Annotated in this window: 43 protein-coding genes and 1 tRNA gene (1 of these 44 running past the window's edge); 26 read left to right on the plus strand and 18 right to left on the minus strand. The window is 68.7% G+C overall.

The window, feature by feature from the left end:
• The 6 genes from ACYVGD_RS11345 to ACYVGD_RS11370 all read right to left on the minus strand — a co-directional run.
• Positions 1 to 332 (minus strand): transposase (locus tag ACYVGD_RS11345; protein ID WP_460743750.1); only part of this gene is annotated, 332 nt, incomplete at its 3' end.
• Positions 333 to 544: 212 nt separating this feature from the next.
• Positions 545 to 838 carry a hypothetical protein gene (locus ACYVGD_RS11350; RefSeq protein WP_460743752.1) on the minus strand — a complete coding sequence of 98 codons (294 nt, stop codon included), beginning with the start codon at positions 836 to 838 and terminating at the stop codon, positions 545 to 547.
• Between the two features lies 1 nt (position 839).
• Complete coding sequence (locus ACYVGD_RS11355; protein WP_460743753.1) at positions 840 to 1226, minus strand: hypothetical protein; 387 nt, start codon at positions 1224 to 1226, stop codon at positions 840 to 842.
• Complete coding sequence (locus tag ACYVGD_RS11360; RefSeq protein ID WP_460743754.1) at positions 1226 to 2092, minus strand: 5-oxoprolinase subunit C family protein; 867 nt, start codon at positions 2090 to 2092, stop codon at positions 1226 to 1228. Before ACYVGD_RS11360 ends, ACYVGD_RS11355 begins: the two co-directional genes overlap by 1 nt.
• Complete coding sequence (locus ACYVGD_RS11365) at positions 2089 to 2709, minus strand: 5-oxoprolinase subunit B family protein (RefSeq protein ID WP_460743755.1); 621 nt, start codon at positions 2707 to 2709, stop codon at positions 2089 to 2091. The genes ACYVGD_RS11360 and ACYVGD_RS11365 overlap by 4 nt, the downstream gene beginning before the upstream one ends.
• Positions 2706 to 3476, minus strand: a complete 771-nt coding sequence (locus tag ACYVGD_RS11370; protein WP_460743757.1) for a LamB/YcsF family protein — start codon at positions 3474 to 3476, stop codon at positions 2706 to 2708. The genes ACYVGD_RS11365 and ACYVGD_RS11370 overlap by 4 nt, the downstream gene beginning before the upstream one ends.
• 69 nt (positions 3477 to 3545) lie before the next feature.
• On the opposite strand from ACYVGD_RS11370, the gene ACYVGD_RS11375 reads away from it, so the two are divergent.
• From ACYVGD_RS11375 to ACYVGD_RS11410, 8 genes are all read left to right on the plus strand, one after another.
• The gene (locus tag ACYVGD_RS11375) at positions 3546 to 4202 is read left to right on the plus strand and encodes a GntR family transcriptional regulator (RefSeq protein WP_460743758.1); all 657 of its coding nucleotides are present in this window, start codon (positions 3546 to 3548) and stop codon (positions 4200 to 4202) included.
• Between the two features lie 50 nt (positions 4203 to 4252).
• Entirely contained in the window at positions 4253 to 6874 is a 2622-nt protein-coding gene (locus ACYVGD_RS11380) for an SMI1/KNR4 family protein (protein WP_460743759.1), read from the plus strand.
• Positions 6875 to 6892: 18 nt separating this feature from the next.
• Positions 6893 to 7207: a DMT family transporter gene (locus tag ACYVGD_RS11385; RefSeq protein ID WP_460743760.1), complete on the plus strand. Its 315-nt coding sequence runs from the start codon at positions 6893 to 6895 to the stop codon at positions 7205 to 7207.
• Positions 7204 to 7563, plus strand: a complete 360-nt coding sequence (locus ACYVGD_RS11390; protein WP_460743761.1) for a DMT family transporter — start codon at positions 7204 to 7206, stop codon at positions 7561 to 7563. Before ACYVGD_RS11385 ends, ACYVGD_RS11390 begins: the two co-directional genes overlap by 4 nt.
• A gap of 84 nt (positions 7564 to 7647) precedes the next feature.
• A complete protein-coding gene (locus tag ACYVGD_RS11395; protein WP_460743762.1) occupies positions 7648 to 8352 on the plus strand; it encodes a ZIP family metal transporter in 705 nt (234 codons plus the stop codon).
• Positions 8353 to 8531: 179 nt separating this feature from the next.
• Positions 8532 to 9872: an MFS transporter gene (locus ACYVGD_RS11400; protein WP_460743763.1), complete on the plus strand. Its 1341-nt coding sequence runs from the start codon at positions 8532 to 8534 to the stop codon at positions 9870 to 9872.
• 60 nt (positions 9873 to 9932) lie between these two features.
• Entirely contained in the window at positions 9933 to 10166 is a 234-nt protein-coding gene (locus ACYVGD_RS11405; protein ID WP_460743764.1) for a ribbon-helix-helix domain-containing protein, read from the plus strand.
• 1 nt (position 10167) lies between these two features.
• The gene (locus tag ACYVGD_RS11410; RefSeq protein ID WP_460743765.1) at positions 10168 to 10485 is read left to right on the plus strand and encodes a type II toxin-antitoxin system PemK/MazF family toxin; all 318 of its coding nucleotides are present in this window, start codon (positions 10168 to 10170) and stop codon (positions 10483 to 10485) included.
• A 77-nt stretch (positions 10486 to 10562) separates the two neighbouring features.
• On the opposite strand, the gene ACYVGD_RS11415 is transcribed toward ACYVGD_RS11410, so the two are convergent.
• Genes ACYVGD_RS11415 through ACYVGD_RS11425 form a run of 3 tightly spaced genes read right to left on the minus strand, consistent with a single transcriptional unit; the run spans position 10563 to position 14159 of the window.
• Positions 10563 to 11435 carry a YbjQ family protein gene (locus tag ACYVGD_RS11415; protein WP_460743766.1) on the minus strand — a complete coding sequence of 291 codons (873 nt, stop codon included), beginning with the start codon at positions 11433 to 11435 and terminating at the stop codon, positions 10563 to 10565.
• 37 nt (positions 11436 to 11472) lie between these two features.
• Positions 11473 to 12708 (minus strand): MFS transporter, encoded by a 1236-nt coding sequence (locus tag ACYVGD_RS11420; protein WP_460743767.1) that lies wholly within the window; start codon positions 12706 to 12708, stop codon positions 11473 to 11475.
• Positions 12693 to 14159 carry a CCA tRNA nucleotidyltransferase gene (locus ACYVGD_RS11425; RefSeq protein WP_460743838.1) on the minus strand — a complete coding sequence of 489 codons (1467 nt, stop codon included), beginning with the start codon at positions 14157 to 14159 and terminating at the stop codon, positions 12693 to 12695. The genes ACYVGD_RS11420 and ACYVGD_RS11425 overlap by 16 nt, the downstream gene beginning before the upstream one ends.
• A 134-nt stretch (positions 14160 to 14293) precedes the next feature.
• On the opposite strand from ACYVGD_RS11425, the gene ACYVGD_RS11430 reads away from it, so the two are divergent.
• From ACYVGD_RS11430 to ACYVGD_RS11455, 6 genes are all read left to right on the plus strand, one after another.
• Positions 14294 to 16096, plus strand: a complete 1803-nt coding sequence (locus tag ACYVGD_RS11430) for an ABC transporter ATP-binding protein (protein WP_460743769.1) — start codon at positions 14294 to 14296, stop codon at positions 16094 to 16096.
• Between the two features lie 45 nt (positions 16097 to 16141).
• Positions 16142 to 16417: an adenylyl-sulfate kinase gene (locus ACYVGD_RS11435; protein WP_460743770.1), complete on the plus strand. Its 276-nt coding sequence runs from the start codon at positions 16142 to 16144 to the stop codon at positions 16415 to 16417.
• Between the two features lie 40 nt (positions 16418 to 16457).
• Entirely contained in the window at positions 16458 to 16952 is a 495-nt protein-coding gene (locus ACYVGD_RS11440) for a pyridoxamine 5'-phosphate oxidase family protein (protein WP_460743771.1), read from the plus strand.
• 61 nt (positions 16953 to 17013) lie between these two features.
• Positions 17014 to 17436: an HIT family protein gene (locus ACYVGD_RS11445; protein ID WP_460743772.1), complete on the plus strand. Its 423-nt coding sequence runs from the start codon at positions 17014 to 17016 to the stop codon at positions 17434 to 17436.
• Positions 17437 to 17777: 341 nt separating this feature from the next.
• Entirely contained in the window at positions 17778 to 18902 is a 1125-nt protein-coding gene (gene pstS, locus ACYVGD_RS11450; protein WP_460743773.1) for a phosphate ABC transporter substrate-binding protein PstS, read from the plus strand.
• Between the two features lie 14 nt (positions 18903 to 18916).
• Entirely contained in the window at positions 18917 to 20605 is a 1689-nt protein-coding gene (locus ACYVGD_RS11455; protein ID WP_460743774.1) for a Na/Pi cotransporter family protein, read from the plus strand.
• A gap of 70 nt (positions 20606 to 20675) precedes the next feature.
• Here the strand turns inward: ACYVGD_RS11455 and ACYVGD_RS11460 are convergent, their stop codons facing one another.
• Positions 20676 to 22655, minus strand: a complete 1980-nt coding sequence (locus ACYVGD_RS11460) for a family 16 glycosylhydrolase (RefSeq protein ID WP_460743775.1) — start codon at positions 22653 to 22655, stop codon at positions 20676 to 20678.
• 238 nt (positions 22656 to 22893) lie between these two features.
• Positions 22894 to 23097, minus strand: coding sequence for a hypothetical protein (locus tag ACYVGD_RS11465; RefSeq protein ID WP_460743776.1), 204 nt, complete (start codon positions 23095 to 23097; stop codon positions 22894 to 22896).
• 310 nt (positions 23098 to 23407) lie between these two features.
• On the opposite strand from ACYVGD_RS11465, the gene ACYVGD_RS11470 reads away from it, so the two are divergent.
• The 4 genes from ACYVGD_RS11470 to ACYVGD_RS11485 all read left to right on the plus strand — a co-directional run bounded on the left by ACYVGD_RS11470 (position 23408) and on the right by ACYVGD_RS11485 (position 25931).
• Positions 23408 to 24637 carry a tyrosine-type recombinase/integrase gene (locus tag ACYVGD_RS11470; RefSeq protein WP_460743777.1) on the plus strand — a complete coding sequence of 410 codons (1230 nt, stop codon included), beginning with the start codon at positions 23408 to 23410 and terminating at the stop codon, positions 24635 to 24637.
• 305 nt (positions 24638 to 24942) lie between these two features.
• Positions 24943 to 25362 (plus strand): hypothetical protein, encoded by a 420-nt coding sequence (locus tag ACYVGD_RS11475; protein ID WP_460743778.1) that lies wholly within the window; start codon positions 24943 to 24945, stop codon positions 25360 to 25362.
• Positions 25363 to 25368: 6 nt separating this feature from the next.
• The gene (locus tag ACYVGD_RS11480) at positions 25369 to 25605 is read left to right on the plus strand and encodes a DUF4258 domain-containing protein (protein ID WP_460743779.1); all 237 of its coding nucleotides are present in this window, start codon (positions 25369 to 25371) and stop codon (positions 25603 to 25605) included.
• Positions 25602 to 25931 (plus strand): DUF2283 domain-containing protein, encoded by a 330-nt coding sequence (locus ACYVGD_RS11485; protein WP_460743780.1) that lies wholly within the window; start codon positions 25602 to 25604, stop codon positions 25929 to 25931. Before ACYVGD_RS11480 ends, ACYVGD_RS11485 begins: the two co-directional genes overlap by 4 nt.
• 105 nt (positions 25932 to 26036) lie before the next feature.
• On the opposite strand, the gene ACYVGD_RS11490 is transcribed toward ACYVGD_RS11485, so the two are convergent.
• The 5 genes from ACYVGD_RS11490 to gyrA form a co-directional block, all read right to left on the minus strand.
• The gene (locus tag ACYVGD_RS11490; RefSeq protein ID WP_460743781.1) at positions 26037 to 26231 is read right to left on the minus strand and encodes a hypothetical protein; all 195 of its coding nucleotides are present in this window, start codon (positions 26229 to 26231) and stop codon (positions 26037 to 26039) included.
• A gap of 116 nt (positions 26232 to 26347) precedes the next feature.
• Positions 26348 to 26424 (minus strand) — tRNA-Ile (locus tag ACYVGD_RS11495).
• Positions 26425 to 26642: 218 nt separating this feature from the next.
• A complete protein-coding gene (locus ACYVGD_RS11500; protein WP_460743782.1) occupies positions 26643 to 36536 on the minus strand; it encodes a DUF7507 domain-containing protein in 9894 nt (3297 codons plus the stop codon).
• Between the two features lie 445 nt (positions 36537 to 36981).
• Positions 36982 to 38193, minus strand: a complete 1212-nt coding sequence (locus ACYVGD_RS11505; RefSeq protein WP_460743783.1) for a DUF3566 domain-containing protein — start codon at positions 38191 to 38193, stop codon at positions 36982 to 36984.
• Positions 38186 to 40873, minus strand: a complete 2688-nt coding sequence (gene gyrA, locus ACYVGD_RS11510) for a DNA gyrase subunit A (protein WP_460743784.1) — start codon at positions 40871 to 40873, stop codon at positions 38186 to 38188. The genes ACYVGD_RS11505 and gyrA overlap by 8 nt, the downstream gene beginning before the upstream one ends.
• 350 nt (positions 40874 to 41223) lie before the next feature.
• Here gyrA and drmD point away from each other — a divergent pair, with 350 nt between their 5' ends.
• From drmD to ACYVGD_RS11550, 8 genes are all read left to right on the plus strand, one after another.
• Positions 41224 to 44382 carry a DISARM system SNF2-like helicase DrmD gene (drmD, locus tag ACYVGD_RS11515; RefSeq protein WP_460743785.1) on the plus strand — a complete coding sequence of 1053 codons (3159 nt, stop codon included), beginning with the start codon at positions 41224 to 41226 and terminating at the stop codon, positions 44380 to 44382.
• Entirely contained in the window at positions 44379 to 46031 is a 1653-nt protein-coding gene (locus ACYVGD_RS11520) for a hypothetical protein (protein ID WP_460743786.1), read from the plus strand. Before drmD ends, ACYVGD_RS11520 begins: the two co-directional genes overlap by 4 nt.
• Before the next feature lie 5 nt (positions 46032 to 46036).
• Positions 46037 to 48400, plus strand: a complete 2364-nt coding sequence (locus tag ACYVGD_RS11525; RefSeq protein WP_460743787.1) for an Eco57I restriction-modification methylase domain-containing protein — start codon at positions 46037 to 46039, stop codon at positions 48398 to 48400.
• Entirely contained in the window at positions 48397 to 52062 is a 3666-nt protein-coding gene (gene drmA / locus ACYVGD_RS11530) for a DISARM system helicase DrmA (RefSeq protein ID WP_460743789.1), read from the plus strand. The genes ACYVGD_RS11525 and drmA overlap by 4 nt, the downstream gene beginning before the upstream one ends.
• 1 nt (position 52063) lies before the next feature.
• Positions 52064 to 54070: a DrmB family protein gene (gene drmB, locus ACYVGD_RS11535; RefSeq protein ID WP_460743790.1), complete on the plus strand. Its 2007-nt coding sequence runs from the start codon at positions 52064 to 52066 to the stop codon at positions 54068 to 54070.
• Positions 54067 to 54801, plus strand: a complete 735-nt coding sequence (gene drmC / locus ACYVGD_RS11540; RefSeq protein WP_460743791.1) for a DISARM system phospholipase D-like protein DrmC — start codon at positions 54067 to 54069, stop codon at positions 54799 to 54801. Before drmB ends, drmC begins: the two co-directional genes overlap by 4 nt.
• A gap of 65 nt (positions 54802 to 54866) precedes the next feature.
• Positions 54867 to 55961, plus strand: coding sequence for a helix-turn-helix domain-containing protein (locus ACYVGD_RS11545; protein ID WP_460743792.1), 1095 nt, complete (start codon positions 54867 to 54869; stop codon positions 55959 to 55961).
• Positions 55958 to 56512, plus strand: a complete 555-nt coding sequence (locus ACYVGD_RS11550; protein WP_460743793.1) for a hypothetical protein — start codon at positions 55958 to 55960, stop codon at positions 56510 to 56512. Before ACYVGD_RS11545 ends, ACYVGD_RS11550 begins: the two co-directional genes overlap by 4 nt.
• A 40-nt stretch (positions 56513 to 56552) precedes the next feature.
• Here ACYVGD_RS11550 and ACYVGD_RS11555 read toward each other — a convergent pair whose 3' ends face one another.
• Together ACYVGD_RS11555 and ACYVGD_RS11560 are read right to left on the minus strand one after the other, a co-directional pair.
• Entirely contained in the window at positions 56553 to 57227 is a 675-nt protein-coding gene (locus ACYVGD_RS11555) for an N-acetylmannosamine-6-phosphate 2-epimerase (RefSeq protein ID WP_460743794.1), read from the minus strand.
• On the minus strand, positions 57224 to 57671 hold the 3' portion of the coding sequence (locus tag ACYVGD_RS11560) for a dihydrodipicolinate synthase family protein (RefSeq protein WP_460743795.1). It continues 464 nt past the right edge of the window; 448 of the gene's 912 nt are visible here — the last part of the coding sequence; its start codon lies beyond the right edge, outside the window; it ends in the stop codon at positions 57224 to 57226. The genes ACYVGD_RS11555 and ACYVGD_RS11560 overlap by 4 nt, the downstream gene beginning before the upstream one ends.

The following is a 57671-nucleotide window of genomic DNA, read 5'->3' on the forward strand; positions in this document are numbered from 1 at the left end:
AACGTGCCCTCCCGGTCGCGGGGCACGTCCAGGGTGACCTTGCCGATCTCGGTGGTCACGGTCTTGCAGGACGTGCCATTACGGGAGTTCCCCCGGTTCCGCCCGGCCGGGTCGTGCTTGTCATAGCCCAGGTGCTCGGCCATCTCGACCTCCAACGCCGACTGCAACACCTGCCGGGTCAACGCGGTCAACAACCCGCCCTCCCCGGTCAACTCGATGCCCTGCACCCGGGCGGCCTGCACCAGCTGCTCGGCCAACTCGGCCACCTGCCCCGCATCCGCCCGGACAGCCACCACCTCGCCACCGGCCGCGGCGACCTCCTTGTTCGACATGTCAGTGAGACTCCTTCCGGCCCGACCCACAGGTCAAGACCCTCAGCCAGCCCCACTTACACAAAGTTTCGGACAGACCCGCCGTTGTTGGCGGGGGTCTGACATTTCTGCCCCGGAGTGGGTGTTGAACGAGTCGCGGGTGTAGAAGCTCAGCAGGATCTTGTTGTCGGGGCGGACGTAGGCGTCGATGACAGTCAGCGGTGCCCGCACCCTCACGCGAGATCGCGTACACCGTCTGCAGAGACTCGACGAATGCGAACTCGTCGAACGCCGGCATGCCCTGCTGAGGGGTGACCCAGCGCAAGATCGACGGGGATCGCAGCTATCTTGCGCGGCGTGCCCACGCGCCACACCACCGACATCGGTTCCTTGGCGACAGCGGCTGCCAGGAGCAGGGACGCCAGGTACGCCTCGCCCTCGGGCTCGAAGTACGCGTCGGGCCGCCCGTCTTCAGTCGACACCGAAGCGTTGAGCAGCGCGGCCAGCTCGTCGGCTCGCTCGACCACGTCAGCGACCGATCCGGTCGAGGTACTCGGCCAGGTCTCCCGACTCGCCGTCGCGGCCGCCGCGGCCGACGACCAGCGGCGGGGGCGCGGGTTCGACGCGTACACCGGCCAGCCGCTCCCTGAGCCCGCCGGGCACAGAGAGGTTGTAGTAGCCGCCGTCGGTGCCGATGGCGAGCAGCTCGTTGCGGCGCAGGTACCAGCCCTCGAGCCCCGTGCGTACGCGATGTCCGCCGGGCAGTGTCGCCCGCAGCGGCACGGGCGCGATGCCCTCGGCCTCGGCGCGGGCGAGGAACGCGTCGATCAGCTCCTGCGCGCGGGCCGCCTCGGCCGCACGCGCCCGTTCCAGCGCCGCCGCCTGCTCCCGTGCGCGTTCGCGCCGGTCGTCCATCACGCCTCCTGCCGGTCGAGGCTGAAGCGTACGCGCGTTCCCGGGCGGGCCTGCGCGAGCCGGTCGACGTCGGCGTCCACGACGACCGCGATCACCGGGTAGCCGCCGGTGGTCGGGTGGTCGGCCAGGAACACCAGCGGCTGCCCGTCGCGCGGCACCTGCACCGCCCCGCGGACGATGCCCTCGCTGGCGAGCTCGTCGGCCCGGGCGCGTTCCAGCGGCTCCCCGGCCAGGCGTACGCCGACCCGGTCGCCCTGCGCCGTCGTCTCCCACACCGAGTGCAGGAACGACTCGCGCGCCCGCTGCGTGAACCAGTCGTCGCGCGGGCCCCACACCACCCGCAGGGTGAGCTCGCCGTCGCGGTGGACAACCATCGACGCGTCGCCGCGCGGGATGGGCGTGGCGGGCGGCTCCCCGACCGGGAGCACGTCGCCAGCGGCCACCCTCGGCGGGCCCACCCCCGTGGTCGGGTCGGTCGACCGCGAGCCCAGCACAGGCGCCACGTCGATGCCGCCGCGGACGGCCAGATAGGTACGCAGCCCCTGCTCGGGCACGCCGAGCGCCAGCAGCTGCCCGGTCTGCATGCGGAACGGGGCAAGCAGCGCCTGCGGGACCCCATCGAGCGTGACGGGGGTGGGCGCCCCGGTGAGGGCGACGGTCAGCTCGCGGGTGCCGCGTACGCGCAGCCCACCCATCAGCACCTCGAGCGTGGCGAGGTCTTCGGGGTTGCCGACGAGGCGGTTCGCCAACGCGTGCGCGCGGCGGTCGAGCGCGCCCGACGGCGAGATGCCCAGGTGACCATAGCCGTGGCGGCCCAGGTCTTCGACCAGCACCAGCGGGCCGACGGCGTCGACGGCGAGGCTCATGGCGTCACCTCCACGAAGCGGATCCGCGCGCCGGGCACGAGCAGCGCCGGCGGTTCGCGGTCGACGTCCCACAGGACGGCGTCGGTGGTGCCGATGAGCTGCCAGCCGCCGGGCGAGGCCTGCGGGTAGAGCCCGGTCCAGTCGCCGGCGAGCGCGACCGACCCGGCGGGGATGCGCGTACGCGGGGTGTCGCGGCGCGGCACCGTCAGGCCGCCCCGCTCGCCCGAGAGGTAGCCGAAGCCCGGCATGAACCCGGCGAACTCGACGGTCCACACCTGGCCGGTGTGGCGGGCGACCACCTCGTCCCGGTCGATGCCCACGTGGTCGGCGACCGCGGATAGGTCGTCGCCGTCGTAGACCACGGGGATCTCCACGACCTCGGCGTCGGCGTGCCCGCCGACGTCCACGGCGGACAGGTCCACGGCACGCAGCGCGTCGGCGACGGCCGCCCGCCGCTGGGGGCCGTCGAGCTTGACCAGCACCGTCACCGCGGCGGGGACGTGCTCGACCACGCCGGGGACGGGCGTACGCCTGAGCGCGGCGTCCAGCCGTCGCCGCTCGTCGGCGTCGGCCAGCTCGACCAGGATCGCCCGGTCGCCGCACGGGCGCAGGATCACGAGAAGGCCTCCACCGCCACGCCGGCCATCTCGAGGGCGTACCGCACGCGGGCAGCCATCTCGACCGCGCCGGGCGAGTCGCCGTGCACGCACAGCGAGTCGGCCTCGATCGCGACGCGGGAGCCGTCGACGGCCTCGAGCGAGCCGGTGGTGACGAGCTCCACCATGCGGGCGGCGATGGCGTCGGGATCGTGGAGGACGGCTCCCTCGAGACGCCGGGAGACGAGCGTTCCGTCGGCGTTGTACGCGCGATCGCAGAACGCCTCGCGCACCACGCGGATGCCGTGGGCGGCGGCCTGGTCGAGCACGACCGCACCGGGCAGTCCCAGCAGGGCCAGCGGTCGCGTGGCGCGCTCGTTGAAGTCGGCGATGGCGCGCACGACCGCGTCGGCCTGGGCCTCGTGGTGGACGATGGCGTTGTAGAGCGCGCCGTGGGGCTTCACGTAGCCGACCTGGGTGCCGACCGTGCGGGCGACCCCGTCGATGGCCGCGAGCTGGTAGAGCACGTCGGCGTGCAGCTGGCGCGGGTCGACGTCGATGAACGAGCGCCCGAACCCGGCGAGGTCGCGGTAGGCGACGTGCGCGCCGACGCGTACGCCGTGCTCGGCGGCCAGCCGGCAGGTCCGCAGCAGCACCGTCGGGTCACCGGCGTGGAAGCCGCAGGCGATGTTGGCCGAGGAGACGACGCCGAGGAGCGCCTCGTCGTCGCCCATGCGCCACGAGCCGAACGACTCGCCCATGTCGCTGTTGAGGTCGATGACTGCCATGAACCGATTGTTCAACAATGTTCGCGGTTTGGGGAGGCGTCTCGCGACATCCGGTGCGACGATGGGGGCATGGCTCAGCAGGCCTCGGCGGCCGCCAACGTCGCCGACACCATCCGACGCCAGATCCTGGCCGGCCACCTCGCCCCCGGCACCCGCCTCGACGAGGTGAGCCTCGTCGGCGTGCACGGGGTCAGCCGCAACACGCTGCGCGAGGCATTTCGGCTCCTGGCCCACGACCGGCTCGTCGAGCACCAACCCCACCGCGGTGTGTTCGTCCGCACGATCGGCGCCGCGGAGGCCCACGACCTCTACCGAGTACGCCGCCTCGTCGCCGTCGGCGTGGTCCGGGCCGCCGCCGAACGGAGCGCCGAGGAGCGCGCGCCCGCGCTGGCCCGCATGGAGGACGCGGTGACCGCTGCCGAGCTCGCCAGCACCGCGGGCGACTGGGCGACCGTTGGCACGTGCAACGCCGAGTTCCACCTCGCGCTGGTGTCGATCGGCGCCAACCGGGTCGCTGACCGGCTCATGGGGACCGTCATCGCCGAGCTGCGGCTGGTGTTCCTGTCCGCCGACACCGCCGCGCACGTCCACCCGCGCTACGTCGAGGGCAACCGCAGCCTCCTGGAGCTGGCGCGCACGGGTGACCTCGCCCGCACCGCCGACGCACTCGACCTCTATCTGCGCGACGCCGAGGACCATGTGCTCGCGACCCTCAACGAGGCGTGATTCCTGCAGTTCCCGTGACATCTGAACCGCTCGCGCGGCAAGGTTGGCCCATGAGCCTCGACGACGTCCTCGGCCCGATCGCCGCCCAGATGCGTGACCTCCCGCCCGAAGCCGCCGGTGCGGTCGCCCGCATCACTGCCCAGCGCGCCATGACCGGTTTATCCGCGTACGCGTTCGACGCTCAGGGCGCCCCGATCCGGGACGCGTGGTACGACGTCGACACCGACCCCGTCAGTCGCGTGCTGCTCGACGACGGGCTCGAGACCATCAACGTCGAGGTGGTCCGCACCGGCGACGCGTGGAACGCGTTCGTCTGCACGTCGCCGCAGATCTCGGGCTCGCCCGGCCTGACCCGCCGCGTACGGGACGTCGAGCTGCCGTTCACCGCTCCCGTGCCGGGCCCCGAACTGAACCCCGCCCAGATGCAGGCGCTGCAGGCTGCCTGGCAGCAGCACCGTGGCGCGTACGTGGCTGCCGCCCCTGCGACCGAGGCCGAGATCGCCGAGCTCGAGTCCGCGCTCGGGTTCCCCGTGCCGCCCGCGCTGCGCCACCTGCTCGCACTGGCCAACGGCGCCAGGGTGAACGGCGACGTGACCGAGGAGTCCGCTCCTCCCGCCGGCTGGTGGGAGCTGCTGTCGACCACGGCCATCGCGCAGGAGTACGCGAGCTGGTCCGAGCTCGCGGGTAGCTCGATCTACGACGGGGTCGCCCAGGACGCCGGCATCGCCGATGTCGCCCAGCTGCGCCTGCTCCACCCGGGTTGGGTCCCGTTCGCCTCCGACGGCGGCGGCAACTGCCTCGGCATCGACCTGGCCCCGGGACCGCGCGGGATCCTCGGCCAGGTGCTCGAGTTCGGTCGTGATCTGACCGACGGCCCGGTGCTGGTCGCCCCGTCGATCACCGACTGGTTCATCGGCCGTCGCGTCGAGGGCACGTTCCCCGACGAGGCCTTCCACGACCTGCGCGAGTCTGGCGGTGACGTGCCCCCGGCCGACCCGTCGACCGAGAAGCTGCGCGTCTTCGGCGGCACGATCTCCGCCGGGGTTCTCGCGCCGCCGCGGCTGAAGTCGGTCCTCCTGCGTGGCGGTCGCATCGACCTCGCCGGCGTACGCGGCGCCCCGGTGCTCGCCGAGCTGCGCCTCATCGAGCAGGCAGATCTGGACCTGTCCCCGCTCGCCGGCCACCCGTCGCTGCGCCTGATCACCCTCGAGAAGGTCGCGCCCGATGCCGTACGCGGTCTCGAGGCCCTCGCGTCGCTGCCGCGCCTGGAGTCCGTGTCGGCGCCGACCGAGCTCGCCGCCCGCCTGGTTCCGCTGCTGAAGGACCATCCGACGCTGTGCCAGGTGAAGCTGAACGACGTGCGCCCGCTGGGCTACCAGCTGTCGATCCTCGACGGGCTCGACCAGCCTGGCGGACCGGCACTCGCGCCCACGTGCCGTGCTCTGTCCGGTGACGTGCCCGAGTTGACCCCACCGGGCGAGGACGAGGACGACGAGCTCGGCCTCGATGACGAGGACGACACCGATGGCGCGGATGGCACCGCCGACGCGGAGAGCACCGACGCACCCGCCGTGACCGGCTCGACCGACGCCGCCGGGACGAGCGAGAACCCCGGTGCCGCGCCTGTCGCGTTCGCGGGTGCCACGCAGCACGACGACAGGCCTGAGGGCGACGACGGGTCGCGGGGCGGCCTCGATGCCGCGAAGGGGGCCGCCGCCGCGGGTCTCGCCGCCGCCGCGGGGGTGGCCGCCAAGATCACCGACAGTCTGTCCTCGAGGTCCGACGACGAACGGGCCGACCGCGACCAGCAGGCCGCTGCCGAGTCCGAGGGCATGGTCCAGCCGCCCGCCGCCGTCGACGAGCCGGCCCAGCCCCAGCCGACCCGATCCGCGGAGCCCGTCTCGCTCGACCTGGACGACGTGCCCCGCGCGCCTTCGCAGCCCGGCGTGCCGCAGCGCGCGCAGGTGTCCGGACCGGACTCGTACGCGGAACAGGCCGCCGCGGTGCCGCCCCCGACGAACGACTCGCCGCTGCCAGAGCTGGAGGACCGCCTGTCGACGATGCTCGACGCGGTGGTCGACATGTGGAAGACGGGCGTGGAGGGCCAGATGTATCAAGGCCCGCGTCCGACGCCGGCCCAGATCGAGCAATACGCCGACAGGCTGCCCGCCACGCTGCTGCACCTGTGGGACCGCGTCGGCTTCTCCGGCTTCGATTCGGGCCGCTTCTGGCTGGTCGACCCGGCCGATTGGGCCGATCCGGCCAACGAGTGGACCGAGGGTCTGGAGCTGCCGTGGGACGAGGAGCGGTGGATCCCGTTCATGCGTACCGCGTTCGGTGAGATGCACCTCTACGGCCCGACGGCGAAGGCCGTGCTGAAGATCAAGCCGCTGCTGCTCGAGCTGGGTGGGGTGGACGCCGAGAACCACCGCGACGAGAACGAGTTCATGCTCGCCAACCTGATCTCCTACCAGCCGGAGGCGTTCGAGCTCGACGACGTGTCCGGCCAGCCGCTGTTCCCCCAGCTCGTGCGTCGCTTCGGCCCGCTGCAGCCCGACATGATGTACACGTTCCTGCCCGCGCCCGTCCTCGGAGGTCCGCTCGAGGTCGACCGCGCGGCGGTCGAGCGGGCCGTCGTGCACGTGCTGGTGCTGCGCGCCATGGCGGGGTGAGTCACCTAGCCTGAGGTGATGCACTGGACCGCGCTGATCCTCTCCGCCCTCTTCGAGGCCGTCTGGGCGACCGCCCTGGCGGCCTCGAACGGTCTCCGCAGGCCCGTACCCACCCTGGTCTTCCTCGCCGCGCAGGTGGTGTCGATGGCGGGGCTGGCTTACGCGATGACGGCGATCCCGGCGGGCACGGCGTACGCGGTGTGGGTCGGCATCGGTGCCGTGGCGACCCTGGCGGTGCAGGTCGCTCGCGGGGCCGAACGGCTCACCGCGCTGCGGGCCGGGCTCATCCTCGGTCTGGTGGCGTGCGTGGCCGGGCTGAAGGTCGTCGCATGAAGGCTTGGGGCGTGCTGCTGGTCTCGGGCCTGCTGGAGGCCGTGTGGGCCACGGCGCTCGCCGAGTCGCAGGGCTTCTCGCGCCCGGTGCCGGTGGTGGTGTTCCTCGTGGCCGCCGTGCTGTCGATGGTCGGCCTGGCCCGCGCCATGCGGCACATCCCCGTGGGGACGGCGTACGCGGTGTGGACCGGCATCGGCGCGGTCACGACGGCCGCGTACGCGATGGCCACCGGCGCCGAAACGGCGACCGGCACGAAGGTCGCGCTCCTGGCGGGGATCATCGGCTGCGTCGTCGGCCTCCAGCTGACGGAACGGCCCGATCGGACGGACGACTCGGGCATGCGGACCAGTTGGTAGACGCAGCCCCCGCCCCGTTGTAGCGAGGGTAACGCCCGGCCGCCAGACCCGCATCGTCCGCGGTCAGCGCGTAGCGTGGCACGCGTGATGACCCTGATGTGGGGCGCCGTCGCGGCGTCCTCCCTGCTCGTGGGCGCCGTTCTGGCGACCCTGCGCCGATGGCACATGGGCACGATCGGCCTCGTGCTCGCCTTCGGCGCCGGCGCCCTGATCGCGTCCGTGTCCTTCGAGCTCGCGGAGGCGGGCGTGCAGGCGGCCGGGCCCGCCGCCGTCGGCATCGGGCTGACGCTCGGCGCGGCCGCCTACTTCCTCGGCGATCGTGCGGTGGAGCGCTCCGCCGCCAGGTCCGGCGGCTCGTCCTCGGGCGCGGCGCTGACCGTGGGTGCGCTGCTGGACGGCGTCCCCGAGCAGCTCGTGCTGGGCATCGGACTGGCCGCGGGCGAGGGCGTGTCCCTCGCGCTGCTCGTGGCGATCTTCATGTCCAACCTGCCCGAGTCAATCGCCGCCACGGCCGACTCCCTCGACGGCGGCAAGACGCGCCGCCACCTGCTGATCCAGTGGTCGCTCGTGACGGTGGTCTGCGCCCTGGCGACGTGGGGCGGCGGGCTGATCGCCGACATCGCCTCCCCCGCCCTGACCGGTGGCATCCAGGGGTTCGCGGCCGGTGCCCTGCTGGTCATGCTGATCGACACGATGATCCCCGAGGCCCGCGAGAAGGGCGGGGAGAAGGCCGGGCTGCTCACCGTGGTCGGCTTCGCACTCGGCGCGTTCCTGTCCCTGGTGGTGTGACCGCACAGGGCCAGTCCCACCTGACGATCCAGTGGCAGGCCCCGGCGAACACGCCGGTCGGCGACGTCGGCATCATCTAACGCCGCGAAGGACGGGCTCGGCCGCATCAACAGTTCACCGGCACGAGCGCCACGTTCGGCGTCCGGTGACCGTTCGATCGCATCGACTAGCCTGACCGCGTGGATTTCGTACGCGGGCTGAGGCAGTTGTGGCGCCATCGGCTGTTCCGCAAGCTCGTCGCGGTACGCATCGCGACGCAGGGCTCCGACGGGATCCTGCAGGTCGGCATGGCGGCGTACGTGTTCTTCTCGCCGCAGAAGCAGCCTGACGCCTGGTCGATCGCGATGGTGCTCGCGGTGACGCTGCTGCCGTTCTCGGTCATCGGCCCGTTCGTGTCACTGACGCTCGACCGGTTCTCACGCCGCCAGGTGGCGGTCACGACCGATGCCGTACGCGTGGGCATCTGCCTGATGCTGGCGTGGCTGGTGCTCGACCCGCAGATGGGGTCGAACCTGTGTAAGACGGGCCTGTTCTACACGGGTGTGCTCGTCGCAATGAGCCTGAACCGCTACCTGCTGGCGGGCCTGTCGGCGGCGCTGGTCCACACGGTCGAGGACGACGAATACCTGATGGCGAGCTCGGTCATGCCCACGATCGGCCCGGCGGGCGTGATGCTCGGCGCCGGCGTGGCGAGCGCGATCCGGCTCCTGGCGACACCGTTCATGCCGACCTACCGCGCCGACGCAATCGTCTTCCTCGTCGCCGCCGCCGGGTTCGCCCTCACCGTGCTGCTGTCGCTGCGGATCGGTCGTTGGCAGCTCGGCCCCGACCTCACGTCGGAGGAGGCTCGCACCACCCCCGCCGGCGAGGTCGTCAAGGGTCTCGTGCATGCCGTCGAACACCTGCGCGAGCGCCGCCCCGCCGGCATCGGACTGACCGTCATCGCCCTGCAGCGCATCGCCGTCGGCATGACCCAGGTCGCGTGCATGCTGCTGTTCCGCAACTGGTTCCACCCCGTCGACGACGTTGCGGCCGCCATGAAGGACCTCGGCGTGTGGGCCGGCGCCACCGGTGCGGGCTACCTCGCCTCCGCCGCCCTCGTGCCCACGCTGGCGCGCCGTCTCGGCGTACGCCACACCATCCTCGTCGTGCTGCTCGGTGCGGGGCTGTTCCAGCTCGCGCCCGGCTCGATCTTCTCGATGTGGACGCTGGTCGCCAGCGGTTTCCTGCTGGGCCTGATGTCGCAGTCGCTGAAGATCTGCGTCGATTCCCTCGTCCAGGCCCACGTCGACGACGACTTCAAGGGCCGCGTGTTCACCATCTACGACATGATCTTCAACGCGTGCTTCGTGCTCGCCGCCGTCATCGTCGCGCTGACGTTCCCGCTCGACGGTCACACCCTCGGCGGCTTCATCGCCATGGGCGTCGGTTTCTGGGCCATCGCGGGGCTCTTCTGGTGGCGCAGCGCCCGCGTCGGCTCCGCGGTGTTCGACCGCGGCACCGACCTCGTCGAGGCCTGACGCCGCCCGCTCCACGTGGCGTGAATCCCATAATGGGATTCGATCGGGTATCATTGGTCCATGACGACACAGATTGCAGTGCGACTCCCCGACGAACTCGTCTCCTTCCTGGACCGGAGCGTCGCTGACGGCCTGGTCTCGAGCCGTGCGGCATTGGTGAGCCGGGCGATTGAGCGTGAGATGCGGCGCCAGGCCGCGCTGACCGATTCCATGATCCTTGCCGCCCAAGGCACTCAGGACGATCTTGACGACCTGGTCGCATGGACCACCTCCAACGCGCCGTTCGAGGACTGACGTGCGTGAGATCTGCCTGGCCAAACTCGACAAGACGCGGCCCGTGCTCGTCCTCACCCGTGAAGCTGCACGGGGGGCGATGACCAAGGTGACGGTTGCGCCCATCACGTCGACCATCAAGGGACTGTCGAGCGAGGTGCCGCTGGACGCCCGCAACGGGGTCGACCATGCCTGTGCCGTGTCCCTCGACAACGTCATGACGATCCCGCGATCGCTGCTCGGGCGCATGATCGGCTTCCTGCGACCCGATCAGGAGCGCGATCTGGCCGTGGCGATGGTCCTCGCGTACGACCTGGAGATCTCCATCCTCGAAGACTGATCAACGCGGCGATGTGCGACGCTTCGCCGCGCCACCTGGAGGTGCACCGCACCGTGCGGGACCGTTGCGTGCTCGGATCAGGGCAGGTCGAGCCAGGAGCCCTTCTTCTCGCCCGGGCGCTCGTCGCGCGGCGGCGCGACCGGCAGGTCGGTCGTCGGGCCGTCGGCCGTGGGCAGCCAACGGGGATCGTCGTGGGAGATGTCGGGAGACGTACGCGGAGGCATGGCCGCGGCCTGCGGCTGGACAGGGGTCTGGTCGGCGTGCGGCTGGAACGCGGGACGCTGCCCCGGCTGGCCCGACTGCGCCTGGCCGGGCTGTTGACCCGGCTGGAGGCGGGGCTGGCCATCCGTCTGCGGGCCCTGATGGGACGGGGCGGACTGCTGGGACGGGACCGACGGCTGTCCCGAGGCCTGCGACTGCTGCGCGGGCTGGCGGTTCTGCGGGGCGAACGCGCGTACCTCGTCGTTGGTCGGCTGCGCGGGCGAGGCCTGCGACTGCGCCGACTGCGGCTGCTGGCCCTGCTGGGTCTGCGAGGGGGACGCCCCGGACTGCGCCTGCGCGCCCTGCTCCATCGTCGGCCACTGCTGCGGCGCTGGCGGGCGGGCGGCGATGACGGTCGACTGCGGCGTCGCGCCGGGCTCACCACCGGGGATGGGGGCGACGACGACAGCGGTGCCGTAGGCGCAGACCTCGATCGAGCTGCCGATCTCGACGGTGTCGAACTTCAGGCCGACGACGGCGTTCGCGCCGCGCGCCTGGCACTCGCGCCAGGCCTCATCGATCGCCTCGTGACGCGACTCCTTCGCCACGCGGGACAGCTCGTCACGGTCGCCTCCGCCCCCGAAGGACCGGAGGCCGCCGTCACCGCGGCGGATGGACGTACCGATGACGGTTCCCAGGACGGCCTCGACCCGGTGACCGGGCACGCCGTTGCTCGTGACGATCAGCATGGCGGACAGTATTCCCGCCGCACGGGTCGTATGTGAGTCACTTTCGGGAATTACCGGCCATACCCGGGTACGCACCCCGCGCGGGCCGCGTACCCACGGCCGTGGCGATCGCGCCGACAACGCCGAGGCCGGTGCTGAGCGCGAGCAGAGCGGGGACGCCACCGAGGTCGAGCACCGCACCGCCGAGCAGCGCGGCGACGACGTTGCCGACGGTCATGGTGACGGCCGCGGCGGCCTGGCCCTGGACGCGGTCACGCGGCCCGAAGAGCTGGTCGACGTAGTACACGCTCGCGGGCACGACGACGGCGAACGAGACGGCCTGCAGCAGGCCCGTGGCAAGGAACAGCGTCAGGTTCGGCGCGAGCAGCGCGGCGAGCGACTTCACCAGCATCATCACCGCGGCAACGCGCAGCAGCGTCCCCGCCCTCCAGCGGGCGAGCAGCAGGCCGAACGCCAGCATCGGCACGACTTCCGCCGCCGCGCCCAGGGCGAGTGCGAGGCCGAGGTGCGAGGCGTTGCCGCCGTGGTGGGACGTCAACTGGAACGTGAACGACGTGATCGTCGAGTGGGCGGCGTACGCGCCGGTCAGACCGACCAGCAGCGCCCAGAAACGGAGTCGCGCGGCGGGGTCGAGCGCATCGGCGGCCGCGGCCGGATCGGTGTCGATGCGCAGCGCCGCGGTGTCGTCCTCCGTCGGCACCGCGAACGTCAGCGCGGCCACGAGCAGCAGCGCGCACGCGACCAGCGCCAGCAGCGGGACCGTCCCCGGCCCCGTCGCGGCCACGAGTACGCCGCCGCCGAGCGCCACCACGGCGAACGACGCCGACCCGACACCGCGTGCCGGGCCGTAGCGGACGGGTACGCCGGCGTGGGTTGCGGCCATGCCGACGGCGTTGACCAGAGGCAGGACGGCCTGCACCAGGGCGAGCAGCAGCGCGTACAGCACGGCACGCACCAGACCGGGGCTGGGCAGCAGCAGCGCGACCGCGGCCGCAGCCGCGCCGACGACGAGGCCGCCGAGCCAGAACCGCAGCGGGAACCGCGACCGGGCGGCGGCGCGGGCGACGACGGGCTGCAGCAGCACCGAGGTCAGGCCGCCGGCGGCCATGGTCGCGCCGACCATGGCGTTGGTGAGGCCGTGGGCGAGCAGGAACACGCTGGGGAAGACCAGCGCGACGGCGAACAGGGCCCAGTAGGCCGCCTGCAGCGCGAAGTAGCGCAGGTTGGGTGCCCGCACTGGGTGGTCGGTGGCGGGCCTCAGCGGCGCGCCCACCACTCCTTCAGCATCTCGGTGGCGCGCTCCTCGCCGAGCGGGCCGTGGTCCATGCGCTGCTCCAGCAGGAACTTGTACGCCTGGCCGACCTCGCGGCCCGGCCGGATGCCGAGGATCGCCATGATCTGGTCGCCGTTGAGGTCGGGGCGGATGGCCTCGAGCTCCTCCTGTTCCTGCAACACGGCAATGCGGTGCTCGAGGTCGTCGTACGCGCGGCGCAGCCGCGTGGCCTTGCGCTGGTTGCGGGTCGTGCAGTCGGCGCGGGTCAGGATGTGGAGGCGTTCGAGCTGGTCGCCGGCGTCGCGGACATAGCGGCGTACGGCCGAGTCGGTCCAGGAGCGCTCAGGGTCCTGGAGGCCGTCGCCGTAGCCATGGAAGCGCAGGTGGAGCTCGACGAGCTTCGCAACCGCCTTGGTCTCGTCGGCGCTGAACCGCAGCGCCTGCAGGCGCTTCTTGACCATCTTGGCGCCGACGACGTCGTGGTGGTGGAACGAGACCTTGCCGCCGGCCTCGAACTTGCGGGTCGGGGGCTTGCCGATGTCGTGGAGCAGCGCGGCGAGGCGGCCGACGAGGTCGGGCTCGTGGCCGCGGGCACGCTCGAGGTCGATGGACTGCTCCAGCACGGTCAGCGAGTGCTGGAAGACGTCCTTGTGGCGGTGGTGCTCGTCGCTCTCCAGACGCAGCGCCGGCAGCTCGGGCAGCACGCGGTCGGCGATGCCGGTCGCGACCAGCAGGTTGAGGCCGGCGCGCGGTGCGGGGGTGAGCAGCGTCTTGGACAGCTCGTCGCGTACGCGCTCGGCGGAGATGATGTCGATGCGCTCGGCCATGTCGACCATGGCCCTGACCACGTCGGGCGTCGGCTCGAACTCGAGCTGGGACGCGAACCGCGCAGCGCGCATCATCCGCAGCGGGTCGTCGCTGAAAGACTGCTCGGGCGTGCCCGGCGTACGGATCACGCCAGCGGCCAGGTCGGCGAGCCCCCGGTAGGGGTCGACGAACTTCCGGTCGGGCAGCGAGATGGCCATGGCGTTGACGGTGAAGTCGCGGCGGACGAGGTCGTCGTCGATGGAGTCGCCGTACGCCACCTCGGGCTTGCGCGAGTCGGTGCGGTAGGTGTCGGCCCGGAACGTGGTGATCTCGATGACCCAGGCGTCCGACTGGCCGTCGGCGGGCACCTTCGCCCCGATCGTGCCGAACTCCTTGCCGATGTCCCAGACCGCGGAGCCGGGCACGCCATGGGTGAACTGTTTGAGCAGCCGCTCGATGTCGTCGGGGCGCGCCGAGGTGGTGAAGTCGAGGTCGTGGCCGAGGCGGCCCATGAGGGCGTCGCGTACCGAACCACCAACGAGGTAGAGCTCGAAACCCGCGTCGGTGAACAGCGCGCCCAGCCGGTCGACCACGGGCGCGATGCGCAACAGCTCGGCCACCGCGTTCGACTGGGCGGTGGACAATGACGTGGACGGGTTCGGCACGGTCGAGCAGTCTACGGGCTCGTACCGACCGACGCCGCTCCATTCCCTCGCGCGGCAGCGGAATGAATCAGACCACCGTGGCGCTGACCAGACGGTTGAGAAAGGATGGTGCCTTGCGCCCGATCTTCCGGATCCTCGGATTCGCCCGCGAACTGTGGCCCTACTACGTCTGCATCGTCGTCGCGTCGGTCCTCACCGCGGCGACGGGTCTGCTGACCCCGTTCATCATCAAGGCCGCCACCGACGAGGTCGTGGCCGCGCAGACCTCTGCGCGCCCCGGCGCGGTGACGGTCGTGCTGTGGCTGGCCGTGGCCCTGCTCGCGACGGACCTGACGAACACGCTGGTGACGAACTGGGGCGGCTACCTGGGCGACGTGATGGCGGCGCGGCTGCGCGCGATCCTGTCGACGCGCTACTACGAGAAGCTGCTGGCGCTGCCGCAGCGCTACTTCGACTCCGAGCTGACGGGCACGATCACCGGGCGCCTGAACCGGTCGATCAACGAGACGACCCACTTCCTGCAGGCCGCGTCGAACAACTTCTTCCCGATGCTGCTGACCACGTTCTCGGCGCTGGCGGTGTCGGCGTTCTACTCTCCGTGGCTCGCCGTGCTGCTGATCATCATCTTCCCGCTCTACACCTGGCTGACGGCGCTCACCACGAAGCGCTGGCAGCGCCTGGAGGCCGAGAAGAACAAGCAGGTCGACCTGGCTTCGGGCCGGTTCACCGAGGTCATCGGGCAGATCCGCGTGGTCAAGAGCTTCGTACGCGAGGTCGCCGAGCTCACCGTGTTCCGGGACCGCTTCGACCGCACCATCAGCACCACCCAGGTCCAGTCCCGCTGGTGGCACTGGATGGACGTCGCCCGTCGCGGCGCGCTCAACGCCATCTTCTTCGGCATCTACGCGATCATCTTCGTCCAGACCGTGCGCGGCGACTTCACCGTCGGCGTGATGGTGCTGCTCATCCAGCTCGTCGCGATGACGCGCCAGCCGGTGATGATGATGAGCTATCTGATCGACACGGGCCAGAAGGCCATCGCAGGCTCGAAGGACTTCTTCGAGGTCATGGAGCTCGAGGTGGACCGTACGCCGGCCCCGATCGACGAGGCCCCCGCCCCGCGACCCGCCGTCGGGCCCGGCGAGGACATGATCGTGTTCGACCACGCCACGTTCGGCTACGAGGAGGGCCACGACGTCATCTCCGACGTGACGTTCTCCGTACGCCGCGGCGAGCGCGTCGCGCTGGTCGGCGAGTCCGGCGGCGGCAAGACCACGCTGGTGAACCTGCTGCTCGGGCTCTACCCGCTCAAGAGCGGACGCGTGCTCGTCAACGGCCACGACATCACCGCCACCGATCCGGGCGTGCTGCGCCGCAACATCGGCGTGGTGTTCCAGGACCCGTCGCTGTTCTCCGGCACGATCCGTGAGAACCTCGCGTACGGTCGCCCGTCGGCCTCCGACGACGAGATCGTGGAGGCTGCGGAGAAGGCCAACGCCGCCCGGTTCATCAAGAATTTCGCCGACGGCTACGACGCGCTGATCGGCGAGCGCGGGCTCAAGCTGTCCGGCGGCCAGAAGCAGCGCATCGCCGTCGGCCGCGCCATCCTCAAGGACGCACCGATCCTCATCCTCGACGAGGCGACGTCGGCGCTCGACACGAAGTCGGAGCGCTGGGTCCAGGCCGGTCTGGACGCGCTCATGGCCGACCGCACGTCGATCATCATCGCCCATCGCCTGTCGACCATCTCGTCGGTCGACCGCATCGTCACGCTCAAGGACGGCCGCGTCGACGAGATCGGTACGCCGGACGAGCTGGCCCGCTCCGGCGGCATCTACGCCGAGCTCCTCCAGCTCCAGGCGTCCGCGACGAAGGCCGACCGCAAGCGCCTGGCCGCGTACGACATGGTCGGCTGACGCCGGGCTGACGCTGCCGGTCCGAAGCGGCGTACGCTGCGGCGTATGTCGGGCGCGACCATCTGGTTCACGGGCCTCTCCGGGGCGGGGAAGTCCACGCTGGCGCGTGCCGTCGCCGAACGGGCCCGTGCGCAGGGTCTCCCCGTCGAGGTGCTCGACGGCGACGAGCTGCGCACCGAGCTCCTGGGCGCCCGCGGGGTGTACGGCGAGGACGGGCTCGTGCCCAGGATCCCGCTTCCCGACGCTGACGTCCGCGCCTACCTCGCCCGCGCGCAGGGCCTGGCGCTGACCCGCCGGACCAGACTCAATATCGCTATATAGACTCGTGGGTCCACCCGCACCCGCCCACGAAGGAATGATGATGAGCGACCACTCGACCGACCCGAAGGACCTGGAGCAGCTGCGCAAGGTGATCGAGGGCGTGGACATCGCCATGGTGACCACCCACGACGCCGACGACCCCACCCGCCTGGTGAGCCGGCCGCTGTCGACCCAGACGACCGAGACCGACGGGGACGTGCTGTTTCTGACCCAGCGCAGCGGGTCCTTCGTGCGCGACATCACCCGCGACCCCCAGGTGAACGTGGCATACGCCGGCAAGGGGGTCTGGGTCTCGCTGGCCGGCCGCGCCCAGGTGGTCGAGGACCGCGCGCTCGTGGAGCAGTTCTGGAGCGCCGGTGCCGCCGCGTTCATGGAGGGCGGCCCCGAGAACCCCGACAACGTCGTGGTCCGCGTCGAGGGCGACACCGCCGAGCTCTGGGGCGGGCAGTCCAAGGTGGCCACCGCGGTCAAGATGGTCCGCGCCATGACCGGCAACCGCGACGACGACGGCACGAAGGTCATTGACCTGCCCTGAGGGCCACGCACACGCCCTCCCATCGCCGACGGGCGGGGAGGGCGTGTGGCAGTCTGGCGCCATGGCCACCATCTTCAGCAAGATCCTCGCCGGCGAGATCCCTGGACGCTTCGTCTGGCGCGATGACCGCGCCGCCGCGTTCCTCGACATCGAGCCGCTGACCCGCGGGCACGTCCTCGTCGTGCCCGTCGAGGAGGTCGACCACTGGCTCGACCTCGACGCCGACCTGCGCGACCACCTGTTCGCCGTCGCTCAGGAGATCGGCAAGGTCCAGAAGGAGGTCTTCGACTCGCCGCGCGTCGGCGTCGTCATCCAGGGCTTCGAGGTCCCCCACTGCCACGTGCACGTGTTTCCCGCCCACAAGATCTCCGACTTCGAGTTGTCGAACAAGCACGCCGTCGACGACGCCGACCTCGACGACGACGCGCGCCGCCTGCGCGAGGGCCTGCGCGCGGCCGGTCACGACACGGTCCCGGAGGACTGAGGGCCCTCGCTGCACTCGCTCGGAGAGGGTGGGGATCGGCCCGCCCGGAGAACGCGGCGCCTCCCGGCGTGCCGAATCATCCCCGATCTGCCGTCAGGAGCCGGATTCCCGGACCAGCCCGAGATCGAGGATGATTCAGCACGGTGCTCGCCCCGATCTCGCCCGGGAGCCGGGGCACAGCACCCGCACCAGAGCGTGGTGGACGCTCGGGACGCACGACGTCCTGCGCGGGCCCCATCAGTTCGCCGTGCCGACACCGAGGCGTCACCTGAAGCGGAAGCGCCCGTCAGGATCGGCCTCCTAGGCTCCTGAGCACACTGACCCGAACAGCAGGAGTCAACGTGCTCGCGTCACCCGACAACGGTGTGCCCGTCCTCACCTCCGACACCGCACGGCGACGCCGCCTGTGGATGCCCCTGTTCATCGCCGCCGTGGTCGGCGTGCTCGTGATGCTGCTGGTCGGCACCACGAGCACCGGCCCGATCGTGGGCTCCGGCTCCACGTTGGCCCAACCCCTCATCGAGCGCTCCGCCGTCAGCTACCGCTACGCGGCCAGCGCCGACAACCCCGCCCGGCCGCGCCAGACCGGCGGCGACTGGGTCCTCGACGGATCCGGCGTCGAGTACGAGCCGGTCGGCTCGATGGGCGGCATCATGCGGCTGTCCAACCCCGACGTCGACTTCGCCGTCTCCGACTACCCGCTGTCGGCCCAGGCCCTCGGCGAGCTGAAGGCCGTCCAGTTCCCCATCGCCATCGGCTCGGTGGCCCTCGCCCACAACCTCGACGTCGACATCCAGCTCGACGCCGCGACCACGGCGAAGGTCTTCCTCGGCACGATCCGCCGCTGGAACGACCCGGCCATCGCCCAGCTGAACCCCGGCGTACAGCTCCCCGACCTGGAGATCGCCCCGGTCCACCGCAGCGACGGCTCGGGCTCGACGTTCGGCCTCACCCGCTGGCTCGCCGCCAGCAGCCCCGAGTGGGCACAGGGCCCGGGTGCGGGTTCGCTCGTGAAGTGGCCCGACGGCGTCGGCACCGCCGCCGAGCGCTCGGGCGGCGTGCTGCGTGCGGTCGCCGACAAGAAGGGCGCGCTGACGTACGCCGAGCCCGGCCAGGCCCGCCGCGCCGGCCTCAAGGTCGTACGCATCGGCTCCGGCGACAGGGGTGCGCTTCCCGACACCGCCGGCATGCGCGCCGCGCTGTCCGGCATGGACTGGTCGGGCGACGGCCACTACGTCGACCTGCAGCCGCGGGCGGACGCGACCGCCGCGTACCCCATGACCGTCGCGATCTACGCGGTGGTCAGGCGCGACCACAAGGACCGCCGCCGCACCCTCGACTACCTGTCGTACGTCATCGAGAAGTACGACGCCTCCGCCGAAGAGCTCGGCTACCTGCCCCTCCCCCAGGAGGCGGCCACCGCGGTCCAGGCGTACTGGGCCAAGAACCTCGACGACAAGCGTTGAGCTGAAAGGGAATCATGGACATCGACATCTTCAAGGAGATCCTGGTCCCCGTGATCGGGGGTCTCGGCATCTTCCTCCTCGGCCTCGAATTCATGGACCGCGGCATCCAGGCCCTGTCGGTCAACAAGATGCGCGAGTGGCTCGCCAAGGCCGCCGGTACGCCGATCAAGGGCGTCGTCGCCGGCACCGTCATCACCGGCATCATCCAGTCGTCGACCGCCATGACCGTCATGACGGTCGGCCTGGTCAACGCGGGCGTGCTGTCGCTGCGCTCGGCGATCTCGGTGATCATGGGCGCCAACATCGGCACCACCCTCGGCAACGGCCTCATCGCCCTGCCGCTGGGCCCGATCGGCCTGCTGTTCGGCGGCATCTTCGCGATGGTCTACTGCTTCGCCAAGCCCGAGAAGGTACGCAACATCGCGCTCGCCGCCATGGGCTTCTCGCTGGTGTTCTACGGCCTCAACCTCATGACCGGTGGCCTCAAGCCGCTGAAGAACATGCCGGCCGTGATGAACGTCCTGTCGAACCTCGACTCGTCGACGATCATCGGCGTCATCTCGTGCGCGCTGATCGCCGCCCTCATCACCGCGATGATCCACTCGTCGTCGGCGACCATCGGCATCGTCATGGGCATGGGCGCCTCCGGCATCCTCGAGTGGCAGACCGCCATCGCCTTCGCGATCGGCGCCGACCTCGGCACCACGATCACCTCGTGGATCGCCTCGCTGAACCTGTCGAAGAACGCCAAGCGCACCGCGTACGCGCACATCGCCTTCAACTTCATCGGCGTGTGTGTCGTGCTGGCGCTGTTCTTCCCCGCGATCCAGGTGCTCAAGTGGGTCATGGGCTTCATGGGCGGCGACCCCGGCGTACCTGTCATGGTCGACGGCAAGGAGACGTTCCCGCTCGTGCCGCTGGCCGTGGGCATGTTCTCGATCTTCTTCAACATCTTCAACGTGCTGATCCTGTTCCCGTTCGTCGGCACCTTCGAGCGCTTCCTGTCGAAGGTCGGCCACACCGACGACGAGGACGAGGAGGACTACGCGCTGCCGAAGTTCCTCGACGAGAAGGAGCTCGACAACTTCGCCGTCGCGATCCCGGCGGTCCAGAAGGAGACCCACCGCTCGCTGGAGGCAGGCTCGATGTTCCTCGACATCGCCCGCGGCAAGGAGGGTGCGCCGAAGGACCCGCAGGAGCACTGGGAGGCCGTCGACTCGCTGTCGCGCGAGATCCGCGGCTACTCCGCCCGCCTGTTCCGCGACGGCCTGACGCGCGACCAGATGGACCTCGTCGCCAGCCTCATCGAGGAGGCCGACTTCACCGCGCAGCTCAACCAGGTGCTCGCACAGGTCGCGGGCCGCGTACGCCTGGACGAGTTCAGCCCCGCCGCCGACACGTTCCTCACCGAGGCGGTCGACCGTCTCGACCGCGCGCTCGAGACGAGCCTCGACCCCGACCGCGTCAAGGGCTCCCCGACGATCGGGTCGGGCCAGGGCGACTTCGAGGACATGCGCTGGCGCATCATCGACTCGTCCGAGCTGCCCGTCGGCGAGAAGGGCGCCATGCTGGCGATCCTCGGCTCGATCGAGCGTGCCGAGGGCCTCGTCGACCGCATCGCCGAGGAGCGTGCGTCGGTGAACCGCGCGCAGATCACCGAGCCGGCCGCGGCGGCGGAAGGCGTCACGCAGGCGGACGCCTGACCCTGCTCCCACGCGAACGGCGGACCGTCGGCCTGCGCCGACGGTCCGCCGTTCGTGCTGCGGGCGCGGGTCAGCGCCGCTGGAAGAGCCTGCCGCGCTGGAAGTGCTGCTCCCAGCCGTCTCGGGTCACGATCTCGTCGGTGGTCGGATAGCCCAGCCCGTTCTCGTACCGGTTGGCGGCGTACTGGTTCAGGAGCAGACCCCACACGGGGTGCGCACCGGTGGGCGGCGACCAGTACATCATCCCGCCCTGGAATCGCTGCCCGACTCCCCGCTCGATCAGCGGGAACTCGCCGGTGACGGGATAGCCGAGCGGGGAGTTCTCGTAGCCCACCTCTTGGAACTTCTGGATGATCGCACCCCAGACCGGGTTTGCCCCGGTCGAGGGGGACCAGTAGATCAACCCGCCTTGGAAGCGCTGTCCGCAGCCGCCGTCGCGCAGGCCGCAGAACTCGCCCCCGGTCGGGAAACCGAGCGGGGAGTTCTCGTAGCCCGTTCGCTGGTAGGCCTTCCCGATCTCGCCCCAGAGCACCTGGGCGCCCGTGCCCGGCGACCAGTAGATCATCCCGTTCTGGAACATCTGACCGCAGCCACCGTCGCGCAGGCCGCAGAACTCGTCTGTCGTCGGGTAACCGAGCGCGGAGCGCTCCCAGCCGAGCTGGCCCCACCTGTTCCCGATCTCGCCCCACACCGGATGGGAGCCCGAGGCGTGTGACCAGTACATCGTTCCGCGCTGGAACCGCTGGGCGCATCCGCCGTCACGGAGCCCGCAGAACTCCTCGGCGGTCGGGTAGCCGAGGCGACTCGCGTCAGCTCCCATTTCGACGTACTTCTGGCCCAGAGCGCCCCAGACAGGCTGCGCGCCGGTGTTCCTCGACCAGTACAGGCGTCCGCCCGCGAACCGCTGGGCGCAGCCCCAGTCGGTCAGGTTGCAGATGATGCGCGGCTCCGCTCGCAGGCTGTCACCTAGCGGGCTCGTCGCACCGCCCCGGCGTACCCACTCTTTCGAGAGCGCCAGCTCTGGTGTCGCCACGGTCGTGGGCGTCGCGGAGACCTGGACCCAGTCCACGAGCATCGTGGCGCGGTCCTTCGTCGTCTCGTCGAACGGGCCACCGAACTCGCCGCCGATCGCCACCCCCAGGCCGACGTGATGAGGGATGTCGGCGAGCCAGTCGCTGCCCATCTCGGAGCGCGTGACCTCGCTCATCAGCCGGTCGTCGAAGAAGAACTGGAGCGTCTCGGGTGTCCACTGGACCGAGTAGACGTGGAAGTCGTCTCCCAGCGGACGCAGGATCGGGTGGTTCCACGAGGCCGCGGTGCGACCCCTGCCGCTGACGTGGCTGCTGTAGTTGTTGATGTGGTCGCTCTGGCCCCTCATGATGGCGATCTCGTTGGGTCCGAAGCCGGAGCCGGAGCCGTAGTGGTACGCGCCCATCCAGAAGGAGGGCACGACGCCCTTGCCCTGGGGAACCTTGATGCGGGCCTCCATGCGCCCGTACGTGGTGGAGAAGTTGCCGTCGGTCATCAGACGGGCGGACGACCACCGCTTCTGGGGATCGACGGAGCTGGCATGGTCGTCGCCGAACGCGTAGGTCCGGCCCTCGGGCTCGTACTTCGCCTGGATGACGAGATGGCCGTTGCCGTCGATCCACGAGTTGTTGGTGGAGGTGGTGTAGAACTGCTTCTCACCGCTGCCCCAGCCATTCGTGCCACGCCCCATCTCGTACCGCCACAGCTCCGGATTCGGTACCGCGCCCGCCTCTCCGTAGAACTCGTCACGGAACGTCCCCGAACGCGGGACGGCCATGGCGCGGGGCGTGGGCGTCGCAGACGGCCCACCGCTCGCGCTTGCGGGAGTCGGAGTGGTGGCGGCCGACTGCCGGCTTCCCGGCGTGGCGGTGGGCGTGGGTGCGACGGTGGGCGTGGGTGTGGGTGTGGGTGTGACGGACGGTGTGGGCGCCGCACTGGCGACCGAGCCCATCGCGGGCAGCACGGACAGCGCCCCCAGGACGACCCCGGCGAGCACGCGCTGACGGAATGCAGTGGTCATGGTTCCCCTCATGTGACGACCGATGATGGTGCTCGGCCCCCCGAGCGCCACCAGTCCATCAACGGGATTCGGCGTTCTCCACGCCCGGGAGCACGCTGTGACGCAAAGGAGACCAAACCCTCGACCATTGGTCTGGAGTCGGCTGGCCGGCGTCCCGCGCAGTTGGGTGCCCGCGTACAGCTGGTCGTCCACGCCTACGTGAGCGGGCTGGCCCGCCCCCGCTGATCCGAACGGGAGGCTACGAGTTGAGCGCGAGGATCTCGCGGCGCTCGTCCTCGGTCAGGTCGCGGTGGGCCAGCACCTTCTGCAGCACCGAGGACTTCCGGGCGATGTAGGTGTCGATGTCCATGCCGGGCTCGGCGGCCAGCGCGGTCTTCACCGCGGCGTACTCGTCACTGGAACTGGCGCGCCCAGGCGGGATCGGCGGGAACCACGACCACACTCACAGGAGCATCCTCGCAGGTGGCCTCCCAGGAAGCAGAAAACCGTCCCCCGAGGTCGGAGGACGGTTTCGTCGGTGCGCCTAACTGGACTTGAACCAGTTAGGCGCCACGTCATCCCTGGGCTCGCCAAACACACTTTGACAAGGCTTTCCGCGCTCTGACTAGGGCGTTTAGTTGCTATCAGGCTAGACAGCAGTAGCGGCTCATCGGGCTCAACAGGCTAAAATAGCCTCGAAAGGTACCCCGATCGTACCCCGCATGTACCCCCCGAAAGCCCAGTGCTGACGCGGCCCACAGAAGGACGTTGCCATGGCAGCCAGCAAGCGAACCCCCAAGCGCCGATCCACCTTGGGCTCGATCCTCCCCCACCGTGACCACTACAAGGCCCGGTACACCCGCTATGGCCAGTGGCACACACCGGGCCACACCTTCAGTAGCTTCCAGATGGCAGACCAGTGGCTGGCCGCAGAGCAACTGCTCATCGACCGGGGCGAATGGACCCCGCCTGCCGAGCGCCGTGCAGCCGCCGCACGTGAGGCCACCGTCAATGAGGTCACCTTCGGCAGCTACTCCGAGCGCTGGATCAAGGAACGCCAGGTGCGGGGGCGAGCCCTGAAGGAACGCACCGCCGCTGACTACCGGGACATGCGCCGTCGGTACCTGGCTCGCTTCCTCGACGTGCCCGTGGTCGCCATCACCAAGCCTGACGTCGTGGCCTGGTACCACGCCATGGACGAGAACAAGCAGACCGCGCGCGCCCACGCCTACAGCCTGTTCCGCTCGATCATGGCCAGCGCCGTAGAAGACGGGCTGATCACCACCAACCCCGTGCACATCAGGGGTGCCGGCAGCCGCCCCCGCAAGGCAGACGTCGAGCTGTTCACCGCCGATGAGATCGGCCAGCTGGCTGACCTGATGCCACCCCGCCACCGAGCTACCGTCCTGCTGGCCGCCTGGTGCGGGCTGCGCTTCGGGGAACTCGCTGCCCTGCGACGCTCGGACCTGGAGCTGTCCACCGACGGGCCCTCACTGCTGCACGTCCGCCGGGGCGCGGTGAGGGCAGAGGGCAAGCAGTACGAGACGAGCCCCAAGTCCACTGCGGGCGAGCGGACCGTCGTCATTCCCCCGCACATCGTGGACGACCTGCGAGCCCACCTCCGTGACCACGCGCAGTGGGGCCAGGAGGGCCTGGTGTTCCCGCCCACGTCGGCCCGCACGGACTACCTCACGCCGGGGCAGCTGTACGGCACCCCTCCACGCATCGATCCTGCCTCCGGCAAGGTGCTGCGCACGGGTGCGGGGTACTACCTGGCTCGCCACGAACTGGGCCGCCCCGACCTCTCGTTCCACAAGCTGCGCCACTTCGCGGCGACCAACTACGCCGTGGCGGGAGCCACCACCAAGGAACTCATGTCGCTGATGGGTCACGCGGACCCGGACATCGCCATGAGGTACCAGCACGCCGCCCAGTCCCGGGCTACGGAGCTGGCTGCCAAGGTGTCCGCGCTAGCTTCCCTCGCTGCCACTGACGGCCTGTGAGGGCTGGGGCTGGCACTGCTGGGGCTCTCCGCACATGACATCTGCCACACTGCCCCTATGGGGTACATCGAAGTGGAGCTGCCGGACGGCTCCATCCAGCGACACGTCGACAGCGCTCAGAACGGACGTCTGGAGGCCCGTGACCTCCCGGACGGCGGCCTTGTGATTGTTGGAGTCTTTCACAGTGGTCGTGAACAAACCGTGGCGACGTACTCAGCTCAGTCCAGGATCCACCGGCAGGTTTGATCAGTAACAGGTTGAGCAGTTAACCCTCCGGACGCACTGCGAGGCCTTAGATTGCCTTCATGAACGAGCAGCCAGCGGTCGAGCTGGACTACGCGTTCCCAGCCCAGTGGGCCCGGGTCAACGCTGATGGATCCCTGACCGCCATTGACGCTAGCTTCCTCAAGATCGCGTGCCCGATAGGCCAACCAGCTGCGTTCGCGGTTGCCGCACGCTTGCGATTCAAGGGCGGCATGCCTGAGTGCGAGCTCCGGATCGAGATGCGGCCGCCCGCCGACGGGGCGACGTTGTCGTTCGTGGCCCAAGTCAGCGCCGAGGCAGCGCCCGTCTACGGCGACGGGCGACGGCACGTGTTGTTGGCGCTCAACTCAGCCTTGTTCGTCCAGCAATACGGCCACGTTGAGATCGAGATCTACCTGAACGACCGTAGCGTGCGGAAGCTCATGTTCGAGATCGTCGAGCCGACGACCGCTCAGGGCTGACGACCCATGCACCCTTATCGCATCACTGGGCATGTACGTCAGCGCATGCGTCAACGCGGAGTTGATGTATCTGAGGTTGAAGACGTCCTGGCGGCTCCTGAGCACACAACGCATGACCCAACCGAGGACAGCTACCGCTTGGAACGAAAACTGCCCCGGGGAACGTTGAAGGTGTGGGTGGTCGCTCCATGGCCACCCAAAGGTATTATCGTAGTTAAATCTGTTGCCTGGAGAGGGAGATGACCATGGAGCCGCGACTTACCGTCGACTTCGAGGCCAACGCCGCCTACCTTCAGGTCTCTGACGCGCCTGTCGTCGAGACCTGCGAGGTCGCTCCCGGTTTCCAGGTGGACCTCGATGAGTTCGGGCTGGCAGTCGGCTTCGAGGTTCTGGATCTCTCACTCGACATCCCCGTGCATGCGGTTGAGAAGCAGTACCACCTGCGCGAGCAGGACGTGCACTGCCTCATGAGCATCCGCCCTAACGTTACGAACTTCGTGGCCCGACAGGGGGGCGGCGTGACGGTCCCGCGTACCGATGTCTGGGCCACCCGGTCAGCATTGGCCTGACCTAAGGCTCCTCGGCGCGCCGATCCGACGAAACGCGCGCCTATCGGGCTAGAGTCTAGCCCGATGGTTAGGATGGGCGCCAATGCCCTCTGGCCGTTCAGCGCCTCACTCCAGCGGCGGTCTCGCCCGCCTGCGCATCGCTTGGACGAGCGAGCCCAGCGCCAGCAGGAGCCCCGGCTGGTCGTAGTGCTTCTCGGCCATCTCGATAGCAGCTAGCCGGTCGGTCTCCAGCAGTTCGACCAAGCCCCAAGCGTCGCTCACGAGCGTCTTGATCCAGTCGTTCTGGTCGCTGTCACTCATGGCCAGCATGCCGTCGGTGAAGCTTCTTGTGCCGCGTCGAGGCCGAAAAGGGTACCCCTTTCGTACCCCGCTCAGGAAGCAGAAAACCGTCCCCCGAAGTCAGAGGACGGTTCCATTGGTGCGCCTAACTGGACTTGAACCAGTGACCTCTGCCTTATCAGGGCAGCGCTCTAACCGTCTGAGCTATAGGCGCATGGTGCATCAGCACCGAGGAAGAATGCTACGGCATCCCCTGCCCGCGGCACAAATCGCGATTGGGCCCCCTCATCACAGGCCGAAAACTTCACAACAGGTGGAGGAACGCCTGTTGTCGAGTTCTCGGCCTGTTGTAGGTGTACGCGGCGTACGCCGGGAACGGCGAGGGCCGCCGCGACCTCATCGGTCACGACGGCCCTCACGGGTCGCGGCGGATCAGTCCTCGGCGTCACGTCGACGGCGGACCAGGAGGCCACCACCGATCATTGCGGCGAGACCACCGGCGAGGATGCCCGCAGCCGGGCCACCGGTGTTGGCCAGCGGCGGGAACCACGGCTTCGGAGCCGGCGGCACGTGGGCGTGCGCCTTGTCGGTCGACGTGACCGGCTGCGGCGTCGAGCCGTCCGGGTTGGTCGGCGGCGTACCCACGACCGTGCCGGTGTTCACGTGCTGCCCATCCGCCGCCGGAGCCGCGAGCGTCGCCGTGCAGGTCATCGACTCGGCCACGGCCAGCTCGGTCTTCGGGCAGGTGATCGCGGACGCGGCGACCTTGTCGTCGGTCACCGTGACGTCCCTGAGCACCGTCTGACCGGTGTTGGTCACCGCATAGGTGATCCGCATCTGCGAACCCGCCTGCACCTGTACGCCGGGCGCCTGGTTGGCGTCGTCACCGTTGATCGACTTGACGATCGAGACACCGGGCTTGCCCGGGACGACCGGCGGCGTGTGCGCGTTGCCGGGGTTGTCGTCGGTCACCTTCGGCGGCACCGGACCACCCGGTGTCGTCGGCGGCTGACCCGTCACGGTCGCCGTGTTCGAGTGCTGTACGCCGCCCGCGGCCGGAGCCGGCATCGTGGCGGTGCACTCCATCGACTCACCCACGGCCAGCTCGGTCTTCGGGCAGCTGAGGCCCTCGACCTGGCCGCCACCGGCGGTCACGCGGTCGGTCAGTGTGACGCCCGTGAGAGGCATCGCGCCGGTGTTCGTCACCTTGTAGGTGATGTTCATCCGCGACCCGGGCTGGACCTCCACGCCCGGGGCCGTGTCGGCGTCGTCGCCGTTGATGAACTTGATGACCTCGATGGCCGGCGTCTTGGCGAACCCGTCCGACGGCGGAGGCGTCACCGGCGGCACGGTCGGCGGGACCACCGGCGGCACACCCGGAGGCGTCACCGGCGGCGGGTTCTCACCCGGCACGTCCGTCGGCGGTTCCTCCGGCGTACCGGTCACCGAGGCCTGGTCCTGGTGGACACCGCGCGGCATCACGAAGGACGCCGTGCACACCACCGTCTGACCCGCAGCCAGCGTCGGGATCACGTTGCTCCGGGCCGGGGCCGGGCACGTGACCGTCATCGGAGTGGTGCCACCTTGGACGATGCGGTCGGTGACCGTGACGTCCTTCATGTCGCCCAAGCCCAGGTTCGAGACCTCGAGGGAGACCTCGACGCGGTCACCCGGCCTGGCCGCGACGGCGGTGCCATCGGTGTGTGCCTCCAGCCCGTTGAGCTTCTTCACGATCCTCAGCTCAGGGGTCCAGGCGTTGCCCGGATCAGGCGGCGTCGTCACCACCGGCGGCGGCGTACCACCCGGCGGCGTCGGCGGCTGACCCGTCGCCACCGCCTCATTCGTGTGCTGCACACCCCCGGCGGGGGCCGGGATGGTCGCGCGGAAGAGCACGGCCTCGCCGGGCTCGAGCGTCCCGCTGAAGGCCGAGGTGGCCATCGTCGTCACGTTCCACTTCGTCGCGTCCGCGGTGATCGCCGAGACGACCGTGCCCGAGGGCGACAGCACCTGATCGGCGACCTTGACGTCGGACATCGTGGTGCGGCCGGTGTTGGTGACCAGGTAGGTCACCTGCATCGGCTGACCCGGCTCGACCGCCACACCCGGAGCGGTGTTCGCGTCGTTGCCGTTGACGTACTTGACGATCTTCAGCTCCGACGGACCCTGCAGCGGCGTGCACGCGTCGTTGTTCTCGGTGCCATCGGTGTCACCGGCCATGTCGACCACGTTGTACAGGCCCTTGCCCGGGTTGGACGCGGTCTCGCCGGCCTCACAGGTGGCGAGGTCGATCCAGCCCTGCGGGGTGATCGCCGACTGGTCGACCGCGTACACCACGCGGACCGTGTGGGTCTGCGAGGCCTGGGCCCCGAGCGCGTCACCGTTGGTCACGACGTACGGAGCAGCCGTCTGGGGCCTGCCACCGTCGACCGTCACCGAGACCACCCGGAAGCCCGCAGGGGCTGCGGGGATGTCGACGACCTTCGGCGAGGTGCCGACCACGTTGGACGTGTTCTTCACGACCACGCTGTAGTCACGCGTCACCGACGTCGTCCCGGCGTCGAGGACGAACGGTGCCTGGTTCGTGGTCTTGCGGACCGAGAAGGTCGGCGTGCCCTTGACCGGGGTGCAGGCGTCGTTGTTGTCCTCACCATCGGTGTCGCCACCCATGGTCACCACGTTGTACAGGCCCTTGGCCGGGTTGGATGCACCCACACCGGCCTCGCAGGTGCCCAGGTCGGTCCAACCCTGCGGCGTGATCTGTGTCTGGTCGACCGCGTACGCGACCGTCACCGTGTGGACCTTCTCCGCACCCGCAGCCAGCTGGTCACCAGTGGTCACGACGTACGGGGCAGCCGTCTGCGGCGTACCGCCGTCGACCGTCACCGAGACGATCCGGAAACCTGCCGGAGCAGCCGGCACATCCGTCACCTGCGCCGAGGTGCCCGGTGCGTGCGAGGTGTTCTTCACCGTGACCGTGTAGTCACGCGAGACCGTGGCCTGGCCCGGCGTGAGACCGACCGGCTGCTGCGTCGTGGCCTTCCGCACCGAGAACGCCGTCGTCGGCTTCACCGGGGTGCAGGTGTCGTTGTTGTCGGCACCATCGGTGTCGTCACCCATCGTCACCTTGTTGTAGAGGCCCTTCGTCGGGTCGGTCGCCGCACCGTCGGTGCTGCACTCCCCGATCGCCGCCCAGTCGACCTGATTCTGGTTGACCGAGTAGGTGACCACGACCGTGAACGACTTCGCCTGGCCCTTGATGAGGGCGACACCCGGGGTCACCTGGAAGGTGCCGTCGGCGCCGAGCGTGACCGGCGCGCCGTCGACCGTCGCACCCGTGAGGGTGAACCCGGCCGGCTTGGACGGTGCGTCGACCACGGCCGGCGAGGTGCCCGCCACGTTGCCGGTGTTGGTCACCGTCACCGTGTACGTACGCGTCGCCGTCGTGTCGTCGACACCGAGCGTGATCGGGTCGGCTGCGGTCGTCTTCTTCACGGCGAAGGTCGGCGTGCCCTTGACCGGCGTGCAGGCGTCGTTGTTGTCCTCACCGTCGGTGTCACCGTCCAACGTGACGAGGTTGTGGAGACCCTTCGCCGGGTTGGACGCGCCGACACCGGCCTCGCACGTGGACAGGTCGGTCCAACCCGTCGGCGTGATCGCCGCCTGGTCGACCGCGTACGTCACGGTCACCGTGTGGACCTTCTCGGCCTGCGGCGCGAGCTGGTCACCGGCGGTCACCACGTATTCCGGAGCCGTCTGCGGCGCACCGCCGTCGACGACGACCTGCGTCACCGTGAAACCGGTGGGCGTGGCCGGGATGTCGACGACCTGCTGCGAGGTGCCTGCGATGTTGGAGGTGTTCTTCACCGTGACCGTGTAGTCACGCGTGACAGACGTCTGGGTCGAGGCCAGGACGATCGGGTCCTGCGTGGTCGCCTTGCGCACCGCGAACGTCGGCGTGCCCTTGACCGGGGTACAGGCGTCGTTGTTGTCGGCGCCGTCGGAGTCGCCGTCCATGTCGACCACGTTGTACAGGCCCTTGGCCGGGTTGGATGCCCCGACACCGGCCTCACACGTGCCGAGATCGGCCCAGCCCTCCGGCGTGATCACCGCCTGCTCGACCGCGTACGTCACCGACACCGTGTGAACCTTCTCCGCCTGCGGCGCGAGCTGGTCACCGTTGGTCACCACGTACGGAGCGGCCGTCTGCGGCGTACCGCCGACCGTCACCGACACCACACGGAAGCCCGCCGGAGCCGCCGGCACATCAGTCACCCGCGGCGAGGTGCCCGCGACGTTCGACGAATTCTTCACCGTCACCGTGTAATCACGCGTCATCTCCGTCTGGCCCGGGGTCAGCGTGACCGGTGCCTGAGACGTCGCCTTGCGCACCGAGAACTGCGGTGTGCCGTTGACCGGGGTGCAGGCATCGTTGTTGTCGACCCCATCGGTGTCACCGTCCATGTTCACCAGGTTGTACAGGCCCTTGGCCGGGTTCGAAGCCCCGACACCGGCCTCACACATGCCGAGATCGGCCCAGCCCTCCGGCGTGATCTGTGCCTGGTCGACCGCGTACGTCACCGACACCGTGTGAACCTTCTCCGCCTGCGGCGCGAGCAGGTCACCGTCGGTCACCACGTACGGAGCGGCCGTCTGCGGCGCACCGCCGTCGACCACGACCTGCGAGACAGTGAAGCCAGCCGGCGTGGCCGGCGCGTCGAAGACCGGCTTGGAGGTGCCCGGCGCGTTCGACGTGTTCTTCACCGTCACCGTGTAGTCACGCGTCACGGTGGCCTGGGTCGGGGTCAGCTTGATCGGCGCCTGGGACGTCGACTTGCGCACCGAGAAGCCCGTGGTGGGCTGCACCGGGTTGCAGGTGTCGTTGTTGTCGACCCCGTCGGAGTCGCGATCCATGGACGCCAGGTTGTACAGACCCTTGGCCGGGTCGGTCGTCGCCCCTGCGGTCTGGCACTCACCGATCGTCGTCCAGTTCACCTGGGCCTGGTTGACCGCATACGTGACGACGACGGTGAACGTCTTCGTCACGTTCGGTTCGAGCAGTACGCCCGGCGAGACCGGGAACGAGCCGTTCGTGATCGTCGCCGCCGCGCCGTCGACCGTGGCACCGGTCAGCGTGAACCCGGCCGGCACCGACGGCGTGTCGGTGATCGGTGCGGTCGTGCCCGCTGCGGTGCCGGTGTTCTTCACCGTGATCGTGTAGGTATGCGACACCGTGGTGGCATCGATCGGCAGCACGATCGGCGCAGGATCCGACAACTTCTGAAGCTCGAACTGCGGGCGCACCGGCGGCACGCAGGCGTCGTTGTCGTTCACGTCAGGATCACCGGCCATCTCGACCGCGTTGAACAGACCCTTGCCCGGCGTCCCCGGGCCGGCAGTCTCACACGTGCCGACCGCAGTGATCTCAGCCGGGGTCAGCGCAGTTGTTCCCGTGATGGCCACGGTGAACTTCGCCTGACCGCCAGCGGGGAGCGTGCCCGCCGGTGCCACAGGGTAGTTGCCCTGCGCGTCAGCCGTGACGACCGAGCCGTTGACCGTGACGAGCGTGATGTCGAACCCGGCCGGGAAACCGGGGTTGTCGACGATCGCGTTGTAGTCGGCCGGCAGAGTCGCCGAGGGGTTGGTCACGTAGATGTCGTAGGAGACAGTAAATGTGCCATCGGGGTTGACGACGACCGGGTTCGGCGTGCCGGGCGTGACCTCCTTCTTGACCGTCGCGGGCCCGCTCACCGGGGTGCACGCATCGTTGTTGTCGACGCCGTCGGAGTCACCGGCCATGTCGACCACGTTGTACAGACCCTTGGTCGGATCGGAGGCGCCGACACCTGCAGCGCACTCACCCAGCCGGGTCCAATCGGTCACCTGGGCCTGGTCGACCGTGTAGGTGACGACGACCGTGAACGTCTGGGACGCGCCCCGGTCGAGCTCCACGCCCGGCGTCACCTGGAAGGTCAAGTCGGGGTTGATCGTCACGGGGACACCACCGACAGTCGCGCCCGTGAGGGTGAACCCGGCCGGCTGCGACGGCTTGTCACTCACGGCCGGCGAGGTCGCCTTCATCTGGCCGGTGTTGGTCACCACCACCGTGTAGTCACGCGAGACGGTCGTCTGCCCCGGCGTGAGCGTGATCGGGGCCTGCCCGGTCTCCTTCTTGACCGCGAACTGCGGCGTCCCCGTCACCGGCGTGCACACATCGTTGTTCGCGGCGCCGTCGGAGTCGTCGTTCATCGTGACGAGGTTGTACAGACCCTTGTTCGTGTCAGGCGTGTCGTCGGAGGCGTCGCACTGACCAAGATTGGTCCAGCCATCAGCCGGGATCGTCGCCTGGTCGATCGCGTACGTCACGACGACGCTGTGGGCCTTCGATGCGTTCCCAGCGAGCAGGTCACCGTTGGTGACGACGTACGGGGCGGCCGTCTGCGGCGCACCACCGTCGACCGTCACCGAGACGACACGGAAGCCGGCCGGTGTGGCGGGGATGTCGACGACCTGCTGCGAGATGCCCTCCACGGCCGTGGTGTTGCGCACGGTCACGGTGTAGGTGCGGACCAGCTCGGTCTGGGTCGGGGTCAGGACCACCGGCCCGTCCGCAGTCGTCTTCTCCACCGCGAAGCCGGGCTTCGCGATGTTGATGCAGGCGTCGTTGTCGGAGGTGTTGGGGTCACCGGTCATCTCGACCAGGTTGAACAGGCCCTTGCCCGGCGTGCCCGGGCCGTCGGCCGTCCCGCACTGTCCTGCGGTGGCGATCTCGGGCACCGTCAGCGTGGTCGTGCCACGCACGACGACCCGGAAGGTCTTCGTCGCGCCGGGTGCCAGCGTCCCCTCCGGTGCGACCGGGTAGACACCGTTTGCATCCGCGGTCACGACGGTGCCACCGACCGAGACCGAGGTGACGTTGAGGCCCGGGGCGAAGCCGGGGCGGTCGGTGATCGCGTTGTAGCGCGCGGGGGTCGTCGCCGACGGGTTCGTTACGACGATCTCGTACGCGACCTCGAATGATCCGTCAGCACCCACCACGATCGGGTTCGGCTGGTCGGCCGCAGCCCGCTTGGCCACGGTGGCCGGGGGGTAGACCGGCGTGCACGCATCGTTGTTGTCCTCGCCGTCGGAATCTCCCGACATCGTGACGAGGTTGTACAGGCCCTTGGCCGGGTTGGAGGCACCGGTGCCGGCCTCACATGTCGCGAGATCGTTCCAGCTGCTCACCGCGGCCTGGTCGACGTCATAGGTCACCACGACGGTGAACTCCTGCGAGGCCCCGGGGGCGAGCTTGACGCCCGGGGAGACCTGGAAGGTGCCGCCGGGGTTGACCGTGGCCGTGGCGCCGCCGACGGTCGCACCGCGCAGGATGAATCCGGCCGGGACCGACGGTTTGTCGGTGACGGCGGGCGAGGTGGCCTCGACCGTGCCTGTGTTGGTCACCTTGATGGTGTAGGTGCGGGTGACCGAGGTCTGGCCCGGGGCGAGTGCAAGCGGCGGCTGCGTGGTGGACTTCTCCACGGCGAAGCCGGGGACACTGGCGTTGGCCGGGTTCTCCGAGGTCACGTTCGGCGGCTGCGAGCCGTCGGGGTTCTTCGGGGGCGTTCCTTCGACGTGGGCCAGGTTGGTGTGGAAACCACCAGTGGGCGCCGTCAGCGTCGCGGTGCAGACGACTGTCTCCCCGGGCGCCAGGCTCCGGATTGTGTTGCCGGTCGCCGGTGCAGGGCACGTGATCGACCCGGCTGCGACTCGGTTGTCAGTGACGACCACAGGTGCCAGCGTCTGGTTGCCGGTGTTGGTCACCTTGAACGAGATCGTCATCGGCGACCCGGCCACAACGGTCACACCCGGAAGCGCGTTGGCGTCGGAGTCCTGACCGTCGGTGGTCTTCCCGGTGGGGGCAGTCGGGTTGGCGTCGTTGATGTATTTGATGATCCCCACGCCGGGTACGCCGGACAACGGCGTGCAGGTCGTGTTGTTGTTCGACCCGTCGCTGTCACCGGGCAGGGTGACCGTGTTGACGAAACCGGTGCCGGTGGTGACGCCACCGGCATCGGTGGTGCACTGGCCGATCTTCGTCCAGTCGACGGTGACCGGGCTGATGTTGCCCCTGATCTGGACACGGTAGGTCTTGGAGCCACCAGCAGGCAGCGGTGTGGTGCTGGCGGGGATCGTGATGATCGATCCAGAGGGGAACGCCGCGCCATCGAGCGTGATCGAGCTCACTGTGACCCCTGCGGGGACGTTCATGGTATCGATCATCGCCGGATGGTTCGCCGCGATTGCCGAGTTGTTCGTCACCGCGATGTCGTAGGACAACGTGAACGTGTTCGTCGCAGGATCGACCGACACGACGGGGGAGGTCCCGCCGTCGGCGTCACCAGTCACCGCCTTGCGTACCTTGAACGAGGTGACGTCAACGGTCGCGTCATCGGTCTTGGGGCCGGTGGGCTGCTTCGAGATCGTGCCCTGGCCGTTGGCCGTCGCGATGTTGGTGGTCTTCTGGTTGATCACCGACTTGCACGAGTAGAGCCAGGTCTCCTGCAGGTCGAGGATCTGGTCACCGTCGACATCACCTTGTCCGTTCGCGGGCGCCAGCAGCACCGGGTTGGGGCACTTGTCATCGATCAACGTGACGTTCTGGAGCGGCTCGTTGCCCGGGTTGGTCAGGTAGTACTTGTAGGTGACCTCCGTGCCCGGTGCGACGGTCACGAACGGGGCGGCCTTGGAGTCGACCTCCTGGCCAGTCGCCGGGTCGACGACCTTTTTGTCGAGGGCCAGCTCAGGCTTGGCGATCTCGACACAAGTCGCGTCGCCGCCACCGGGCTGGTTCGGGTCGTCGGTCACGATGATGCCGCCCGGGGTCTGTACGTCGGAGCCCACGTACGCCGTATTGCCCTGGTTGCAGACTTGGCCGGAGGTGCCGGTCACGGTGACCCTGAACGAGATGACCGCCTTCTGGCCCCTGGCGACGACACCCGCGTGGGCGCCGCTCGAGTGGATCTCACGGGCGGTGGCGTACGGCATGGTGCCACCCACGTCAGGCACGGTGGTGCCGTTCAGGGTGGTCGAACCGGCCATGTAGGTCGCACCGGCCGGAATGAGGTCGCGCAGGGTCACGCCAGTCGCCTCGAGGTTGCCGAGGTTCTCGACGGAGATGCTGTAGGTGAGGACTGTGCCGGTCCCCACGGTCGGTCCGGGGGTGACCGACTTGGAGGCCCTCAGCTCGGGCTTGGGCAAGGCACAGGAGCCAAGGTCCTGGACGTTGGCCAGATTCGGGCTGCTGAACACCTGGGTGGAAGCACCGGTGGTGGTGTTGATCGAGAAGATCGTGCCCGTCTGGGCGCCGGTGACCTGGGAGTCGTCACGGGAGGCGTACAGAGTGCCGTCGAGGCCGAAGGCCAGGCCGTAGAATCCAGCCGACGCGGCGGTCCGGCCCACCAATTGGGCACGCCCACCCGATGTGGTGGCCAATTCACTTGCCGACACCGTGTAAAGCGTGGAAGTGCGATTGGCAACGCCCATGACCCAGGCGTTTCCGAGACCATCGAACGCGATGTCGCCCATCGTCATGCTCGTGAACGATCGTCCATCCGAACCAGTGAACACTCCATGGTCGACCCATGTCTTGACTCCATTGTTCAGGGAGTAGATGTGCCCGTTGTCAGCGAATGACCAGAGGGTGCCCTTGCCGTCAAAGGCAATTCGGTTCGTCGCCGTGGCCGGGGAGGCCGTCACGACGGACTCGGTGAGCCCCGTGGTCGTGTTGATCCGATAGATGCCGTTGTTCTCCGTACCGCGGACCGACAACTGCGCCGCGTAGTAGATCCAGCCAGGCTGCAGAGGCGAGGCGGCATTCGCCGCAGAGTTCTTGTATCCGTTGTTGTCGGGAAGCGTTGTGCGAGAAGGTGCGGTTCCCGGCGGCGTGAAGGTGCCATAGGCGCCTGTCGCAGAAGAAGAGGTGGTGAAGGTGACCTGACCGCACCACGGCGCGTCGACGGTAACCGTCGCCTGGGCCGAGACGGTGGTGACGGGCGTTCCCCAGTAGTCATGGAATGTGGCCGTCGCGGTGTTGGTGGTCGTGGTCGTGATCGTTGTGGTGCAGCGGAATGTCGCCGTGGCCCCTGGTTCGATATAGGAGTTTCCCCGAGCGTCCGTCGGAAGGCCACTCACGACCTTCACGTTCGCACATCGGTCATCGTCCAGCGATGCGTAGTACATGCGGTTGTAATAGCCCGCAGGTCGGTTGTTCTTGACCGTGTAGGTGAAGGTGACGGGGCCGCCGGCAGCCCCCAGCGAGGTGGTGTCAGCCGTCTTGGTCAGGGTCAAGCGGCCATCGGCAGACGTCACCGGAACGCCCGATGCAGCGGCCGCAGGGGGTGCCGATTGCACCCCAGCCACCCCCATTCCCATCATCACGAGCATCGTCGCCAACACAATGCGTGCTGACTTTCTCACCGGACCGGAGCACCGAACAACCATAGAAATCCCTTATTCGCACATAAAGCCGCGGTGGGGCGGCCCGGACCATGAAAACACGTGGTTTTCTTGAGTCCCAAATTGTCGACATGACGCCCCGCAATGCGGGATATTTATCGACACACGGAACACGAATTCACTGTGGGGACAGCGTAAATCTCTATGGTTAACCCTTCGTTCCGCATCATTTCTTCAACAAGTGATTACGGAATCAATCACATCGCTAATCAATATCAGGCCTAAAACACGACGGCTGGGCCTCCGTGAGGAGGCCCAGCCGCGGAGAGCGCAGGAGTCAGTCTTCGGCGAGCGTGACTTCGAGGCCGCCGATCATCGCCGACGCCAAGTTGTACAAGAACGCCGCCAGCGTCGCGAGCGCAGTGAAGATGACGACGTCGATGACGGCGATCAACGCCGCCGTTCCCATCACCCGGTTGGTGTCGACGTAGTCCTGGATGCGGAAGGGGGTGTCGTCGCCAGGAGTCTGGATGATCGAGCCGATCATCGAGTTCAGTGAGTCGAAGATGCCCGAGCTGCCGATGACCGCCCACACCGTGCCGGTGGCGACCCACAGGACGATGCCGGCGGCGACCGAGAACAGGAATGCCGTCTTCATGACCGACCATGGATCGATCTGCGCCAGGCGCAGACGCGCCTTTCGCGTACGCCGGGCGCCGCTGCGCCGGACCGCCGGCTGCGTGCCCGTCGTGCTCGACGGGACGCCGCTCGGTTCACTGGAATCTTCCTTCGACGAGGGGCGCGGGACGGCGGTGGCCGCCTCCCCCGTACGCGTACCCTCACCGGCGCCGCCGCGCAGACCCTTCAGGCGCGAGGCCAGGGCGCCACCCGCAGCACCGAGCGTCGCGCTCGCCGCTGCGGCCTTGCCGCCCACGCCGGGCTTGTCACCCTTGTTGGCCTTGTCTGTGGCACCCGGCCTGGCCGCCTCACCCTGATTGACCACCTCACCCGTGCGCGGACGGGTCAGCTGGGTGCGCTCGTCGGCGGGCCCGGAGTCCTCACCGGTCGAGCCGGGAGCACCCTTCGTCGCGGCACCCGAAGCCGCCCCGGCCGCAGCACCCGCGGCGGGGGTGACGAAGCCCGGACGGCCCGAGCCCTGCTTGCCCTGATCGGTCGCGGCGCGGGGCTTGGACGCAGCGACACGCTCGGTCGTGGTCATGGGATGGTCGCTGGCGCTGGGCGCCGAGCCGGCGGTGCGCGAGGGACCCGACTGTCCGGCGGTACGCTGCGGAGGCGCGGACTGCGTCGAACCGCCGCTCTGCAGGGGGCCCGACGAGCGCTGCGGGGTCGCACCGGAGGGCGCCTGGGCTGGACGCGCCTGCCCACCGGACGACGAGTCGCCCTTCGCGCGGCCCATCAGGCGGTCGGCGCGGGAGGCCGTGGGCTCGGGCTCCGGCTTGTTGCCGTAGAAGTCCTTGGCGCTGCGCAGGATGGTGGGGTCACCGTCCGCGGCTCCCGGCTGGTTGCCCGGGTCCTTGGGGTCACTCACGGTTGTCCTCCTCCGCCTCGGCGGTCTCTGCGTTCACTTCGTCGACGCCGTCGACCTCGGCGTTGTTGTCCTCGTGCGACGACCCAGTCTGCCCCGAGTCGGACGCCCCAGTCGATTCAGCGTTCCCGTCGGCCAGCTGTTCGGCCTCTTCCTCGACCTGGTCCTCCGGGTTCAGCGCGATCAGGAGAACCCCGTCATCACCCTTGACACCGACGAACTTGACCCCCATCGTGTCACGGCCCTTGGCAGGAACGTCGGCGACGTTGCTGCGTGTCACCTGACCGGACCGCTTGATGGCGATGATCTCGTCGTGCTCCTGGACGACCAGGCCCCCGACGAGCGAACCACGGTCCTCGTTGAGCTTCATCGCCTTGATACCCAGGCCACCACGGCCCTGCTGGCGATATTCGGAGACGGCGGTGCGCTTGGCGTACCCGCCGTCGGTGACGGTGAACACGAAGCGGTCGTCCTCGGGCAGGTCGGCGTCGATGATCGCCATCGACAGCAGCGCGTCGCCCTCACGGAACTTCATGCCGGTCACACCGGACGTGGCGCGGCCCATCGGGCGCAGCTGGTCGTCGGCGGCCGAGAAGCGGATCGCCTGGCCCTTGGTCGAGATCAGCAACACGTCGTCCTCGGCGGCGCACAGACCGGCGCCGATGAGACGGTCGTCCCCGTCGCGGAAGTTCACGGCGATGACGCCGGCCTGGCGCGGCGAGTCGTACGCGGTCAGCGCCGTCTTCTTGACCAGGCCGTTCTTCGTGGCCAGCAAGAGGTAGGGCGCGTCCTCGTAGGTGCGCAGCGTCAACACCTGCGCGATGTGTTCGTCCGGCAGGAAGCTGAGCAGGCCCGCCACGTGGGAGCCGCGGCCGTCGCGGTTGGCCTCGGGCAGCTGCCACACCTTGGCGCGATAGACGCGGCCCATGTTCGTGAAGAACAGGATCCAGTGGTGGTTGGTGGTGGTGAACAGGTGGGCGACCTCGTCGTCCGCCTTGAGCGCGGCACCGCGTACGCCACGGCCGCCGCGCTTCTGGACGCGGTACAGGTCTGTACGCGTGCGCTTGGCGTACCCGCCCTGGGTGATGGTCACCACAACGTCGTCGTCGGGGATGAAGTCCTCGTCGGACAGGTCGCCGTCGGCGGAGATGATCTTCGTGCGGCGCTCGTCGCCGTACTTGTCGACGATCTCCTGGAGCTCGTCGGCGATGATCTTCCGCTGGCGCATCTCGTTGGCGAGGATGTCCTTGAGGTCGGCGATGATGCGCTCGAGCTCGGCGAGGCGGTCGATGATCTTCTGGCGCTCCAGCGCGGCGAGGCGGCGCAGCTGCATGTCGAGGATCGCGGTCGCCTGGATGTCGTCGATGTCGAGGAGCTGCTTCAGGCCCTCGCGCGCCTCGTCGGTGTTCGGCGAGCGGCGGATGAGGGCGATGACCTCGTCGAGCGCGTCGAGCGCCTTGACCAGTCCGCGGTAGATGTGGGCGTCGGCCTCGGCCTTCGCGAGGCGAAAGCGCGTACGCCTCTGGATGACCTCGATCTGGTGCCTGATCCAGTAGGAGATGAATTGGTCGAGCCGCAGCGTACGCGGGACCTCGTCGACCAGGGCCAGCATGTTGCAGCCGAACGTGTCCTGCAGCTGGGTGTGCTTGTAGAGGTTGTTCATCACCACGCGCGGCTGGGCGTCGCGCTTCAGCACGACGACGAGGCGCTGGCCGGTGCGGCCCGACGAGTCGTCGCGGATGTCGGCGATTCCGTTGATCTTGCCGGCGTTGACCAGCTCGGCGATCTTCACCGCGAGGCGGTCGGGGTTGCACATGTAGGGGAGCTCGGTGATCACCAGTGTCTGGCGACCCTTCGCGTCCTCCTCGATGTCGATGACCGCGCGCATGGTCACGGAGCCGCGGCCGGTGCGGTAGGCCTGCTCGATGCCGGAGCGGCCCACGATCAGCGCGCCGTTGGGGAAGTCGGGACCCTGGATCTTCTGGATCGCGACCTCGAGCAGCTCCTCGTCGGTGGCCTCGGGGTTGGCCAGCGCCCACTGGACAGCGTCGTTGACCTCGCGGAGGTTGTGGGTCGGGATGTTCGTCGCCATGCCGACCGCGATGCCGGTCGAGCCGTTGACGAGCAGGTTCGGGAAGCGCGCGGGGAGCACGACCGGCTCCTGCTCGCGGTTGTCGTAGTTCGGCTTGAAGTCGACGGTGTCCTCGTCGATGTCGCGGACCATCTCCATGGCCAGCGGCGCCATCTTGCACTCGGTGTATCGCATGGCGGCGGCCTTGTCGTCGCCGGGCGAGCCGAAGTTGCCCTGGCCCGACACCAGCGGCGCGCGCATCGCCCACGGCTGCGCGAGTCGGACGAGGGTGTCGTAGATCGCGGAGTCGCCGTGGGGGTGGTAGAGGCCCATGACCTCGCCGACGACTCGCGAGCACTTGTTCCAGCCGCGGTCGGGGCGGTAGCCGCCGTCGTACATCGCGTAGATGACGCGGCGGTGGACCGGCTTGAGGCCGTCACGGACGTCGGGCAGCGCGCGCCCGACGATCACCGACATCGCGTAGTCGAGGTAGGACTTCTGGATCTCGTCCTGGAGGTCGACCGGCTGGGTCGTGCCCTTCTCAGGGGGGATGATCTCGTCGACGGTCGACTCCGTCTCGGGGTTCGTCGGCTCGTCGGGGATGTCGGTCATCGGGCTCCCTCACCGTGCATGCGCTTGGCCATCCTTTGAATCCTATCGGATCGCGGCGTACGCACGCGGATCGCGCCCGGCGTGGTGGGGTACGCGACCGAGGGTCGCGGCGGTCAGAACGCGCTGTGGAGCCCTTGATCGAACTGGCCACCAAGACTCGTCACTCCCGTCGGGTCCAGCGCACGGAACAGACCCAGATCGGCCGACCAGACCGCTGACCTGCGTCCGTTCACCGAGAGGTGCGCCGCGTGACGGCGGAAGTGTCCACAAACCGACCGCTTCATGGTTGAGTTGGTCTCACAACCCGACGAGGAGGTTCTGCGGTGACGGCCGTGCCCAACCCTGCTCCCGTGGCTCCCGCCGTTCCACAACCCGGCCGGGTGGTCGAGGTGCGGGGCACCACGTGGGCCGTCACGGACGTGCAGCGCCAGGGCCTGACGCGTTCATCGGCCGACGAGGCCGTCGCTGGCCTGCAGCATGTGGTCACGCTGCAGAGCCTGGGGGAGGACAGCCTGGGCGACGAGCTGCGCGTCATCTGGGAGCTGGAGGTGGGTCACAGCCTGGCTCCCGACCAGGGGCTGCCGGAAACCATCGCGGCGGACGGCTTCGACGATCCGGACACGTTGGGTGCCATCGTGGATGCGGTGCGGTGGGGCGCCGTGACGTCTGCGGACGACCGCTCCTACCAGGCACCCTTCCGTTCCGGCGCGAATGTGGAGGCCTACCAGCTGGAGCCACTGCGACGTGCCCTGCAGTCTCCCCGCACGAACCTCCTGCTGGCCGACGACGTGGGTCTCGGCAAGACCATCGAGGCAGGCTTGGTCATCCAGGAGTTGTTGCTGCGCCATCGGGCGCGCAGCGTCGTGATCCTCTGCCCGCCCAGCCTGTCCCTGAAGTGGCAGGACGAGATGCGGGACAAATTCGGTCTGGACTTCACCATCGTGAATTCGGCTTGCATGGCGGACCTGCGTCGCAGCCATGGCCTGGATGCCAATCCGTTCCGGCTCTACTCGCGGGTCATCGTCTCCATGGCGTGGCTGCGATCTCCGCGCGCCCAACGTCTCCTCCGCGATGTCTACTCGGATCTCGAGGAGAACAACTCGGCACGCCGGTTCGCCTTCGATGTGTTGGTCGTCGACGAGGCACACCACATTGCGCCGTCGCGTCCCACCAGCGCTGAGGCACGCGGGTACGCCGTGGACAGCCAGCGAACCATCTTCACGCGTGAGCTCGCCGAGAAGTGCGAGCACCGGCTGTTCCTGAGCGCCACTCCGCACAATGGCCACTCGGAGTCCTTCACGGCCTTGTTGGAGATGATCGACGACCGTCGCTTCAGTCGGGGCGCGGACCTCGATGAGGAGGCTCTGCGAGCCGTCACGGTTCGCCGGTTGAAGGGTGAGATCACCTCCAAGAGCTTCAAGGCACGCCAGATCAAGAAGATCGTGGTGACGCCCGGGGATGACGAGCAGGAGAAGTTCGAGAAGCTGTCATCGTTGCTTGCGGCCAGCCGTCGCCTGAACGGTGATCGAAGTGGCGGGGACCTGGTCTCCATGTTGCTGAAGAAGCGTTTCCTGTCCTCACCGGTTGCGTTTGGCCGAACGTTGGCCTCCTTCCAGAACTCTGCGCTTCCTCTCTCGCTGCATGCACGTCTGTTCGACGACGATGACGAGGTGCTGCGGGAGACCCTGGGCAGCGAGCAGAGCGACGAGGAGGAAGGGCTGGAGGAGCATCCGGAGTTCCTGGCGCTGCAGCAGCGGAGAGGGATGAACCCGCTGGCGGCGGCCAGTCCAAAGGATCTGGAGGAGTTGATCACCTGGGGGATCGGTCACGAGGCCCGGCCGGACGCGCGCCTGCAGGCCCTGCTCGACTTCCTTGACGCCGTCTGTCGCCCGGATGGGAAGTGGACCAATGAGCGGGTGGTGGTCTTCACGGAGTACGCGGACACCCTGCACTGGATCCGGGATGTCCTCGTCTCCAAGGGCTACAAGGATGGTCGGCTGGCCGTGATCGAGGGTGCCACGGACACCGAGGCACGCGAGGTCATCCGGCAACGGTTCAGCGCGAATCCCGCCGAGCAACCGGTCAGGGTTCTGCTGGCGACGGACTCCGCCGGTGAGGGCATCGACCTGCAGTCCTACTGCCATCGGCTGGTGAACTTCGACATCCCATGGAATCCAGCTCGTCTGGAGCAGCGCATCGGCCGCATCGACCGTTATGGGCAGAGCGAGGCCCCTGAGGTCTTCCATTTCGTGCCGGAGCGGACGGCCTCCACCTTTGCGGCAGACATCGACTTCCTGGCGCGCATCGCGCACAAGGTGGGCACGGCCGCCGAGGAGCTCGGCTCCATGAATGCGGTCATCGACCACGAGATCCAGTCCCGCTTCGCGCCTCGCAATGGCCGCAAGGCCCCGGTGAGCAGCCGCGACACCATGCTGATCAACAAGACCTTGGCCGGTGAGCAGGAGCTGAACAAGCAACTGGATGAATTGAGCCGCTCCTATGAGGACAAGCAGCGGGACCTGCACCTGAGCCCGGCGAACACCGAACGGGTGGTGAACACGGCCCTGCGGCTTTCGCGCCAGCCGGAACTGGTCCCCGTTGGCGACGAGCGCACGAACAGTCCCGTCTTCGAGGTGCCGCAGCTGAGTACGCGTTGGCACAAGTCCTTGGAGGGGCTCTCCACGCGGCTGGATGCGCGTCCGCGTCCGGTCACCTTCGACCGCAAGGCCTTGATCGATCCCGAGACGGGGTCGCAGCGCGATGACCTGGTGGCCATCCATCTGGGTCATCCCCTCCTGCAACGTTCGGCACGGTTGCTGCGCAATGCGCTGGTGGCGGACACCTCGCAGATCAACCGGGTGGCGGCGACCGTCCTGCCCGAGCTGGATCGTTCCTGCGTCGCCGCTGTCTCGCGTCTGGTGCTGGTGGGCCGTGGTGGCCTGCGGCTGCATGAGGAGGTCTTCGTGACCGGCGTCCGCATCGGCGCCCAGGACCTGGCGGAGGACAAGGTGTTGGCCTTGCTGGACAGGGCGCTCGACCCGGGCGGGCCGGGCTCCGAGGCCATGGCGGACGGTGGGGTGAGAGCTCATCTGGCACAGGCGTGGAATGCTCCCGGCTCTCGTCTGCGGGAACGGCTGAAGTCGGCTGTCGATCGACGAGCCCAGGCACACCAGGAACGGGTCGAGTCACAGCTCGAGCGGCGCCAGGCCGCCGACCTGGAGCGTGCGGAGCACATCTTCACGAACTTCCGACGTGTCCTGACCGATTCCATCCGTCGGCTGCGCGCGGAGGACGAGGAGCAGCTGCCGCTGGCCGACGACCAGCGTGACCAACGCATGAGGGATCTGCGAACCATGGAGAGGCGTCTGGATTCGTTGCAGGACGAGCAGTCTCGCGAACTCGCGGCCATCCGGGCCCGCTACACCGACGTGAGGCCGTATGTCTCCCAGGTGGCGTTGGTCTTCGCCCTGACCGCGACCGATGCCGAGCAGTGGGGTGGCCAGCGATGAGGGCACGTGGCCGCACGGGAACCTTTGACCACCGCGACTGGCTGCAGCTGGTGGACATGGATGGCCCCTTCTTGTCGGTGCCGGAGCTGAAGCGCGTCTATCGACAGGGCTTCAGCAACTCTCTGACCTCGGCGGAACAGACCGCCTTCAAGGTGGCCAAGGCTGCCTTCGAGAAGGGCTGGGATGTCTGGCAGGCCAGCCCGCAACAGCTCGACGTCGTGCGCGCGGCGCGCGACGCGTGGGTGTCCCACATCCTGGGTTCGGTCTTTGGTTGGGGACAGCACCTGGTGCCCGACGACAGCGTCGGGGTGCAGTCCCCTGATCTGCGCGTCGAGGTGACCAGCACCTACGCCTTCCGTCGCGGCGACACGCGAGCGGCGCTCGTGCTGGTGGTGGATCCGGTGGATTCGCTGCGAGCACCGGGCACGGATGGCTGGGCCGCGGACCAGATCGACCGGATGGAGCTGCTGCTGCGTGCGGCGAAGGCGCCGGTGGGTGTAGTGACCGATGGACGTTGGTGGGCCATGGTCAGTGCGCCCCCGGGCCGCACGGTGGCTTCCGGCATCACCGACTCCCAGACGTGGGTGGAGGACGCGCAGGTGCGTGATGCCTTCGCGGAGCTGTTGGGCCCCAAGCGACTGGCCGGCGGCGCCGCGGAGGATCGTCTGGCGCAGATGTTCGTGAACTCGGTGGCATCAGCGGAGGAGATCACCGAGGCGCTGGGCAGCCAGGTGCGGCGCGCCGTGGAGCTGCTGGTGCAGGCCTTCTCTGAGGCCGTTACGGAGGCGAAAGCCCAGGGTGAGCCGAGCCCACTACCGGACGACGGCGACGAGATCTATGCCGCGGTGGTGGCCACCATGATGCGGATGGTCTTCCTGCTCTTTGCGGAGGAACGCAACCTGCTCCCGCAGGGCGAGCTGTTCAGTCAGGCGTATGGCCTGACGGGCCAGCGCGAGGAGTTGCACCGCCGGGCGGAGCAGGACTCCCACGAGTCGCTGGATTCCACGTGGCAGGTGTGGCACCGGCTGCAGGCCACGGCGAAGGCGCTCAGTGAGGGTGCCTCCTTCGAGGACATGCGGCTTCCCGCCTATGGCGGCTCGCTCTTCGCCCAGGATCGTCTCGGTTTCCTGACGGCCGTCACCGCGCGTGGCACCCTGGCGTTGCGGGTCAATGACCGGGTGATGATGCACGTGCTGGATGCCCTGCAGATGACCGAGATCAAGGGTCAGGGCAAGCGTCCGATCTCCTTCCGTGACATCGACGTGGAGCAGATTGGCTACATCTACGAGGGCCTGCTGGGCTACACCTGCCGCTTCGCCACCGAGACGGTGGTGGGGCTGATCGGGCGCAGTGGTTCCGAACCGGAGGTGCCGCTCGACGTCCTCAACGACCTGGCCGAGCAGCACACGTCGGACAAAGCACTGGCGACGGCGATCCTGGCGTGGGTGAAGGAGAACCAGCCATCCGCGATGGCCTCGACAGTGGGGCAACTGACGAAGGCCCTGGCGGCCAGCGACTCCCCGACGGCCGAGGATGACCTAGCGCTGCGCGCCCTGACCACCGACGGAGGCCTGCAGGACGAGCTGCGCACTTGGCTGGGCGCGATCCGCCGTGACCTGCGCGACCGACCAACCTGCCTGGCGGCCTGATAGTGGTGGAGACCCCCTCGCGCAAGAATGCCGGCGCCCACTACACCCCGCGTGCCCTGGCTGAGGAAGTGGTGCGGCACGCCTTGGAGCCCTTGATCTACCAGCCGGGTCCGCACCAGACCGCGGACCGCGCCTTGTGGCAGTTGAAGTCCCCGGAGGAGATCCTGGGCCTGAAGGTGGCCGACATCGCCTGCGGATCGGGGGCCTTCCTGGTGGCCGCGGCCCGGTACTTGGCTGACAAGCTGGTGGAGGCTTGGGCCGAGAGCGGCCGCGGCATCGGCACGCCGGAGCAGCAGCGACTCGACGCGCTGCGTCTGGTGGTGGCCAAATGCCTCTATGGGGTGGACATCAATGAGATGGCCATCGAGATGTGCAAGCTCTCCCTGTGGCTGGTCTCGTTGGACCCCAAGAAGCCGTTCAGTTTCGTGGACGATAAGCTCTTGGTGGGCAACTCGCTACTGGGCATCACTCATCTGGCGCAGCTGCGCGCCCTGCACATTGATCCGGGCAGGGCCCCGGACAGGCACTTGTTCGACCAGACGGCCTCCGGTTACGAGAGCGTGGTGGACATTGACGGGAGCGTGCGCAAGGCCATCAGGATCCGGCAGGATCTGGACAGCACCATCGACAATGATGACCCGATGCGTTCCCGCGCGGCGAAGGAAGACCAGTGGCGCCGCTACAACCGGGAGATCGCCAAGCTGCGCGATGTGGCCGACGGCGTCGTGGCCGCCGGTCTCCGGCTGGGAGGAAAGCCCGGTACGGCGCTGGACAATGCCTACGCCGCACTTCGCATGGCTGTGAACGATGCCTACGACCCCGAGGGCGCCGGTGATCGCACGGCGCTGGACCAGATCTTGGCCGACGGCCTCACCCCCGGCGTCACCACCGACTACGAACGCTGGCAGTGCCTGCACTGGCCGATTGCCTTTGCCGACGTCTTCACCGATGGCGGTTTCGACGCCGTGGTGGGAAACCCACCCTTCCTCGGCGGCAAGAAAATCTCTCCGGCAATGGGTGACACCTTCCGGCTGTGGATTACTAATGTTCTCGCTGGACGATCCGGCAACGGAGATCTGGTCGCCTACTTCTTCCTGCGAGCCCGAGACATCCTGAAGCCGACCGGAACCTTGGGACTGATCGCCACCAATACCGTGGCCCAGGGTGACACTCGGGAGGTGGGGCTGGACCAGCTGGTCGCCAGTGGCTTCACGATCACCCGCGCAATCCAGAGCCGGTCCTGGCCGGCGGCCAGCGCAAACCTGGAGTATGCCGCGGTCTGGGGCAACTTCGGAGACGTGAGCGCAGGAAGCGAGCGCATTGCCGATGACCTGCCCGTAGGTTCAATCTCCACCCTGCTGGAAGCCGAGGGGCGGATTTTGGGCCAACCGATCCGGCTACCTGAGAATGTGGGCTTGGCCTTCCAGGGATGCATCGTCCTCGGCAAGGGATTCGTCTTGGGGCCCGAGGAGGCCACCGCGTGGCTCGCGGAGAACCCGCGCAATGCCGAGGTGCTCTTCCCCTATCTCAATGGCGAAGACCTCAACTCGCGGCCAGATGCCTCCGCCAGCCGCTGGGTGATCGACTTCAATGAGATGCCCGAGGCGGATGCCCGTTCCTATCGGCTGCCATGGCGTCATGCCCGCGAGCACGTCTACCCGGAGCGCTCCACCAAGGACGTGAGGAAGTACCCGCGCATGGTGAATGAATGGTGGAAGTTCTGGAATGCACGCCCCGCGCTGCGGAGGGCCGTCGCGGACCTCGACGAGGTGCTGGTGATCGCTCGCGTCAGCAAGACGGTGATGCCACTGCGGGTCACTACCGGACAAGTGCTTAGTGAAGCCACGGTGGTCTTCGCCACGGACTCCTACGCCCAGCAGGCGGTGCTGTCGTCCTCGCTGCACCAAATCTGGGGCATCACGTACGGCTCCACCTTGGAGACCCGTGTGCGCTACACACCCTCCGATGTCTTCGAGACCTTCCCACGCCCGCAGGAGACCCCCGAGGTGGAAGCTATCGGCCACACCCTGGACACCCAGCGGCGCGAGATCATGCTGCGCCGCGAACTCGGGCTGACCAAGTTGTACAACCTGGTCAATGACGAAGAGGTGTCGGACGGTTTCGACCCGGATGTGGCCCGGCTGCGGCAGATCCACGTCGAGCTCGATCAAGCCGTGATGGCCGCCTACGGCTGGGACGACGTACCACTGGACCATGGCTTCCACACCTATCGCCAGATGACCCGCTGGACCGTGTCGCCCGCGGCCCGGGTGGAGATCCTGGACCGGTTGCTGGAGGAGAACCACCGTCGGGCCGCCGCGCAGGGCGACGCCCCGGTACCCACCCCCGATGACGAGGACGAGGAATGAGCACCCCACCGTTGGAGTACGAACTCACCGAAGCGCTGGACGGCACCTCGTGGGCGGTCCGGGAGAACCTGGCGGAGATCCTGCAGCGCGAGATCCACGGCCCGCTCTACGGCGACCACGAGGTGCTCTCCGTCTCACCGGATGTCGCGTATGTCGTGGGACGGATCGCCCCCAAGCGCATCCAGCGCACCATGGATGACCCGCAGACCGAGGGCGATTCTGACGAGGTGGGCGACGCCTCGGATGCCCGCACCTCCACCGGCGTCCCCGTGGCCAGCATCGACGACACCCCCGTCGATAGCGAAGAGGACGCCGCCGAGGACCAAGCGCCTCGGCGCGGATTGATGATCCCCGCCTCCATGGGGTTGCGTTGTCAAGTGCCGGTGGATCAGCCCAGCATCACCGTCCATGCCTCCTGGGGCGTCTACCACTCGCGTCAGGTGGAGACCGAGGAGGCCGGGCGTCGCAGGACGGAGTTCCACCGCACCCCGGTGGACCGCACCGTCACCATCCCGCTCGCCACCCTGCCCGACGGGCCCGCGCCCGGCTATCCCCTGGAGGGGGCCGCGGTGCTGCAGGTGGAGCTGCGCACCCACGGCTCGCAACGCCTGGTGGAACTCGCCCTGTGCAACGACACCGACACCCCCGCGCGTATCCCGGTCAATGCCTGGCTCTTCCAGACCAGGCTCTCCGTCGAGGCCGAGCAGGGCGCCGTCTTCCTCCCCGTCCGGGACCCGCTGACCGATCCGGTGCCGGACACCGGGGACCTGGAGAGCTCACGGCTGGAGCTGCAATACCGCAACCGGCTCGAGTTCGCGGCCGGGCGTACCTGCTCCGTGGACTGGCACGAAGTCGCCGGCACGCGCAGGGCAGACCGCGTCTGGACCACCTGGCTGCCCACCAGCGAGACCCCACAGGTGGAGGCTCTCACCAACCCGCTGGTTCTCACCGACATGGTGCGCCTGGCCGCCGCAGACCCCGACGAGCTACGCGCCGGCCTGACCCCCGTCGTCGACGACTACCGACGCTGGCTCGACGGTCAGCGCGCCCTTGCCGCCGAGCTGCCCGAACACCTGCGCCCAGTGGCCGAAGAGGCGATCGAGGACGCCGCCCACGTCGCCGACCGCCTGGAACGCAGCATCACCTTCCTGGTGAACGACGACACCGCCCGGCAGTGCTTCGCCTTCATGAACCGGGTGATGGCAGACCAGCGCATCCACAGCCAGGTGGCCGAGCTCCGCTCCCGCGAACCCGACCTGGGAATCGACGAGGCCGTCGCCAAGGTCAAGGCCGATGGGCCGAAGGCACACAGCTGGCGCCTGTTCCAGCTGGCCTTCGTCCTGCTGCAGATCCCCGCGATGTGCGACCCCGGCAACAGCTACCGCTCCAATCCGGACCTGGCACAGGTGGAACTGCTCTTCTTCCCCACCGGTGGTGGCAAGACCGAGGCCTACCTGGGCCTGGCGGCCTTCACCTTCGCCATCCGCCGCCGTCAGGGCATCCTGGACACCCCTGACGGCCGGCTCGACGGCACCGACGGTCTGGCCGTGCTGATGCGCTACACGCTGCGGCTGCTCACCGCGCAGCAGTTCCAACGCGCCTCCACCCTGATGTGCGCCGCCGAACTGGTCAGACGGGAGAACCCCCGGCTGTGGGGCGAGACCCCCTTCCGGATCGGCCTGTGGGTGGGCTCCAATGTCTCGCCCAAGACCGTCAAGGAAGCTGACGAACAGATCACCAGTGCCCACGACCAGCACCGCGACCACGGCCTCACGGTGCTGCAGATCAAGCGCTGCCCCTGGTGCGGAACGCCCCTGACCCGCAGCGATGTGAAGGCCAACCCCACCGCCGGCCGGGTGTATGTACGCTGCGCCAACGAGTTCGCCGAATGCCCCTTCTCCGAGGGCGGCGAGGTGACCGAGGGCCTGCCCGTGCTCACCGTCGACGAGGAGATCTACCGCCTCACCCCCGCCATGGTGATCGCGACCGTCGACAAGTTCGCCCGCCTGGCCCGGGAGGGCTCCGCCGCCTCGCTGTTCGGGCAGGTCTCGCAGCGCTGCAGCCGCCACGGCTACGTGCATCCCGACGATGCTGGCTGCACCGGCAGCGGCCACCGCGCCAACGACGGCCTGCCCGCCGCCACCGTCCGCCCCACCGGCCGGCTGCGCCCACCGGACCTGGTCATCCAGGACGAGTTGCACCTGATCACCGGTGCCCTGGGCACCACCGTCGGACTCTTCGAACTGGCCATCAACGAGCTCACCAGCTGGCGACTACCCGACGGGCGCCGCGCCCAACCACTGGTCGTGGCCTCGTCGGCGACCGTCCGCAACGCGAATGACCAGGTGCGCGGCCTCTACGGCCGCAAGGCCGAGATTTTCCCGCCCCAGGTGCTCGACGCCGCCGACACCTACTTCAGCAAGGAGGTGCCGATCAGCCGGGAACGCCCCGGACGCCGGTACCTGGGTGTTTGCGCCTCAGGCGTCCGGCTCACCGCCGCCGAAACTCGGATCGCCGAAGTCCTGATGGCCGGCGCTCAGCTCCTCTTCAACCGAGCCGGGGAGCCCGCGGATCCGTACATGACCCTGGTGGGCTACTTCAACGCCACTCGGGAACTCGCGGGTATGACCCGCCTCATCCACGACAACGTCGAGACCGCCCTGGTCAAGGGCCGGCACTGGTCAAAGCTCCCCCGCCGCTTCGGGACCGGGCACCAGCAGCTCAACGTCGAGGAGCTGACCAGCCGCATCAACAGCTCGGCCATCACCAACACCCTGGACCTGCTGGGCTTGCCCTTCGACCCGGACTACGACACCGCCACCGCTGGCACCGCGCGATCGGTGGCCGCCCGCGCCAACCAACCCGTGACCTACCGGCAGGGCCCGGCACCGCTCGACGCAGTGCTGGCCACCTCCATGCTGCAGGTGGGCGTCGACGTCACCCGGCTGGGCCTGATGCTGCTGGTGGGACAGCCCAAGAACACCGCCGAGTACATCCAGGCTTCCTCCCGCGTCGGACGTGACGCCCGTCGCCCCGGCCTCGTCGTCTCACTCGGCAACTGGGCGCGACCCCGAGACCTGGCGCACTTCGAGAGCTTCCGCCACTACCACGAGACCTTCTACTCACAGGTCGAGGCACTGTCGGTCACGCCGTACTCCACCACCTCGATCACCCGTGGCATCGATGGGGTGCTGGTGGCCGCAGCCCGGGTCAGCACCGCAGCCGACGGCGTCGACAGCCTCTCCCCGGAGCGCGGCGCGGACCGGGTGGAACAGGACTGGGAGCTGCTCGCCGAGCTGGCCGAACGGCTGGTCCAGCGCGCCACCCTCGCCTCCGGCGAGCAGGAGGGCGAACAGGTGCGACAGCGGCTGGCCGCGCGGCTGGCCGCGTGGCGCGCGCGCCGCGCCGACGTGGTCGCGCAGCAGAAACGATTGGCCTACGAGAAGACGCCCCGCACCGGCGGCTGGGACCCCCTGATGATGTCCGCAGAGCAGGCTGCCGAACGTCACCGTCTGTCCGGACCGCCCTTCGACGTGCCCAACTCGATGCGCGAGGTTCAGCCCGAGATCAATCTGTTGGTCTCACCAGACCCGGACCGGATCCTCCTGCACTCCCCACTGAACGCACCCGGATGGGTCTTCGCCCAGGAGGATGACGACTGAGATGAGCGACGACATCATCCGGGGTGACGTGCCCAACGACCCGCTGGGCGACGCAGACCGACTCGACGCACGCAATGCCCGGCGCAACTACGCCAAGGTGGGCTCCAGCCGACCCTCGTCCCTGATGTACACGTACGGGCCGGGCGCCATCATGGAGCTCCCCCACTTCACGATCATGGCCAGCGGCACCGGCGAATGGGAACGGGTCTACCAACGCGGTGTCGGCACCAGCTGGGGCATGCATGCACCGAAACTGCTGGACGCCGTGCGCGTACGGCTGGGAGCACAGGTGCAGGAGATCCGGCGCTTTCCTGTGCTGACCGATTCGAGTCCCTTCTCCGACGAGGGACGTCGGCTGGGTGTACCGGCCATCGTCTTCCCGCAGTGGTTGCGCTGCACCGGCTGCGATCGTCTGGCGCCGCTGTCGGTGTTCACCTACCGCAACACCAATCCCTATCGTCCGGACAAGGCCTCGTTCGCCCATCAGAACTGTCCCGGCCGCAAAGGACGCGGCGCCAGCCGCTGGGCGCCCACCGTGCCGGCGCGCTACCTGCTGGCCTGCACCGCTGGTCACCTGGACGAGTTCCCGTACGCAGAGTGGGTGCACCACGGCACCTCGTGCACGGATGTGCCCCATCTGAAGATGGCAGAAAGCACCGCTGGCCGGGGCGCCTCGGCCATCATCGAGTGCGCCTCGTGCGAGAGCAGGCGCCCCATGAACGAGGCGCAGGGAGCCGCAGGGCGGGCCAAGCTGCCACGGTGTCGCGGGCGCCACCCTCATCTGGATTCCTTTGCCGCAGCTGGATGCGATGCGGGCTTGAGTCTGCTCCTTATCGGTGCGTCGAACCTGTGGTTCCCCATCCAGGAGTCGGTGATCGTCATCCCGATGAATCAGGGTGAACGCCAGCAGGACCTGGCCGATCGGCTCAAGAACCTGATGGGACCACAGCTGGAGGGCAACCGCGACAACCTGGACCTGATCCGGCTCTTCGGCCAGACCGCAGGCATCGACCTGTCATCGCAGGACGACACACAGTTGCGCTCGGTGGTGGACCGAGCCCTGACGCCGGCTGATGCCGCTGCCTTCGAGGCGCGACGCCCCGACTGGTCTCCTGTCGAGCTGCTGCTGCCCGAATGGGACTACCTGCAGCAACCGGTGGGGGGATACCGGGCGGACGCCGCCAGTGGCCTTGAGCTGCGGACCCGGGAGCTGGGCGCGGGCCTTCCCCCCGAGATCGCCCAAGTGCTGGCCGTCGACTCGTTGCGCTCGGTCTCCGCGCTGCTCGGGTTCACACGCATCGACGAGCTGGACCGCGTCCTGGATGGCGATGCGCGCACGGTGGGGCTGACGACCCGACCTCCGCAGTGGGTGGTGGGCATGGAGAATCGCGGCGAGGGGATCTTCCTCAGGCTCGATGAGCAGGCGGTCGCAGCGTGGGAAGCCCGGGTGGAGCGGTCAGGTCTGTGGGCGGCCCACAACCAGGCGCACTTCGAGAACTTCCGGAACCGTCTGTCCGAAACGGCCACCCAGATGGATGCCGACTCACGCTTCGTGCCTCCCCGTTACTGGCTGCTGCACACGCTGAGCCACGTGCTGCTGCGGGAGATGGCCCTGTCATCCGGATACGGAGCCGCGTCCATCTCCGAACGCCTCTATGCCTGGCAGGCTGACGGTGACCGAACTCCGGCGGCTGGGCTCCTGCTGATGACGACCTCGTCGGACAGCGACGGAACCCTGGGCGGCCTCGTGCAACTCAGTGAACCGGACCGCTTGGAGCAGTTGGTCCGCACGGCCTTGAGGAAGGCAACCCGGTGCTCGTCGGACCCGATCTGCTCCCATCGCACGCCGCAACCGCCTGAGGACTTCCTCCACGGCGCCGCGTGCCACTGCTGCAGCATGGCGTCGGAGACCTCGTGCGAGAAGGCCAACCGCTTCCTGGACCGTCGCTTCCTCATTCCCCTGAGTGGTGACGACGAGAACCTGGCCTTCTTTCAGGCACCGTCATGACCGAGGACGCCGTGGTGTGCCTGGGGCGGCTGCTGACGGGCACCGAGGCCCGTCAGCTTGCCGCGCTGTACGCCGACGGTCAGAGCCTGGGGAGCTCACTGCGCGTGATCGGCACGTCCCGACGTGCCCAGGTTCGAGCCGCATTGGAAGAGGCCGGGGTGCTGCCCGGTGCGGAGGTGGAGCGATCCGTCGCAGTGCTCAAGGCCATCCAAGGGGCATCTTCCCGGGTGGCGGCTGCCTCACCGGTGTGGACGGCTCCCGGCTATGGCACCGGTTTCGGCGACGTCACCACCTCCATCCGGGACCTGGTGCTCACGGCCCGGGTGTCCGTGACCTGCTCCACCTTCAACTTCCAGCGCAGCTCCGGGCTGTGGGAGGCGTTGGCCACCGTGTGCGCGCGGGAGTACGTGGACGTTCGTGTCTATCTGGATGCCAGGGCCGCCAGCAGGCCGGGGTGGCGCGACTCCCCCACAGCGAGCGACATTGCGCGTCAGTTGCCGGGGGCCAAGGTCTTCCAGACCGGCTCCTTCGACGGGCACCCCGTGACGAATCATGCCAAGTTCATCGCCGTCGACCACAGGGTGTTGGTGGTCACCAGCGCCAACTTCTCCCGCAGCGCGGAGGAATTCAACGTCGAATTGGGTCTCGAGGTGGAGGACACGGCCCTGACGGGCACCGTCGAGGCCCAGATGCGCCGACTGGAAGGCAGCGTGCTGCACCGGGTGCGATGACCCGCCCAGCAGGCCTTCGAACACCCAGAGATTGGGATTATCCCAATTTCGCGTAGTCTGGATCCATGAGCAGCATCGCAGAGCGCGTCCGTGACTCCATTCCCGCCGGCATGAACCAGCAGATGCTGGCCAGCCAGGTGGAGATGACCCCCGACGCCTTCTCCCGGGCACTCAACGGCAAGCGTCATTTCTCGGCACTGGAACTGGGAGACCTCGCCCGCGTGCTCGATCTGAACCTGAATTGGTTGATCACCGGCGAACGCGACCCCTTCGAGGTCACCCTCGCCGCCCGTCACCGATGGGATGGCAGTCAGCAGCACTCCACCCAGACAGACATGGACTTCATCGCCATGGTGCGCAAGGTCTATGAGGCTGCTTCCGACGGAGACGACCTGGGTGCCGGAGTGGTTGACCTTCCCGAAGACCCCGCGACCGTGCGCGCCCTGCTCCCAGCTGGAGACATCACCACGCTGGGTGAACGGATCCAGGCAGGACTCGGCATCGACGTCATTCGAGATCCCAACCTGCACACCGACTACTCCGTGCACATCGGCCTCCGCCCCGTCATCCTGCTGAAGGCCATCCCCCAATGGTTCAGGGTCAACTGGTCCCTCGTCCACGAACTGGGACACATCGCCCTGGGACACCGCACAGATCGCCCGGACCGGACGACGGAGTGGCCGGCCAACCAGTTCGCCGCCGAGTTCCTGCTTCCCGAGCGACTCATGCGGGCCACCCGATGGGACACCATGAGCTCGCGAGATCTCGCTCTGTTCCTGTGGAAGCAGGGCGTGTCCACCGAGGCCCTGCGCAAGCGCTTGGACACGCTGCAGCTGCAACCCTCCGCTGTCGTCGACTCCAACCTCAATCGAGGCACCGTGACCGTACTGCGTCGGCACCTCGAAGCGTTCAGCGACGCGCCATTCTCCGAGCCCATCGAACAGCGAGAGAGCCAGACCAGCAGCCGCCGATTCCCCGCACGGTTGATCACAGCACTCGCCCAGCGCGTCGAGGCCGGTCTCGCAGATCCCCTGCTGCTCGCCTGGGTGCGAGGTGTCGGCGTGGACGAGCTTGAGGAACAGTGGCCCGAGGACAATGCGCCGCCCAGTCCCTCCGACCTCGATGTCGACGAGTGGTTCGACCTGTTGGAGGCACCGTGACCGCTTCGCCGTGGGCCGTGATCCGAGACAAGAAGTCTCTGAGGGGCTACACCCGCCAGCTCCAGACCTTCACGACCACCGACGATCCCCCGCGTCTGAAGAACAATCGCAGGCTCCCCCACCCCATGCGCTGGGAATGGGAAGCACAGCGCCACGTCCGATGTCTGGTGCAGCAATATCAGGCAGGTGACGTGGTGCTGCTCCATCTCGGCACCGAGGAAGAGATCTGGGGAGTCGTCCATATCCGGATCAAGTCCAGCGGGGCCCGCATGACGGTCAACTTCGAAGTGATGGCCGTGGCGAAACCCATGCGTGGATCCACGCCGCCCCACGTCGGCGATGACCTGTATGCCCACGCACTGCTGGTGCTGGACGACATCATTCCCTCCGGAACCGAGGACGTCCTCCTCGTGGCCATGGTCCATGTGGAGAACCGGGCCAGCGAGCGGTTGCTCAAGCGTCACGGATTCGAGCCCGCGCATGCCCCACGCACGGATGCTGACTATGGGCCGTGGCATAGGCCATGGCGCACCGCGGCCAAGCGACCGTAGAGCGACCGACGACCGAGGCGAAGCCGCGCGTGGCGACCGGTCAGGCCCGCACCGCGTCGGCGAACCAGCGGGTGAGCGTCGTCGGATGGGTGATGGCGGTCCCGACGCAAACGGCGTACGCGCCGGCGGCGATGGCGCGCCGGGCATCGTCGGGGGTGTGCAGCCGCCCCTCCACCACGACGGGGCGCTCGGCGAAGGCCAGCATCTCAGCGAGCAGCTCCAGGTCGGGCCCCTCGGTCTTCGGCCGCTCGCCGGTATAGCCGGCCAGCGTCGTGCCGAGGATGTCCGCCCCCGCAGCCTGCGCGGCGCGGGCGTCGTCGACGCTGCCGCAGTCGGCCATCACGAGCACATTGGGGTGAGACTCCCGCAGCCCCGCGACCGTGTCGGCGAACCTACGCCCGTCGGGGCGGGGGCGCCGGGTCGCGTCGACGGCCACGACCTCGCAGCCGGTGTCGGCGACGGCGCGGGCGTGGTCGAGGGTCGGCGTGATGTAGACGCCCTCGTCGCCGTCCTTCCACAGCCCGACCAGCGGCACGTCGACCACGGCGCGGATGGCTCGCAGGTCGTCGATCCCCTGCGCCCGGATCGCCACCGCGCCGCCGTCCACGCAGGCCTGAGCGATGCGCGCCATCGTCTCGGGGTGACGCATCGGCTCGCCCGGGTAGGCCTGCACGGAGACGACCAGGCCGCCGCGTACGGCGTCGAGCACGCTCATCGCCAGCCCGCCACGATGCCCTTGACCGCCTGGCGGGCAGGCTCGTCCAACGTCTTCACGGGGTGGGCCATCTCGGCCCGTGCGATCATCCCCAGCTCCACCATGGCCTGCTTGAACGCGCCGACGCCGGCCGCGTCGCCGGAGCGACCGACCGAGGTGAAGACGATCTCGAACAGGTCGTTGAGCTTCTCCTGCTCGGCGCGGGCGGCCTCCCAGTCACCAGCGCACGCCGCGTCCCACAGCCGCACGTAGCCGGCCGGGTCGACGTTGGCCAGGCCCGGCACGATGCCGTCGGCACCGGCCAGCAGCACACCGTCGCAGAAGACCTCGTGGCCCGAGAAGAGCTTGAGCGGATGGCCCGCGGCCTCGTTGAGGCGGATCATCCGGCGGAAGCCGACGTCGTCGCCCGACGAGTCCTTGAGGCCTGCGATCACTCCCTCGCGG

Source organism: Mariniluteicoccus endophyticus (genome assembly GCF_054780035.1).

Excerpts from the sequence above, each read along its gene's own strand:
- ACYVGD_RS11470 (WP_460743777.1), top strand. The coding sequence starts at position 23,408 with ATGGCAGCCAGCAAGCGAACCCCCAAGCGCCGATCCACCTTGGGCTCG.
- drmB (WP_460743790.1), top strand. The coding sequence starts at position 52,064 with ATGAGCGACGACATCATCCGGGGTGACGTGCCCAACGACCCGCTGGGC.
- ACYVGD_RS11460 (WP_460743775.1), bottom strand. The coding sequence starts at position 22,655 with ATGACCACTGCATTCCGTCAGCGCGTGCTCGCCGGGGTCGTCCTGGGG.
- ACYVGD_RS11545 (WP_460743792.1), top strand. The coding sequence starts at position 54,867 with ATGAGCAGCATCGCAGAGCGCGTCCGTGACTCCATTCCCGCCGGCATG.
- ACYVGD_RS11555 (WP_460743794.1), bottom strand. The coding sequence starts at position 57,227 with ATGAGCGTGCTCGACGCCGTACGCGGCGGCCTGGTCGTCTCCGTGCAG.
- ACYVGD_RS11375 (WP_460743758.1), top strand. The coding sequence starts at position 3,546 with ATGGCTCAGCAGGCCTCGGCGGCCGCCAACGTCGCCGACACCATCCGA.
- ACYVGD_RS11480 (WP_460743779.1), top strand. The coding sequence starts at position 25,369 with ATGCACCCTTATCGCATCACTGGGCATGTACGTCAGCGCATGCGTCAA.
- ACYVGD_RS11520 (WP_460743786.1), top strand. The coding sequence starts at position 44,379 with ATGAGGGCACGTGGCCGCACGGGAACCTTTGACCACCGCGACTGGCTG.
- ACYVGD_RS11405 (WP_460743764.1), top strand. The coding sequence starts at position 9,933 with ATGACGACACAGATTGCAGTGCGACTCCCCGACGAACTCGTCTCCTTC.
- ACYVGD_RS11490 (WP_460743781.1), bottom strand. The coding sequence starts at position 26,231 with ATGAGTGACAGCGACCAGAACGACTGGATCAAGACGCTCGTGAGCGAC.
- ACYVGD_RS11415 (WP_460743766.1), bottom strand. The coding sequence starts at position 11,435 with ATGCTGATCGTCACGAGCAACGGCGTGCCCGGTCACCGGGTCGAGGCC.
- ACYVGD_RS11440 (WP_460743771.1), top strand. The coding sequence starts at position 16,458 with ATGAGCGACCACTCGACCGACCCGAAGGACCTGGAGCAGCTGCGCAAG.
- ACYVGD_RS11485 (WP_460743780.1), top strand. The coding sequence starts at position 25,602 with ATGACCATGGAGCCGCGACTTACCGTCGACTTCGAGGCCAACGCCGCC.
- drmC (WP_460743791.1), top strand. The coding sequence starts at position 54,067 with ATGACCGAGGACGCCGTGGTGTGCCTGGGGCGGCTGCTGACGGGCACC.
- ACYVGD_RS11380 (WP_460743759.1), top strand. The coding sequence starts at position 4,253 with ATGAGCCTCGACGACGTCCTCGGCCCGATCGCCGCCCAGATGCGTGAC.
- ACYVGD_RS11370 (WP_460743757.1), bottom strand. The coding sequence starts at position 3,476 with ATGGCAGTCATCGACCTCAACAGCGACATGGGCGAGTCGTTCGGCTCG.
- gyrA (WP_460743784.1), bottom strand. The coding sequence starts at position 40,873 with ATGACCGACATCCCCGACGAGCCGACGAACCCCGAGACGGAGTCGACC.
- ACYVGD_RS11475 (WP_460743778.1), top strand. The coding sequence starts at position 24,943 with ATGAACGAGCAGCCAGCGGTCGAGCTGGACTACGCGTTCCCAGCCCAG.
- ACYVGD_RS11435 (WP_460743770.1), top strand. The coding sequence starts at position 16,142 with ATGTCGGGCGCGACCATCTGGTTCACGGGCCTCTCCGGGGCGGGGAAG.
- ACYVGD_RS11385 (WP_460743760.1), top strand. The coding sequence starts at position 6,893 with ATGCACTGGACCGCGCTGATCCTCTCCGCCCTCTTCGAGGCCGTCTGG.
- ACYVGD_RS11455 (WP_460743774.1), top strand. The coding sequence starts at position 18,917 with ATGGACATCGACATCTTCAAGGAGATCCTGGTCCCCGTGATCGGGGGT.
- drmA (WP_460743789.1), top strand. The coding sequence starts at position 48,397 with ATGAGCACCCCACCGTTGGAGTACGAACTCACCGAAGCGCTGGACGGC.
- ACYVGD_RS11355 (WP_460743753.1), bottom strand. The coding sequence starts at position 1,226 with ATGGACGACCGGCGCGAACGCGCACGGGAGCAGGCGGCGGCGCTGGAA.
- ACYVGD_RS11360 (WP_460743754.1), bottom strand. The coding sequence starts at position 2,092 with ATGAGCCTCGCCGTCGACGCCGTCGGCCCGCTGGTGCTGGTCGAAGAC.
- ACYVGD_RS11390 (WP_460743761.1), top strand. The coding sequence starts at position 7,204 with ATGAAGGCTTGGGGCGTGCTGCTGGTCTCGGGCCTGCTGGAGGCCGTG.
- ACYVGD_RS11445 (WP_460743772.1), top strand. The coding sequence starts at position 17,014 with ATGGCCACCATCTTCAGCAAGATCCTCGCCGGCGAGATCCCTGGACGC.